Source organism: Achromobacter aloeverae, from assembly GCF_004121055.1.
In the GTDB taxonomy this organism is placed as follows: Bacteria; Pseudomonadota; Gammaproteobacteria; order Burkholderiales; family Burkholderiaceae_B; genus Bordetella_C; species Bordetella_C aloeverae.
On sequence record NZ_PYAL01000002.1, the window covers coordinates 230,687 to 286,866 of the forward strand.

Below are 56,180 nucleotides of genomic sequence, written 5' to 3' on the forward strand. Positions count from 1 at the left end.
CCGGCCGCGAGATGTCGAGGGCGCGTTGCAGGATGGGCACGACCGCATCGAATTTTTCGCGATACAGCCGGCGATTGTCCCGCACATGGGTCTCATCGGTCCAGGCCGCGATGCTGGCGGCGGCGACGACGGGGCTCATGGCGCTGCCGTGGTAGGTGCGGTACAGCAGGTAGGGGGCGACCAGCGAGGCGTCGCCGGCCACGAAGCCGGACCGCATGCCGGGCACGTTGGACCGCTTGGACAGGCTGGAGAAGGTGATCAGGCGCTTGAAGTCCGGGCGGCCCAGCTGAACGGCGGCTTGCAGCGCGCCCAGCGGGGGAGCGGTTTCGTTCAGGTAGATCTCGGAATAGCACTCGTCCGAGCCGATGATGAATCCGTGGCGATCGCTGAGCGCGAACAGCTCGCGCCAGTCGTCCAGCGACATGACGTTGCCGGCGGGGTTGCCCGGCGAGCAGACCAGCACCAGGCGGGTGCGGCGCCACACGTCCTCGGGCACCAGGGACCAGTCGGGGGCGAAATTGCGGGATGCGTCGGCGTTGACGTAGTACGGGGTGGCGCCGGCGAGCAGGGCCGCGCCTTCGTAGATCTGGTAGAACGGGTTGGGGCAGATGACGATGTCCTTGCCGTCCGGGTCGATCACGGTCTGGGTGAAGGAAAACAGGGCTTCGCGCGAGCCCAGCACGGGGAGCACCTGCGTATCGGGGTCGGGCTGGGGGATGCCGTAACGCTTGCCGATCCACTGCGCGATCACTTCGCGCAGCCGCGGTTCGCCCTTGGTCGGCGGGTAGGCCGCCAGGCCGCCCGGCAGGGCCTGCGCCATGGCTTGCGCTACGCGCTGGGGGGTATCGTGCTTGGGCTCTCCGATCGACAGGTTGATCGGTCCCAGGCCGCTGGGCGGCGTGCCTGCGCCTGCCAGCAACTGGCGCAATTTTTCGAAGGGATAAGGCTGTAGAGCATCTAGACGCGGGTTCATGGACGGAATTTTAACAAGCAAGCTACAATAGCGGGCTTGCCTAGATGCGAAGGTGGCGAAATTGGTAGACGCACCAGGTTTAGGTCCTGACGCCGTAACAGGTGTAGGGGTTCGAGTCCCCTCCTTCGCACCACTCATCTCCGTCCGTTGATTGCCTGGATAAATTTTAGGAATCAACGGGTTAAGATCCGTGGACGGTCCGTAGACGGTCCCTGGACGGTCCCTGGCCCTTCCACGGATCGCCTATGGACTTTCCACGGTCATGCATGCGCCGACCCGGCCCGGCCGGATCCAGGCGGACCGCGCCGGCCGCCGGGCGCCAGGTCATTGCGTCACATACCGGACGAACGCTTCCTCTACCGTCTTGCCCCCATATTCGGTCACCAATTGCGCCGCGCTGTTGAAACGACGCAAGGAGCCGCCCTTGAGGAAATAGAAGCCATCGCAATGGTGTTCTATCTCGGTCACCATGTGGGTGGAGAACAGCACGGACTTTCCTTGCGCCTTCACGCGCGCTAGGGCTTCCCAGAGATAGAAGCGGTACTCCGCATCGACACCGGCGGTAGGCTCGTCCAGAAGGTAGAGGTCCGCGTCCAGCGAAAGAATGACCATCACCACGAACCACCGCTTTTCGCCGTAGCTGCAGCTATTCGCACGGCGGTCCCACAGCATCTTGAACTTTTCCAGGATCCTGGATCGCGATCCTTCGAATACGCCGGTTGTCGGGTTCTTAGGAACCGCGCAGAGTCCGTAGACCAGTCGAGCCATTTCCCCGAGCTTCAGGGCATCGGGTACGGTCACGACTTGCGTGAGATAGGCGATCCTGTCCGCGCGCACGCCGGAGACCTGCCCGCTTTGCCGCGTGCGCAGGCCACACACGATGTCGAATAGCGTTGTCTTTCCCGCGCCGTTGGCGCCCAGCAGACCGATTATCGAGCCCGCACGCACCGAAAGCGAGACATGGTCCAGGACGGTCTTGTTCTTCCGATGAAAGACGACATTCTTGACGTTTAACGCATGGCTTTTCATCGGTTGCTCCATTCCGGGTTGACTCGCAGGCGGGCGACGCCATATACCCCCAGCGTGCCCAGCAGGATGACTTGCGCACCCAATACGGCAAGGAAGTTCGGCTTCGGTATGGATGCGGAGAGGAAATGCGCGGCGGCAAGGAAGGGATTCAGGTATGCCAGAACCGAAGGCCCTTCAACGAATGCCGAATTCGACGCCAGCCCCGCTACCACGGCGATGGTTATCGAGATCGACATGAGGCTACCCGCCGCGCCGAACGTGAGCGGCAGTGCCGCAACGAAAGTGGCGGCGAACATGAGAACTGCCGCCACCAATATGTACTTCCCGAGCAGAAGCGTGGCGCAGGCCAGGCCCATGTCAGTGATCGTGGACGCTGTTACGGCAACGAATGCAGTCCCATAGGCCAGGGCCAGAACCAGGGACGCCAGATATTGCGCGAGGATGAATCGCCGCCGCCTGGCCGGGTTGAACAAGAAGGACCTTATGAAGCCGCTTTCTCGACGACCGACGAGATAGAGTCCAAAGCTCGTCGAAGAAAGAAGCAGGGCCACATAGGCAAGGCACCAAGCCGACCTCTGCACGTATACGCCCGAGGGCAGGAAGACCTTGCCATCGTCGACCGAGGTCAGGACGATATAAGCGATGGGTGCGACAAATGACCAGAAGATGCCTATCGGCTCTCTAAGCTGCTCTTCGACAAAAATGCGAACACATTGGGTCAGCGCTGGCACGTGCCCTCCGTCAAGAAAAAGAACCCTGCGCAACCAGCCGCCATACAGGGAAACCCCAAGTCCGCCCGCGTCATCCTCGGCTGGCGCACAGGAGCCATTTTGTGGCGCACATGAAGAGACAGTTCCCCGCCTCCCCGCCGCCAGCGCCGACGAAGAGGCGCTCAGTGCTGTGGAACTGTCTTCGAGCGCGCGACGACTGACGGTGCGCTTTCGCGTACGTAGCGAAAGGACCTGCTTGTTTGTATAAACAAAAATGTTTATACTTCTCGCGTCATCAACACAAAAGGGAGGTGCGTTGAAATTAAGTGAGTTCAGACGGTGGCTCGCGGAACAAGGGGCAACGTTCAAGGAAGGCGGCAACCACACGAAAGTCTACTTCCGAGGCAAGCAGAGCACCCTGCCGCGGCACGGCAGTCACGAGATCGGGGAAGGGCTGAGGCAAGCCATCCTCAAGCAGCTCGGATTGAAGTAGCAAGGGGGCCCCGCATGGGGCTTCCAACTCACGTTTCATTGCACCCCAGCAGGGAGGTAATCATGTTGCGCTACCCCGCCGCAATCGAACCCGATACAGCAGGCTTTCTCGTAACTTTCCGGGATATTCCCGAGGCGATTTCGCACGGCTGCGGCATCGATGAGGCCAAGTCCATGGCGGCTGATGCGCTGCTTACGGCGATGGATTTCTATTTTGAGGATCGGCGCCCAGTGCCGGCACCGTCGAAGGCGCGGCGTGGCGAGGTGCTCGTGTCGCTGCCGGCCAGCGTATCCGCCAAGGTCTTGCTCTTGAACGAGATGATTTCCCAGGGGATTTCGCCGGCCGAACTCGCTCGCCGCATGGGTACTCGTCCGCAAGAGGTCAACCGCATCATTGACCTCGAGCACGCGACCAAGATCGACACCATTGCCGCGGCGCTTGAGTCGATCGGCAAAGAATTGGAATTGTCGTTGGCTTGATTATGAGGGCCGGACATCAGCGTATGCATCGCCGGCACTTCCAGAGCACCCTTCAGGCGCGGAATCGCGCTCGCGCAGCGACTTATAGCTCCTGAAAAACGCGGGCGCGCCGTAGAGGTTCCGGGGTGTGGCCTTGGAATCGGGAGGGGTTATGGAATGGGCAGGATCGCGGCGATTGGACGCCGGGGCCAGACCCCACTAGAATCGGGTACATGACTTCCGCACATCTCACGCATACGCCTGCCCTGCAGGCCGCAACCGGGGCCGCACGGCGCCCGGCGCATGCGTGCGTGCTCCCGCCCCGAGCGGACCAGACCGGACCGGCCGCGGCTCTCGCCGCACATGCCTGAGCCCGGCGACCGCCACCACACTTTCTTTCATACGCGCAGTTCTTCGGTCGTCGGGCCCGCTCCCGCGCAAAGACACGCCGTGCCGCCACCCCTTCCAACGGCACGGCCTTGAAGGAGTGAATCATGCAAGCCCCCACCCCCGACCGCGTGATGACCGATCTCGACCACGCGCGCCTGACCGGCATGCTGGAACGCCTGCCGGCCGATGGCCTGCCGCAGGAAGTCGAGGACGCGGCCTACGATCTCATCGACTCGGCCGTGACCGTGCCCGTCCACCTCATCGATTCGGACGTCGTCACCATGCGCACGCGCCTGAAGCTGCGCGATGAGCAGGGCGAGGACATGATCATTACCCTGGTCTACCCGTCCGAAAGCGATGCGGCGAGCGGCCGCATCTCCGTGCTTTCGCCGCTGGGCCTGGCCCTGGTCGGCCACCGCGTGGGCCAGGCCATCCGCTGGCAGGGCGCGGACCGCGCCGACCACCGGGCCACGCTGGCCGAAATCCTGTACCAGCCGGAAGCGGCGCAGGATTTCGGGACCTGAAGTTCGAGCTATCGGGCGTCCGCCCCGCCCATGGGCAGCGACACGCCCATGCCCCGTTCGCGCGCCGCCGCCAGGACCGCCGCGCCGACATACAGGTCCTGGATCGCCATCCCATGGGACTCGAACAACGTGACCTGGGCGGCGGCCGTGCGGCCGGGCCAGCGGCCGGTGACGATGCCGCCCATGTCCGCCAGGTTCTCCCAATAGATCAGGCCATTCTCGTACGCCGGCAGCAGGTCCCCGCATTCCCCCTGCGCCACTTCGCGCGAGTCCACGGCGATGACGTCGGCGCGCCGCACGGTCTCAAGGTCGATCTCGCGTCGATCCAGCGCATTGGACCCGGTCGCCGCGACGAACTGTCCAGGCTCCAGCCAGCGCCCGTCGAACAGGGGTTCGGACGCGCGCGTCATGGTGACGATGATGTCCGAGCCGCGCACCGTCTCTTCGCGCGAGAGCGCGGGCCGCACCCGCGCCGGGACCTTCCGCGACATCTCCTCGCAGAACGCGCGCACGGCGTCCTGGTTGCGGCCGAAGACCTTCACCTCGTCGATGTCGCGGACAGTGCAGACGGCTTCCAGTTGCGTGCGCGCATGACGGCCGTAGCCGAACAGTCCCAGCACGCGCGCATCCTCGCGCGCCAGGTAGCGCGCGGCCACCCCCGTCGCCGCGCCCGTGCGGATGCGCCCCAGCCAGTCCGACTCGATGATCGCTTCCGTATTTCCCTGGGCGTGATTCATCAGGTGCAGCAGGGTGTTCAGTGGCTTGCCCGGCTTGTTGTAGTAGGCCTTGTAGCCGATGACGCCGATCTCCGGCGCGGCCGCCTGCAGGATATGCAGGTGCCCGCCGGGCTGGCGCGTGCGGCGGCGCGGGATATCGACGGCCTGGCCGCGACCGTGCGCGGAGAATGCGCGTTCGACTTCGTCGACCGCGCGCGCCATGGGCAGCAGCTGGCGCACGTCCGCTTCGTTCAGGTATAGCGTCATATCCGTCGTCCTCCCGCCACGCCGGTCAGCAGCGAACCGCCATCGGCCGCCGTATCCCGCACGCCTATCTTGCGCAACGCATTCCACATCATGGCGGTGGCACTGGACACCACCGGTTTGCCGAGATCGCGTTCAAGCAGGTTGATGGCGTCCACCGTGGGCATGCCCACGCCGCTCAGGAACAGGGCCTGGGCGTCGGGATGGTCGACCTGCCGGCCCAGCGCATACGCGCGTTCAGGCGTCTCGTCATAGATATTCACCACGTTGGGCAATATGCCATGGGCCACCACGTCCAGGCCATGCGCCTGCAGATGCGCCTTGCCCTGCAGCGTCGTCTGCTCGTTGTACGGCGTGGCATAGGCGATGCGCGTGACCCCGAGGTGCGCCAGGGCGGCCAGCACGCTGCCAAACGCGGTAATGAATGGAACACCATGCGCCTGCTCCATCCGCGTCACCAGCTCCGCCTCGCCCTCCTTGCCCAGCGTATAGCTCGTGGCCGTATGCGCCATGACGATCACGTCCGGCTTGACCATGGCGAGCAAGGCCGCATTCTCGGCCAGATGGGCGATCTGGGTCCGGTTGCGTTCGTCCTGTCCCGCGTGGGCGCCCGTCGTTCCGTGCGCCACCATGCGCGTGAAATGCAGGGACACCCCCTTGGGGACCAATTGCGCCATTTCGGGCTCCACGGTCGGATTTCCTGGAGGAACCAGGAATCCGATACGGCCGCGCCATCCCATCATGATGAAATCCTCTCTATGAAGCTGAGTGTCAGCGCCGCGCAGGCATCGGGATGCGTGGCGGCGATGTGATACGAATCGGCCTGGAGTTCCACCAGGGCGGATCCCGGAATACGGCTTTGCCACCGGCGCACTTCGGCCACCGATTGGCGCTGGTCGTACGCGCCGGGCCGTTCCGGCTGCACGGCCACGATGACCTGGGTAGGGCAGCGTATGGCCTCCAGGCGACTGGGTTCCGCCAGCCGGGGCAGCATGCGGAAGCAGGCCTTGACCGCGCCGGCGGGCGCCTCGCCCATGTAGCGCGTCCACCATTCCATGGCTTGCGGCGTCAGCGCGCTGCCCATGCGGCCGGGCATCGTCGCGCGCGCCCAGCCCTCCACGCCCGAGCGGTCGACCAGACGCAGCCAATCGTCCACCCACTTGCCTAGCGCGCCGCCCGGCGAGATCAGCACGCCGGCCAGCGTCAGCGACGCCATCCACGGGGCGCCGCGCTGTGCCAGCGCCAGCGCGACCTGCGCGCCCAGCTTGGCGCCGACGACATGGATGGCGCCGCCAAGACGGGCGGCCAGCGCATCGATATCGTCGGCCATCGCCTCGATCGACAGCGCCGCGTGTTCGTCCACCGGCGAGGACAAGCCGTAGCCGCGCAGATCCACGCGGACGACGCGGCAATGCCGCGCCAGCCGCGGCGCCCACCCGGCGAACGCCTCGGCCGATTCCCCGATGCCGTGCAGCAGCATCACCACGGGCGGCGTCGTCCAGCCATCGGTATAGTCGTCGACCACATAGGCTATGTCCACGCCGGGCGCCACGGTCACATGGTGTGCCGTGGCGCGGCGCGCCCGCAGCGCGCCGACCCTTGCATGTTCCTCGCTTGCAAGCATGTCTCGTCCGCCTTATTGCTTATCGATGTTGCTGTCCTTGATCACCGCCGCCCACTTGTCGATTTCCTTGCGGATCAGGGCTTGCAAGTCCTTGGCGGGCAGCGCGTGCGCGTGTATGGTCTGGGCGTCGATCTTTTGCTTCACTTCGGGATCGTTCACCGCTTCCAGGAAGACCTTCTCCAGCTTGGCCGTGATCTCGGGCGGCATCCGGGCCGGGCCCAACAGGCCGATCCAGTAGGACGTCTCGTAGCCGGGATAGCCCAGTTCCGCGATGGTAGGGACGTCGGGCAGGGCGGGATCGCGCTGCGCGCTGGTCACGGCCAGCACTTTCAGCTTGCCGTCCTTGACCATGCCCATGGACGTGGCGTAGGCCTCGATCTTCACATCCACCCGGCCCGCGATCAGGTCGGCCTTGGCCGGTCCGGTGCCCTGGTAGGGGACGTGCACCATCTGCAGGCCGGCGTCCTTGGCCAGCATGGCCATGGCCAGGTGCGGCCAGCTGCCGGTGCCGGCGGACGAGTACACCACCTTGCCCGGGTTGGCCTTGGCATAGGCCACGAATTCCTTGAACGTGTTGTAGGGCTTGCTGTACTGGGCCAGGAACACGCCCGGATGATCGGCCATCAAGGCGATCGGCGTGAAGTCCTTGGTGGTGTCGTAGGGCAGTTTCTCGCGCAGCGAGGCATTGACCGCGAACGCCGTTTGTCCGACCAGCAGCGTGTAGCCGTCGGGCGCGGCCTTGGCGACATAGTCCGAGCCGATGATGCTGCCCGCGCCGCCGCGGTTTTCCACGATGATGTTCTGCCCCAGCAGTTCCTGGGCCTTGCTGACGACGATGCGGGTGACCACATCGGTCGATCCGCCTGGCGGGAAGGGGACGATGACGTGAATGGGATGGTCCGGGTAGGCGGCATGCGCGGCGGCGCCCAGGGTTAGCGCGAGGGCGCCCGCAGCCATGAGGCTGGCCAGTTTCATGGGTATGTCTCCGAGGGTTCTGCTTTTATGGATGGCCCCGGGTCCACCGCGGTCAGGCGATGGACCGCGCACGGCGCGGCTTGGGGCCGGCTTGCCGCGCCCGTTGTTCAATCGGGCCGCAGCAGCGCCGTCAGCGCGCCGATGCGCGGCTCGTCCTCCAGCGCCATGACCATGCGCCGCGCTGCCTCGACACGGCGCGCGGGAAGGTGGGCGGTCAGGCGGTCGAACTTGGCGACGATTTTTTCCGGCGTGGGTGTCAAGCTGTCCATTTCCAGGCCGGACGCCTGGTAGGCGAGCCCGGCGCAGCGCACTTCGAGGTCGACGCGGCCGTCCTGGTCGCCGGCGGGATCGAGCAGGTCGATGCGGTCGGCCAGTGCAAGCACGTCGGCGTCGTCGATGTTTTCGTAATAGGCATACTCGCCCACGGGGCGTCCCAATAGCGCGGCCGCCACGGTGAATCGCGCGCTGATGCGCGCCTTCAGCGGCGTCTCGTAAGGCGCGACATTGGTGTAGCCGGGATTGGTCAAGGTGAGCCACGGCGCACGTATCGTCACGCGCTCGATGCGCGCGGGGTCCAGGTCGTGGCGCGCCTTCATGTCCAGCGCCAGCTGTACCGGGGTCTGCACGAAGATGCAGACGGGCCTTTCCTTGTAGACCACGTCCTCGATGAGGAAGCGCTTGCCCAGGTCACGCACCGCATCGGGCGCGTGGTCGGCCGAGCGCCCGAACGCACGGAAATAACCCGACTCGCCTTCGAAGGCCAAGGGCGACGCCGTGGCGCCGGCGGCTGCCAGCTCGGCCGCGGATACGCCCGTGCGGCTGGCCCAGCCCACGTTCAGCTTCACGTCCATGGTGCCGGACCGGAAGCCCTCGCCGAAACCGGACGCGAACATCGCCGCGCAACCCAGCGCGTTCATCAGTTCGCGCCTGTCCAGCGACAGGGTCTTGCCGGCCGCCGCGGCCGCGCCGATGGCGCCGGCCACGCCGGTGCCGCGAAAGGCGGGCAGCATCCCTGGCGCGCCCAGGTAGGCGCGGGCGACGATGTCGTAGCCGAGGACGATGGCGGCCAGCAAGGTCGCGCCGCTGGCCTCATGGGCTTCGCCCACCGCCAGGGCGGCAGGGATGACCACCGCGCCGGGGTGGGACTTGGCGAGGAAATCGTCGTGCGTGCATCCATTGACCAGCGTCGCGTTGACGAAGGCGGCATCGACCGTGGACACGCGCGCCGGATGGCCGAGGATGGTGGCGGGGCCGCGGTCGGCCGGACCCGCGCGGTCGGATGTCGCGGCGCCTATTGCCCCGCGAGTCCCGCTAGTCCCGCGCGCCGCCATGCCGCCTTCGGCCTGGACGAAACGGCGCGCCACGGTGGGCACGGGCAAGGTGCGCGCGGCCAGGGCCGTCGCCAGCGCGTCGAGCAGGCGCGACTTGGCGCGCAGGACGACCTCGGCCGGCAGATCGCGCAAATCCGTGTCGTGGATGAAGGCCGCCCATTGTTCGGCGACGCTGGAAGGGGCGGGCGCGCCGGCGGCCGCGATCGGAACCGGTCGGGTGGCGGGTTCCTGGGAAATACCTGCTTGCATGCGCTTGTCTCCTGTTCACCGGTTGCGCGCCAACCGATGCCTTGTTGCCCCGGCGCGGACCTCGCGCTCAAGGGCGTGGTTGCCGTGTTTCGGCAACTCGTCTTATCAGAGTGTGTTCCGCTTAACGAACTAGTGTATCGTTTAATGGACTATATAATTGTGGCCTGCCGGCTGTCAATACGCCGGAAGACGCTCGATGCCGGTTTTGCCGGCGACGCCCAGGCGTATCGCCGCGGGTCCCATGCCCACGCACTGCCTAGCCCACCACGCACACATGAAACAGTCGAAATCGCCCCCACCGGCCGCGGATGCCGACAACGGCACCGTCAACCGGGTGCTGCGCATCCTGACGCGCTTCGCCGAGAAGGAGCGTTGGGGCTTGAACGAACTGTCCCGCAGCCTGAACCTGCCGCGCGGCACCACCCATCGCCTGCTCACGCTTTGCAAGCCGCTGAATTTCGTCGCGCAGGATGAAGAGGGCCAATACACGCCGGGGATAGAGCTGTATCGGCTGGCAGGCCGCCTGGCTTCGGAAATCCCGATCAATCAGATCGGCGATCCCATCCTGCAGGAGGTGCGCGACCAGACCGATGAAACGGTGCTGCTGACACTGCTGGTGCGCAATGAGCTGAAGATGTTCTTCACCTCGTCGGCGTCGCCCGCCCATCCCTTGCGCTACCGCATCGAGAAAAACCGGCTGGAGCCTCTGTGCTGGGGCGCCGCGGGCCGTTCGCTGCTGGCCTTCCTCAGCGAGGAGGAAATCGGGCAGGTCGTGCAACGGGCCGAGCCTTCGCCGCTGGATGGGCGCCCCATGGACGTGGATGAGCTGCTGCAATCGCTGCGGACGATACGCGGGCAAGGCTACGCGGTCAGTTTTTCGCAGCGCGCGCCTGGCGCGTATGGCGTGGCGGTGCCATTCTTCGACTTCCGGGGCGAGATCCGCGGCAACCTGACGCTGACCATCCCCGACTTCCGTTTCGATCCCGCCAAGCAGGACACCCTGGTCGGCCTGTTGCGCGAGGCCGCGGCCACACTGACGCGGCGCCTGGGATGGTCTTGAGGTCGCAGTCCCGCCCTCCAGCGGCGTGGATTCAGCGGCGTGGATTCAGCGGCTTGGATTCAGCGGCTTGGATTCAGCGGCCGTCCGTCCGCGGCTCCGCCGCCAGCGATGCCTCCATCAGCCATTGACGGAAAGCCTGCAGGGTAGGCAGGTGCGACTTGGTCTCGGGATAGCATAGGTAATACCCTTGCCGGGCGCGGATCTGCAGGTCGATGACCGGCGCCAGCTTGCCGTCGCGCAGCTCATCCTCGATCAGGCAGCGGGGAATCAGCGCGATGCCGAAGCCGGCCGCCGCGGCCTGGGAGAGCAGGCTGTACTGATCGAACCGGGCGCCTTCCCGCGTGCGGCGGGTGTCGCAGCCGGCCTGGGTGAACCAATCCGTCCAGCCTTCCAGCGCCGAGGTGTGATGCATCAGCGGATGCTTCAGCAATTCCTCGGGCGTCTTGCAGGGCCGGGGAAACAGCTTGGGGCTGCCCACCGGCACGACGCCGCGGCCGACGATGTAGTCGGCGCCGCTGCCGGGCCAGACACCTTCGCCGAAGCGCACCGCGGCATCGAGCTCCGGCGTGGAGAAGTCATAGCCCTTGCGATGCGGCAGGAATTCGACGTGGATGTCGGGCCGCAGCCGCATGAACCCGGACAGGCGTGGAATCAGCCAGCGCGCGCCGAAGGTCGGCATGCTGGTCAGATGCAGCGTGCCGCCCTGGCCCTGGTGCGAAATCAGCTCCAGCGTGGCTGCCTCGATCTGTCCCAGGCCGATCTGTATCTTCGCCAGGTAGGCTCGTCCGGCCTCCGTCAACACCAGCCCATGCCGGAGTCGCAGGAATAGTTCGACGCCGACGAATTGCTCCAGCTGCTTGACCTGCTTGCTTACCGCGCCCTGCGTGACGGACAGCTCCTGGGCGGCGCGCGTGAAGCTGCCGTGGCGGGCAGCCATTTCGAAGGCTTGCAAGTCAGTGAGGGAAGGGCAGAGCCGGCGCATGAAAAGAGGGGCCGCGAGGCTGAAAGTGCGGGATGGGCGCGGAGGGGAATGCCCGTCCGGCGCGGTGTTCCACCTCATCCGGTCTCCTGGCGATGCGTCGGCGCGGCTAGGCGCTGGCGCGGTGACCGGGGGCACGGCAAGGATGGGGCTGGGCGATCAGGTATGAAATTAACTCATAGCATACGGAGAATTCTTCGTTTGCACAATTTGTTGCGAAAGCCAAGAATCGCCGGGTTCGCATCACGCCAACGCATTCAGAACATCTTCCACAAGGGATCTCCATGTTCCTCAAGCAACGCCTCCTCGGCCTGACCGCCGTCGCCGTCATGGCCGCCGTGCCCGTCCTGGCCCACGCCGACGACGCTTACCCCAGCAAGCCCATCCGCCTGATCGTGCCGTTCCCGCCCGGGGGCACCACCGACATCGTCGGCCGCCTGTTCGCCGACAAGCTTGGCCGTGAACTGGGCCAGACCGTGATCGTCGAAAACCGCGGCGGCGCCGGCGGCTCCATCGGCAGCGCGGCCATCGCCAACAGCGCCCCCGACGGCTACACGCTGGGCATTGCCACCGCCAGCACCCACGGCATCAACCCGGCCGTATACACCAAGCTGCCGTTCGACGCCGAAAAGGACTTCACGCCCATCACCAACCTGGCGGCCGTGCCCAACATCATGGCCATCAATCCCAAGGTCGGCGCCAAGAACATGGCCGAGTTCATCAAGCTGGCCAAGAGCGAGCCGGGCAAGCTGACGTACGCCTCGGCCGGCAACGGTTCGGTCTCGCACATGATGGGCGAGCTGTTCAAGATGGCTTCCGGCACCAACCTGGTCCATGTGCCCTACCGTGGCGTGGGTCCGGCGTTGAACGACGTGCTGGCCGGCCAGGTCGACGTCATGTACGACAACCTGCCCTCGACGCTTCCCCACGTGCAGGCCAACCGCCTGATCGCCATGGCCGTCGCCGCGCCCCAGCGTGTCAAGGCGCTGCCCGATGTGCCGACGTTTGCCGAAGTCGGCCTGCCCGCCGTCAACGACGCATCGTGGTTCGGCCTGGTCGGTCCGGCCAAGCTGCCCAAGGCCGTGGTCGACAAGCTGAACGCCGCCGTCGCCAAGGTCGAAGGCGAGGCCGACGTGAAGAGCCGCCTGGAGGCCCTCGGCGCCGCGCCGGCCAACAATACGCCGGAAGCGTTCGCGAAGCAGATCGACGCCGAGATCGTCAAGAACAAGCGTGTGGCCGCCGAAGCCCACGTCAAGGTCGACTGACCGTAGCAACGGGCCGCCGGACGATACGTTCCGCGGCCCGTTTTTTCGAATACGCACTGCCTTCATCATGCTGAAAACCCAGCCGCTTTCCTACCGCCTGTACGCGCCGGACAATTACCCGGCCGCTCCCGTCTCCTCCCCCCTGGTCCTCGATTCGCCCCACAGCGGCACCACCTATCCCCCCGACTTCGCACCCGCCATCGATTTCGGCGCGCTGCGCACCGCGGAGGACACCTGGATCGACGACCTCTGGAGCGGGGCGCTGGAGATCGGCGTGCCCATGGTGGCGGCATCCTTCCCGCGGGCCTATATCGACGCCAACCGCGCCGCCGACGAAATCGATGCGCTGCTGCTGGATGCGCCCTGGGACGGTCCGTTGAACGAGACGGGCAAGGTCAAGCTGGGCAAGGGATTGATCTGGCGCATGCTGGATGACGGCACCCCGCTATACAACCGCAAGCTGAGCCTGGCGGAGGTCCATCACCGCATCGACGCCTGCTGGAAGCCTTACCACCAGGCCGTGGGCCAGTTGCTGGACGCCGCGCACCAGCGTTTCGGCAAGGTGTGGCACATCAACTGCCACTCCATGCCCAGCGTGGCCGGCGCCTATGCCACCGACAAGCCCGCCCTGGTCCACCCCGACTTCGTGCTGGGCGATCGTGACGGCAGCACCAGCGCGCCTGAGTTCCGCCAGTTCGTGGCGGCCTGGCTGCGCGAAAAGGGCTACAACGTGACCGAAAACGATCCCTACAAGGGCGTCGAGCTGGTGCGCGCATTCGGTAATCCAGTCGCCGGCCGGCACAGCCTGCAGATCGAAGTCAACCGCAAGCTCTACATGGATGAGGTCACCCTGCGTCCGCATGAGGGTTATGCGCGTCTCCAGGCCGACCTGCGCGGCTTGAGCGAGGCCCTGGTGGCCTGGATGCGCGGACAGGTCGCCTGACCCCGCGCTGTTGTCCGGGGCGCGCGAGCCCCGGCCGCGGCCCGTGCGAGCCTGTCGGCGATGCCGCGGCCGCATGCTCTGCCAGGCGCGACGGGTAACCCGAAGCGGACGGAAGAACGACGTCAAGCTGCCGTCAAATGGCGGATGACGGCCCGATACATGTTCGGGGGCGATTGGTTGACCACGCAAAAAAATCCCGTTTACACTTGGCGCGCGAGATATTCAAGCGACGCGGTCCTTAGTTCTATTTGTCGCCGTCACAGGTACTGTAGTTGCCAAATCCACTTCCTTGATAATCTGGCATCCTCTCGTTCCTATTTTTGGGGTGGCAATATGGCAACCGGTATCGTGAAGTGGTTCAACGCGGAAAAGGGCTACGGCTTCATCGTTCCTGACGATGGCAGCAAGGATCTGTTCGTGCACTTCTCGGAAATTCGCACCGAAGGCTTCAAGACCTTGCAGGAAAACCAGCGCGTCAGCTTTGAAGTTGACAAGAATGGTCCCAAGGGTCCCTCGGCGAAGAATATCCAGATCCTGTAATTCCCGCGACGCGACGATTACAAAAGCAAAGCCCCGCATGTGCGAGCATGCGGGGCTTTGTCATTGGTGCTTCGTTACTGGTCCTTCGTCATCCACATCGTGACCTCGCACTTCGCCATCCGCGTCAATGTTCGTTTTTCTCCTCGGCGATATGCGGAATGACGATGAGCCGGTCGACCAGGGCTATGCCTATGGCGGACAGGATGAACACGCAATGGATGATCGTCTGCCACATCACGCCCGTCGACGTGTAGCGGCTGGCTTCGCTGCCCAGGTTGCCGGCTTCGATGAACGTGCGCAGCAGGTGGATGGAGGAAATACCGATGATGGCCATGGCCAGCTTCACCTTGAGCACGCTGGCGTTGACGTGGCTCAGCCATTCGGGCTGGTCCGGATGGTTTTCCAGGCCCAGCCGCGAGACAAAGGTCTCATAACCACCCACGATCACCATCACGAGCAGGTTGGAAATCATCACCACGTCGATGAGGCCCAGCACGATGAGCATGATGTCCTGTTCGCCGAACGTGGTGGCATGGCTGACCAGGTGCCACAACTCCTTGACGAACAGCAGTACGTAGACGCCCTGGGCGACGATAAGGCCCAGGTAGAGAGGCAATTGCAGCCAGCGGGAACTGAAAATAATGGCGGCGAGCGGATGCAGCCGTGTCGAAGGGGGAGATGCCATAAGGGTGTTCAGCCTTTCCTGGTATGTGTCGGCGCCAGGCCGGCCCCGCGCCCGCCTGGCATGACGGCCAGTTTCCTGTAAGCCGTCCGTGCGCGGATTCTATCAAGCAGGGCGGGGGCTCTTCACGCGCGGCGTGCCTGAAATGCCATAGGGAAAGTGCAGGTGTCGCGCGGTATTTTGACGCCCGCCGATGAAGCGATTTGAAGAATAGATGCAGAAATGGCCGGGGGAGTAACCAGCTGCGCAACAACAAGTTAATAGTATGTAAATGAAATTGAAATTGGGAGATATTGTGTAGCGGCGTGGGCGAAACAAGGGACCTCATCAATAGAATCTGCGCTCCGCCCCATTCGGGCAAGGGAAAGGGAGCCCAACACTATGAACAAGACCATCAAGTTCGCCGCCATCGTTTCCGCCGCGTTCGCTACCCTGGCGCTGCGTCCGGCCGTGGCCTTCGACATCGGCGGCCTGGTCGGCGCCGGCAGCAAAGTAGTGCAGGCCGCCACCTTGAGCGACGCCGACATCAAGCAGCTGTCCGACAAGGCCTGCGCGCAGAGCGACAAGCAGGAAAAGATCGCCGCCGCGGGCAGCAAGTACGATGTGCGCGTGCAGAAGCTGGGCAAGCAGCTGGGCAACAACATCAACGGCCAGCCCGTCAACTACAAGGTCTACATCACGTCCGACGTCAATGCCTGGGCCATGGGCAATGGCTGCATCCGCGTCTATAGCGGCCTGATGGACATGATGACCGACGACGAACTGCTGGGCGTCATCGGCCACGAGATGGGCCACGTCGCCCTGGGCCATAGCAAGAAAGCCATGCAGACCGCCTACACCGTCTCGGCCGCCCGCGACGCCGCGTCCGCCGCCGGCGGCGCCACGGTGGCGGCCTTGAACAGTTCGCAACTGGGCGACCTGACCGAGAAATTCGTCAACGCGCAGTTCTCGCAGTCGCAAGAGAGCGCCGCCGACGACTATTCCTTTGATCAGTTGAAGGCGCGCGGCCTGCCCACCCAGGGCCTGGTCACGGCTTTCCAGAAGCTGGCCAAGCTGGACGGCGGCAAGAGCAGCATGATGAGCTCGCACCCCTCGTCGACCAAGCGCGCCGAGCACATCCAGCAACGCATCGCCTCGAACAAGTAAGCGGCGGACCCCCCGGATTTGCCCCGCGGCGACGGGGCATCCAGCCCCCCGGCCCCCTGGGCGTGGGGGCTTTTCTTTTTCCGGTAAAATGGGCGGTTGATTCCTGATCCACACCTTCGTCCATTCACTCGCAATATAGGTCTTTTCTAATGCAGCCTGTGGTTGAAACCCTCTCCGGCCTGGAGCGCCGCGTCGATCTGTCCGTTCTCCTGGCAGACGTCGAAAAAGAAGTTCAGGCGCAATTGAAGCGCGTTGCGCGTACCGCCAAGGTACCCGGTTTCCGTCCCGGCAAGGCGCCCCTGGCCATGCTCGAGCGCAGCCACGGCCCCGGCATCCGCTACGACGTCATCAATTCGCTGGTCGGCCGCGCGTTCGAGCAGGCCGTCGATGGCGCCAAGCTGCGCATCGCCGGTTCGCCCAAGCTGGAACCCAAGACCGAAGGCGTCGCTGACGACACGCTGGGCTTCTCGGCCACGTTCGAGGTCTATCCCGAAGTCGCGCTGCCCGACCTGGCCACCTTGTCCGTCACCCGCTATGAAAGCCCCGTGGGCGATGCCCAGGTCGATCGCACGCTGGACGTGCTGCGCAAGCAGCGCGCTACCTACGAAGCCCGCGAAGGCCGTGCCGCCCAGGATGGCGACCGCGTGACCCTGGACTTCGCCGGCACCATCGACGGCGTCCCGTTCGAAGGCGGCAAGGCCGAGAACTTCCCGTTCGTGCTGGGCCAGGGCCGCATGCTGCCCGAGTTCGAAGCCGCCGCCACCGGCCTGAAGGCGGGCGAAACCAAGGTATTCCCCCTGGCTTTCCCGGCGGACTACCAAGGTGTCGAAGTGGCCGGCAAGACCGCCGAGTTCACCATCAAGGTCAACGAAGTGGCCGAGCCCGTGCTGCCGGCCGTCGATGCGGAGTTCGCCAAGTCGCTGGGCCAGGCCGAAGGCGATGTCGAAAAGCTCAAGGCTGACATCCGCGGCAACGTCGAGCGCGAAGCCAAGGTGCGCGTGCAAGGTCGCACCAAGACCAGCGTCATGGACGCCCTGGTCGAAGCCGCCAAATTCGACGTGCCCAAGGCCCTGGTCGACAGCGACATCGAAACCCGCGTCGCCGCTGCCCGTGAGGAATTGAAGCAGCGCGGCATCCCCAACGCCGAGTCGGTGCCGATTCCGCCCGAAGCGTTCAGCACGGAATCGGAGCGCCGCGTGCGCCTGGGCCTGCTCGTGTCCGAACTGGTCAAGCAGAACAACCTGCAAGCCAAGCCGGAGCAGGTGCGTGCCCGCATCGAAGAGTTCGCCCAGAACTACGAGGAACCGGCCCAGGTCGTCAGCTACTACCTGACCGACCGCCAGCGCCGCGCCGAAATCGAGGCGATCGTGGTGGAAGACAATGTGGTGGCACATGTGCTCGAAAAGGCCAAGGTGACCGACGAGCAATTGCCTTTCGATCAGTTGATGGGGATGGCTTGATGCAAAGATTTACCGATTTCTATGCGGCAATGCACGGCGGCGCTTCGGTGACGCCCACGGGCCTGGGGTACATCCCCATGGTCATCGAGCAATCGGGGCGCGGCGAGCGCGCCTACGACATCTACTCGCGCCTGCTGCGCGAGCGTGTCATCTTCCTGGTCGGCCCGGTCAACGACAACTCGGCCAACCTCGTTGTTGCACAACTGCTGTTCCTGGAATCGGAAAATCCTGACAAGGACATCTCGTTCTATATCAACTCGCCGGGCGGTTCGGTGTATGCGGGCATGGCCATCTACGACACGATGAACTTCGTGAAACCGGATGTGTCCACGCTGTGCACCGGCCTGGCGGCCAGCATGGGCGCCTTCCTGCTGTCGGCGGGCAAGAAGGGCAAGCGTTACACCTTGCCCAACTCCCGCATCATGATTCACCAGCCCTCGGGCGGCGCTCAGGGCCAGGCCACGGATATCCAGATCCAGGCGCGCGAGATCCTGGACCTCCGCAGCCGGCTCAATCGTATCCTGGCCGAGAACACCGGCCAGCCCATCGACCGTATTGAAATAGACACGGAGCGTGACAACTTCATGTCGGCGGAAGATGCGGTATCGTATGGACTCGTGGACAAGGTTTTGGCTTCGCGGTCCGAAGAGCGTTAACGTTTTCCGCGGGTCCGTGGACCAAGCCGTCGTATTTTTCGAGCTAGCGTAGGGCGGACGGCCGTTGATCCGGTTGTCCGCCGTCACCAGAGATATTTATGCCTGAAAAAAAGGGATCGGCAGACGCAAAGGTCCTGCACTGCTCGTTCTGCAACAAGAGCCAGCACGAAGTTCGCAAGTTGATTGCGGGACCGTCGGTATTCATCTGCGACGAGTGCATAGACCTCTGCAACGACATCATTCGTGAAGAGGCGCAGGCCACGGCGCGGGCGGCCATCCGCTCGGAGCTGCCCACCCCGGCCGAAATCAAGACCTTCCTCGACCAGTACGTGATCGGCCAGACCGGGCCGAAGCGCATGCTGGCGGTCGCTGTGTACAACCATTACAAGCGCATCCGCCACGGCGAACTGAAGGGCGACGAGGTCGAGCTTTCCAAGAGCAATATTCTGCTGATCGGACCGACCGGTTCGGGCAAGACGCTGCTGGCGCAGACGCTGGCGCGCATGCTGAACGTGCCGTTCGTCATGGCTGACGCCACCACGCTGACCGAAGCTGGCTACGTCGGCGAGGACGTCGAGAACATCATCCAGAAGTTGCTGCAGAACTGCAATTACGAAGTGGAGAAGGCGCAACGCGCCATTATCTACATCGACGAAATCGACAAGATCTCGCGCAAGTCGGACAACCCCTCCATCACCCGCGACGTGTCGGGTGAGGGCGTGCAGCAGGCCCTGCTCAAGCTGATCGAAGGCACGGTCGCCTCGGTGCCCCCCCAGGGCGGCCGCAAGCACCCGAACCAGGATTTCGTGCAGGTCGACACCACCAACATCCTTTTCATCGTCGGCGGCGCCTTCGATGGCCTGGAAAAGGTGATTCGCGATCGCACGGAGAAGTCGGGTATCGGTTTCTCGGCCTCGGTTCGGGCCAAGTCGGAACGCGGCGTGGGCGAACTGTTCAGCGAAGCCGAACCGGAAGACCTGATCAAGTTCGGCCTGATTCCGGAGCTGGTCGGGCGTCTGCCGGTGGTTGCCACCCTGGATGAGCTGGACGAAGCGGCCCTGGTTCAGATCCTCACCGAGCCCAAGAATGCCCTGCTCAAGCAGTTCCAGAAGCTGTTCGCGATGGAAGGGGCGGAACTGGATGTGCGTCCGGCGGCTCTAAAGGCGATTGCATCGAAGGCGCTCAAGCGCAAGACCGGCGCCCGCGGCCTGCGTTCCATCCTGGAATCGGCCTTGCTGGACACCATGTACGAGCTGCCTTCGCAGGGTAATGTCAGCCGCGTCGTCCTGGACGACAACGTCATCGAGGGCGATGGCCAGCCGCTGCTCATCTATGCGGATGAGGCCAGCCAGCCGGCCAAGCCGGAACGAGGCGAAGTCCGCGACGCGGCTGCTTGAGTTCCTGGCGTGTTGAGAAAACCCGTAGTGCTCTACGGGTTTTTTCATTGATTTTGCCGTCCTGGGGCCGCGGCCTTGAAAATTAAGCTATTGTTCCCATATCGGTCGTAACAGATGTTTGACAGGGTCGTTCCCTCGGGCGCGACGATAGCATCTCCGACTCGTCACACCGAGGAATACTCTATGTCTGGTACGCAGACCTTGCCTTCCGAACCCATCGACCTGCCCTTGCTGCCGCTGCGCGACGTCGTGGTGTTTCCGCACATGGTCATCCCGTTGTTCGTGGGACGTCCCCGTTCCATCCGGGCCTTGGAAGTGGCCATGGAAGCCGGCAAAAGCATTATGCTGGTGGCGCAGAAATCCGCAGGCAAGGATGATCCTTCGCCCGAGGATGTCTATGAAATCGGTTGCGTCGCCGGCATTCTGCAAATGCTCAAGCTGCCCGACGGCACCGTGAAGGTGCTGGTGGAAGGCTCGCAGCGCGCGCGCATCACCCGCATCGAGGACGTTGATTCGCACTTCACGTGCGAAGTGGTGCCGATCGAGCAGGACACCGTCCAGGGATCGGAAACCGAAGCCCTGCGCCGCGCCATCGTGGCCCAGTTCGAACAGTATGTAAAACTGAACAAGAAGATCCCGCCCGAGATCCTGACCTCGCTGGCGGGCATCGACGACGCCGGCCGCCTGGCCGACACCATCGCCGCGCATCTGCCGCTCAAGCTCGAGCAGAAGCAGAAGATGCTGGAAATCTTCGGTACGGCCGAGCGCCTCGAAGGCCTGCTGACGCAGCTGGAAACGGAAATCGACATTCTCCAGGTGGAGAAGCGCATCCGTGGCCGCGTCAAGAAGCAGATGGAGAAGAGCCAGCGCGACTATTACCTGAACGAACAGGTCAAGGCCATCCAGAAGGAACTGGGCGAAGGCGAAGAGGGCGCGGACATCGAGGAGCTGGAAAAGAAGATCCTCGCGGCCCGCATGCCCAAGGACGCGCGCAAGAAGGCTGACTCCGAGCTCAAGAAGCTCAAGTTGATGTCGCCCATGTCGGCCGAGGCCACCGTGGTGCGCAACTACATCGACACGCTGATCAACCTGCCGTGGCGCAAGAAGAGCAAGGTCAATAATTCCATCGCCAACGCCGAGTCGGTGCTGGATGACGATCACTATGGCCTGGAGAAGGTCAAGGAACGCATCCTGGAATACCTCGCCGTGCAGCAACGCGTGGACAAGGTCAAGGCCCCCATCCTGTGCCTGGTTGGCCCTCCGGGTGTCGGCAAGACCTCGCTCGGCCAGTCGATCGCCAAGGCCACGAACCGCAAGTTCGTGCGCATGGCCCTGGGCGGCGTGCGCGACGAGGCCGAGATCCGCGGTCACCGCCGTACCTACATCGGTTCCATGCCGGGCAAGATCCTGCAGAACATGAACAAGGTGGGCGTGCGCAATCCGCTGTTCCTGCTGGACGAAATCGACAAACTGGGCATGGACTTCCGCGGCGACCCCTCGTCGGCCTTGCTGGAAGTGCTGGATCCGGAACAGAACCACACCTTCCAGGACCACTACGTCGAGGTCGATTTCGACCTGTCGGATGTGATGTTCGTGGCGACCAGCAATACGCTTAACATCCCGCCGGCCTTGCTGGACCGGATGGAAGTCATACGCCTGTCGGGCTACACCGAAGACGAGAAGGTGCACATCGCCAGCGATCACCTGCTGCCCAAGCTGCTGAAGAACAACGGCCTGAAGGATGGCGAGCTCTCGGTCGAGGAATCGGCCCTGCGCGATATCGTTCGCTACTACACCCGTGAAGCGGGCGTGCGGGCGTTGGAGCGCGAAATCGGCAAGATCTGCCGCAAGGTCGTCAAGGAACTGCTGACCAAGCGCGACGCCGCGACCGGGAAGGGCGACTCGCCCGAATCGAAGGGTGTGGTCGTATCGGCCGACAACCTCAATGACTACCTGGGCGTGCGCCGCTATAGCTTCGGCATGGCGGAGAAGGAAAACCAGGTTGGCCAGGTGACCGGCCTGGCCTGGACCGAGGTGGGTGGCGATCTGCTGACCATCGAAGTTGCCGACATGCCGGGCAAGGGTGCGATCCAGCGCACGGGTTCGCTCGGTGACGTGATGAAGGAATCGGTCGAGGCGGCTCGCACGGTGGTGCGCTCGCGCGCCCGCCGCCTGGGTTTTGCCGACAGCGTCTTCGAGAAGCGCGACATGCACGTGCACGTGCCGGAAGGGGCGACGCCCAAGGATGGACCGTCCGCGGGTATCGCCATTACGACGGCCATGGTGTCCGCGTTGTCGGGTATTCCGGTGCGCGCGGACGTGGCCATGACCGGCGAGATCACCTTGCGGGGTGAAGTGCTGGCCATCGGCGGCTTGAAGGAGAAGCTGCTGGCCGCGCATCGCGGTGGCATCAAGACCGTGCTGATTCCCGAGGAAAACGTCAAGGACCTGGCGGAGATTCCGGACAACGTCAAGAACCACCTGGAAGTCGTTCCGGTGCGTTGGATCGACAAGGTCCTGGAATTGGCGCTGGAACGCGCGCCGGAGCCGGTGGCCGAGGAAGAGTCCAAGGACAAGCCCTTGGTTTCCGCCCAGCCCGCCAGCGAAAGCGTGGATCCGGTGACCAAGCACTGATGCAGGGGTAGGGGCCATGCCCCGCCAAGCAAAAAGGCGAACCTTGGGGTTCGCCTTTTTGCTTACGTATCGTACGTATCGCAGGTATCGCAGGCCGCGCTGCCGCCGGCGTGTTGCCTCAATGCAGCGCCTGCGTCCTGATCAACCCGACGGCAATGCCTTCCAGCGCGAACTCCTGGCCGTTCTGCACGACGATGGGTTCGAAGTCGGGATTCTCGGGCAACAGCTGGATGCGGCCTCCTTGGCGTTGCAGCCGCTTGACCGTCACGTCATCGTCGATGCGGGCCACCACGATCTGCCCATCGCGCGCTTCGCCGGCTTTCCTCACCGCCAGCAGGTCGCCGTCCAGGATGCCGGCGTCGCGCATGCTCATGCCGCGTACCTTCAGCAGGTAATCGGGGCGTTGGGCGAACAGGCCGGGGTCCACGCCGATATCGCGCTCGACATGCTCGGCGGCCAGGATGGGGCTGCCGGCGGCCACGCGGCCGACCAGGGGCAGCATCAGCTGCGCCAGCGCGGGTAGCGGCAGCATGGCCTGGACGCCCGTGGGCGCTTCCTTCAGGCGTATGCCGCGCGAGGCACCGGCGGTCAGTTCGATGGCGCCCTTGCGCGCCAGTGCCTTCAAGTGGTCTTCCGCGGCATTGGGCGAACGAAAGCCCAATGCCTGCGCGATTTCAGCGCGGGTAGGGGGGAATCCGGTGCTGGCGACAGTCTGCCGAATCAGGTCGAGTATCTGCTGCTGACGTTCGGTGAGTTTCGTGGCCATGCGTCCGTCTCCCAGGAAATCTTCGGGCTGTATGGATATACAGCATGGAATTTTGGGGGACGCAGCTCGGAATTGCAAGTCTTTTTCCCGTCCTCGCCACGAGCCGAAAAAAAACCTGTGCGAGGCACAGGTTTTTCATATCGCGGATACGACGGATCCGGGTCCCCGGTCCGCTGGTTTCCGTCCCAGGGGCCGCGTTCCGCCGGGTGGCGAGCCTACAGCACCGCGGCGATGGCCTTGGCCACCTTGTCGATGTTGCCGCTGTTCAGCGCGGCCACGCAGATGCGACCGCTGCCGACGGCATACACGCCATGCTCTTCGCGCAGGCGGTCCACCTGGGCCGCGTTCAGGCCCGAATAGGAGAACATGCCGCGCTGCTTCAGCACGAAGCTGAAGTCCTGGGTGGCGCCGGCGGCCTTGATCTTCTCGACCAGCTGCGCGCGCATCAGGCGGATGCGATCACGCATGCCGGCCAGTTCTTCTTCCCACAGCGCGAACAGCTCAGGCGAATTCAGGACCGAGGACACCACCGTGCCGCCGTGCGTGGGCGGGTTGGAGTAGTTGGTGCGGATGACGCGCTTGAGCTGGCTGAGCACGCGCGTGGCCTCGTCCTTGTTGCCGGCGATGACCGTCAGCGCGCCGACGCGCTCGCCGTACAGCGAGAACGACTTCGAGAACGAGGAGCTGACCAGCATGGTGATGTCCATGCCGGCGAACAGGCGCACGACTTCGGCATCTTCCTGCAGGCCCGCGCCGAAACCTTGGTAGGCGATGTCCAGGAAGGGCACCAGGCCGCGTTCCTTGACGACGGCGGCAATCTGCTTCCACTGCTCGGGCGTGGGATCGACGCCAGTCGGGTTATGGCAGCAGGCGTGCAGCACGACCACGCTTTGTGCCGGCATGGCTTGCAGGGCGGCCAGCATGCCGTCGAAATTCAGGCCGCGGGTGGCGGCGTCGTAGTAGGCGTAGTTTTCCACCGTGAAACCGGCGCGCTCGAACAGGGCGCGATGGTTTTCCCAGCTGGGGTCGCTGATGTAGGCCTTGGCGCCCGGCAGCAGCTGGCGCAGGAAGTCCGCGCCGATCTTCAGCGCGCCGGTGCCGCCCAGGGCCTGCACCGTCAGCACGCGGCCGGCGGCGGCCAGCGGCGAGTCGGCGCCCAGCAGCAGGGCTTGCGCGCCCTTGTTGTATCCGGGTATCCCTTCGATCGGCAGGTAGCCGCGTGCGGCGGCCGCTTCGATGCGCGCCGTTTCCGCCTTGCGAACCGCGGCCAGCAGGGGAATGCGGCCGTTATCGTCGTAATACACGCCAACGCCCAGGTTGACCTTGCCGGGACGCGTGTCGGCGTTGTATTGCTCGTTCAGGCCCAAAATGGGGTCACGGGGTGCTAACTCTACGGAGTCGAAAAGAGTGCTCATCGGATCGAACTGAGGAAGGGTGGACGCAGCGGACTCTGCGGCGGATAATCAGGGGTTTGCCCTTGGACAGTCTAGCATGTCCTCTCCAGGATTCGTTGAATTCCCCGATAGCCCCTTCCAGCTCTACCAGCCCTATCCGCCGGCCGGCGATCAGCCCAATGCGATCGACGCGCTGACGCAAGGCGTGCAGGACGGCCTCATGTACCAGACCTTGCTGGGCGTGACGGGCTCCGGCAAGACGTACACCATGGCCAACGTCATTGCCCGCCTGGGACGGCCGGCGCTGGTGCTGGCGCCGAACAAGACGCTGGCGGCACAGCTCTATGCCGAGATGCGCGAGTTCTTCCCGCGCAACGCGGTCGAGTACTTCGTGTCGTATTACGACTACTACCAGCCTGAAGCGTACGTGCCCACGCGCGACCTGTTCATCGAGAAGGACTCGTCGATCAACGAGCATATCGAGCAGATGCGGCTGTCGGCCACCAAGAGCTTGCTGGAGCGCCGCGATACCGTCATCGTCGGCACGGTGTCGTGCATCTACGGTATCGGCAATCCCGGCGACTACCACGCCATGGTGCTCATCCTGCGCGCCGGCGACCGCGTGTCGCGGCGCGAAATCCTGGCGCGCCTGGTGTCCATGCAGTACACCCGCAACGATGCCGAATTCGCCCGCGGCGTCTTCCGCGTCCGCGGCGAAACCATCGACATATTCCCGGCGGAAAGCGCGGAGCTGGCGCTGCGCGTGACCCTGTTCGACGACGAGGTCGAAACGCTGGAGCTGTTCGACCCGCTGACCGGCAAGGTGCGGCAGAAAGTGCCGCGCTTCACCGTCTATCCGGGGTCGCATTACGTCACGCCGCGCGACACCGTGTTGCGCGCCATCGAGACCATCAAGGAAGAGCTGCGCGAACGCACCCGCTTTTTCATCGACGACGGCAAGCTGGTCGAAGCCCAGCGGCTGGAACAGCGCACGCGCTTCGACCTGGAAATGCTGCAGGAACTGGGTTTCTGCAAGGGCATCGAGAACTACTCGCGCCACCTGTCCGGCGCCGCGCCGGGCGAGCCGCCGCCCACGCTGATCGATTACCTGCCGGGCGACGCCTTGATGTTCATCGACGAAAGCCACGTCACCATCGGCCAGTTGGGAGGTATGTACCGCGGCGACCGCTCGCGCAAGGAAACCCTGGTCAATTACGGTTTCCGGTTGCCGTCCGCGCTCGATAACCGACCTCTGCAATTGCAGGAATTCGAGGCGCGCATGCGCCAGTGCGTATTCGTTTCCGCCACGCCGGCTGCCTACGAGCAGGAGCATGCCGATAACGTGGTCGAGCAGGTGGTGCGGCCGACGGGCCTGGTCGATCCCATCGTGGAGGTGCGCCCGGCGCGCACCCAGGTCGACGACCTGCTCGGCGAGATCAAGCTGCGCGTGGACCTCAGCGAGCGCGTGCTGGTCACCACCCTGACCAAGCGCATGGCGGAAGACCTGACGGACTATCTTGCCGAGAATGGCGTGCGCGTGCGCTATCTGCACTCGGACGTCGACACGGTCGAACGGGTGGAAATCATTCGCGACCTGCGCCTGGGCACGTTCGACGTGCTGGTCGGCATCAACCTGCTGCGCGAGGGCCTGGACATCCCCGAGGTGTCCCTGGTGGCCATCCTGGATGCCGACAAGGAAGGTTTCCTGCGTTCGGAACGTAGCCTGATCCAGACCATAGGGCGCGCCGCGCGCAACCTCAACGGCCGTGCCATTCTCTATGCGGACAGGGTGACGGACTCCATGCACCGCGCGATCGGCGAAACGGAGCGCCGGCGTCACAAGCAGGAAGCCTTCAATGCCGAGCACGGCATCACCGCGCGCGGCGTCAAGAAGGCCGTGCGCGAGCTGATCGACGGTGTGGTCGCGCCGCAGCAGCACTCGACGGTCGAGGATGCGCTGCCAGCCGCGGTGCTGAAGGATGAAAAGGCGGTGGCGCGCGAAATCAAGCGCCTGGAAAAACTCATGATGGACCACGCTCGAAATCTGGAGTTCGAACAGGCCGCGGCGGCGCGGGACGCCTTGAACGCCCTCAAGGACCGCATCCTGCTGGATGGGGCTGTTTAGAAGCCTGACCCCATATCGCTTCCGATTGCGATTCCTTGCAGTGATTTTGTGTTGCTTTTTACTGTGTCAGCAAAATGTCAACTTTGGCCCGAACAGAGATCCGGCGTTTCAATTGAACGCTTGATTTTTTTAATAAGTATTTAATTCTATTGAGAAACTTCGCCTTGACGGCAGACCGTGCCAGATTGGCCGACAGGCAAAAAAAGCTTGCCTTTTTGCGGGTTTTCCCGCAGACTAGCTCACATGATGACCAAGGTACTTTTCGTTTGCAAGGGCAACATCTGTCGCTCGCCGAGCGCAGAGGGCGTGTTCCGTCAATTGATCAATGACGCCGGACTCGGTGAAGTCGTGCGCGTCGATTCCGCCGGAACCCACGCTTTCCATATTGGCGAGGCGCCGGACGCGCGCGCCCAGGCCGCCGCTCGCAAGCGTGGCTATGAAATCAACCACCGTGAAGCCCGCCAGGTTTCCGCGGACGATTTCCGTGAGTACGACCTGATCCTCGCGATGGACTGGGAAGACCTCTCCGACCTGCAGCGCCAGTGCCCCAAGGCGTACCAGCACAAGCTGAACCTGGTCATGCGCTTCGCGAACGAGTACGAGGAAGCGACGGTGCCGGATCCCTACTACGGTGGTCCGGAAGGCTTCGGCAAGGTGCTCGACTACCTGGAAGACGCCTGTCAGGGCTTGCTTGAACTGGTGCGCAAGCGCGCTACCCAGTATCAGGCGGCTTAGGCTTAAGTCGGGCTGCCGGGATCCGGCAGTAATCCTGGCTCTTGGGCAGGTGCATAGAGCAGGGATCGAACGGCGGCTTCTGGCCGCCGTTGTCATGTCTGGCGGTGCCGCTGCCTCTGGCCATACGCCATACGGCAGAGCTACCCTCATATCTCCAGGGTTTCTTACCAAATTAGTCGGGAATTGGTTATACTTGAGGCAATTGCTCAGGTATTGCATCCCCGGCTTGCCGGGGTCTACACACCGGATTTTAGGAAACCCACCATGCGGTTGACCACCAAAGGGCGTTTCGCGGTGACTGCCATGATCGACTTGGCTATGCGGCAGCATAGCGGTCCGGTCACTCTCGCGGCCATCAGCCAGCGTCAGAATATCTCCCTCTCGTACCTCGAACAGCTGTTCGGCAAGCTGCGCCGCCATGAACTGGTGGACAGCGTCCGCGGCCCCGGTGGCGGCTATTCCCTGGCCCGCCTGGCGCGTAACGTCACGGTCGCCGACATCATCTTCGCCGTGGACGAGCCCCTTGACGCTACCAGCTGCGGTGGCAAGCAAGACTGTACGAGCGGCAAGGATGGCAAGTCGGGCAAGTGCATGACCCATGAGTTGTGGGCCACGCTGAACCGCAAGATGGTCGATTACCTCGACTCCGTCTCCTTGCAGGATCTGGTCGATCAACAGCGCGTGCGCCAGCTGCAGGAAGCGAACAACACTACCCAGAATTGCACGGTGCGTGTGAATCGCGTGGCCGGCGGCAACGCCAGCTCGGGGACGGCGACGACCGTGCCCGGCAGCGCCGCGGCGGCTGCGTGAAGGCATAAAAGATCAGGAGCTGTACGAAGATGACCACTCGTCCCATTTATCTCGATTATTCCGCCACCACCCCTGTCGATCCTCGTGTGGTCGACAAGATGGTCCCCTGGCTTTACGAAAACTTCGGCAACCCGGCGTCGCGCAGCCACGCCTTCGGTTGGGAAGCGGAAGACGCCGTCGAGCGTGCCCGCGAGGAAGTTGCCAAGCTGGTGAACGCGGATCCGCGCGAAATCATCTGGACTTCGGGCGCGACCGAATCCGATAACCTGGCGATCAAGGGCGCGGCGAATTTCTATGCCGAGCGTGGCAAGCACATCATTACCGTGAAGACGGAGCACAAGGCGGTGCTGGATACCTGTCGCGAACTGGAGCGCCAGGGTTTCGAAGTGACCTACCTCGATGTGCAGGAAAACGGCCTGATCGACTTGAATGTATTCAAGGCGGCCCTGCGCCCGGACACCATCCTGGTTTCGGTGATGTTCGTCAACAACGAGATCGGCGTGATCCAGGACATCGAGACCCTGGGCGAAATCTGCCGCGAGAAGGGCATCATTTTCCATGTCGACGCCGCGCAGGCGACCGGCAAGGTGGAAATCGACCTGCAGAAATTGAAGGTCGACCTGATGTCGTTTTCCGCGCACAAGACCTATGGTCCCAAGGGCATCGGCGCGCAGTACGTGCGCCGCAAGCCGCGTGTGCGCATCGAGGCGCAAATCCACGGTGGCGGCCATGAACGCGGTTTCCGCTCGGGCACGCTGCCCACGCACCAGATCGTGGGCATGGGCGAGGCGTTCCGGCTGGCGCGCGAGGAAATGGGCACCGAGAACGAGCGCATCCGCATGTTGCGCGATCGCCTGTGGGCCGGCCTGTCGCAGATCGAAGAGGTCTACCTCAATGGCGACATGGACCGTCGCGTGCCGCATAACCTGAACGTCAGTTTCAATTACGTCGAAGGCGAGTCGCTGATCATGGCGGTCAAGGAACTGGCGGTGTCCAGCGGTTCGGCGTGCACGTCGGCGAGCCTGGAGCCCTCCTACGTCCTGCGCGCCCTGGGCCGCAACGACGAGTTGGCGCACAGCTCCATACGCTTCACCATCGGCCGCTTCACCACGGAGCAGGAAATCGATTTCACCATCGACCTGCTCAAGAGCCGTGTCGGCAAGCTGCGCGACATGTCGCCGCTGTGGGAAATGGCCAAGGAAGGCATCGACCTGAATTCCGTGCAGTGGGCCGCCCACTGAGACCGAGATAGAAAAAGATCAGTAGGCTTCGCCTGGCGCGAAGTGGAGAAAACATCATGGCATATAGCGAAAAAGTTCTGGATCACTACGAAAATCCCCGCAACGTCGGTTCGTTCGAAAAGGGCGACGATACGGTGGGAACGGGCATGGTGGGCGCGCCCGCCTGTGGCGACGTGATGAAGCTGCAGATCAAGGTGGGCGCCGACGGCGTCATCGAGGATGCGCGCTTCAAGACCTATGGCTGCGGTTCGGCCATCGCCTCCAGCTCGCTGGTCACCGAATGGGTGAAGGGCAAGACGCTGGACGAGGCGCTGAATATCCGCAACACGCAGATCGCCGAGGAATTGGCGCTGCCGCCCGTCAAGATTCACTGTTCGATCCTGGCGGAAGACGCCATCAAGGCGGCTGTTCAGGATTACAAAGAAAAGCACACGGTGGCCTGATCATGGCTGTTACGCTCACTCAGCAGGCGGCGAACCATATCGACCGCTATTTGCAACGCCGCGGCAAGGGCGTGGGCTTGCGCTTGGGCGTCAGGACCACCGGTTGTTCGGGCATGGCGTACAAGCTGGAATACGTGGATACGCCCGATCCGGCCGACGAGGTGTTCGAAAGCCATGGGGTGAAGGTGTTCGTCGATCCCAAGAGCCTGTCGTATATCGACGGCACGGAGCTCGACTATGCACGCGAGGGCTTGAACGAAGGGTTCAAGTTCCGTAATCCCAACGAAAAGGCGACCTGCGGCTGCGGCGAGTCGTTCACGGTGTAGTGTTGGCCGCTGACGATCATTTCAGTTTGTTTGGCCTGCCGGCGCGTTTCGCGCTGGATGCCCAGGCCCTGGAGCAGGCATGGCGCGCCGTGGCGGCGCAAGTGCATCCCGACCGCTATGCCACGGCCTCGCCGGCGGAGAAGCGGGTGGCGATGCAATGGGCTGCCCGCGCCAACGAAGCCTATCGGACCTTGCGAGACCCTGTGCTGCGCGCGCGCTACCTGTGCGAGCGGGCGGGCATCGACCTGCAAACCGAAAGCAACACCTCCATGGATCGCGCCTTCCTGATGCAGCAAATGGAATGGCGGGAAATGCTGGACGAAGCGCGCGCGGACCGCGACAATGCGCACGCCTTCGATGACTTGCGCGCAGGGTTGGCGCAGGCCGACGCGACCATGCAGGAAACACTGGCGGATTTGCTGGATGCGCGCGGCGACCACGCCGCGGCCGGCGCGAAAGTCCGGGAATGGATGTTCGTGCGCAAGATGAGCCAGGAAGTGGCGCAGGCGGCGCAATCCGGGCATCCGGCCGATTAGCGATGACGGCTCCGCGGTGTCGCGGGGCCGTGCGACGGTGCTGCGGCCCTGGCCGGCATCGTTCAACGACGACGAATCCATCATGGCTCTATTGCAGATTTCAGAACCCGGTGACTCGCCCGCGCCGCACCAGCGCAAGCTGGCGGTAGGCATAGACCTGGGCACGACCAATTCACTGGTGGCGGCGGTGCGCAGCAGCGTGCCTGAAGTGCTGCGCGACGAACAAGGGCGTGCCTTGCTGCCGTCGGCGGTGCGCTACCTGGCCGATGGCCAGCGCGTGGTGGGGCATGACGCCCTGGCAACGCAGGCCGAGGATCCGGCCAATTCCATTGTTTCCGTCAAGCGCTTCATGGGCCGTTCGGCCGAGGATGCGCGCGCCAGCGGCGCCGCCTACGACTTCGTGGACGCGCCGGGCATGGCCCGCCTGCGCACGGTGCAGGGCGAATTGAGCCCGGTGGAAGTATCGGCGCACATCCTGGAACGCTTGCGCGTGCGTGCCGAGGCGGTGCTGGGCGACGAACTGGTGGGCGCGGTCATCACCGTGCCGGCCTATTTCGACGACGCGCAGCGCCAGGCCACGCGCGATGCGGCGCGCCTGGCGGGGCTGAACGTGCTGCGCCTGCTCAACGAGCCGACGGCGGCCGCCATTGCCTACGGCCTGGAAAATGCCGCCGAGGGCGTCTACGCCGTCTACGACCTGGGTGGCGGCACATTCGATATTTCGGTATTGCGCCTGACCAAGGGTGTCTTCGAGGTGATTTCCACGGGCGGCGATACCGCCCTGGGCGGCGATGATTTCGACGGGCTGATCGTGGCGCGCGTGCTGGCCGAGGTGCCGGACGGCGCCGCCTGGTCGCGGCATGACCGCCGCGCGCTGGCGGTGGCCGCGAAGGCCGCGCGCGAGCGCCTCACCGAGGCCGATGCAACCACCGTGGACGTGCGCTTGCAGGACGGCCGCCAGGTCAGCCATGCATTGACGCGGGCGCAATTCGACGAGATGGCCGCGGGATTGATCGACCGCACCCTGGCCTGCGCGCGCCGCGCGCTGCAGGATGCCCATCTGGAGAAGACCGAGGTCCGTGGCGTGGTCATGGTTGGCGGCGCGACGCGCATGCCGGTCGTACGCCGCCGCGTCGGCGAGTTCTTCGGCCAGACGCCGTTGACCGATCTGGACCCCGATCAAGTGGTGGCGCTGGGCGCGGCCTTGCAGGCCAATCTGCTGGCGGGCAATCGTGCGCCGGGTGAAGACTGGCTGCTGCTGGACGTGATCCCGCTGTCGCTGGGCCTGGAGACCATGGGCGGCCTGGTCGAGCGCATCATTCCGCGCAACAGCACCATACCGGTGGCGCGCGCGCAAGAGTTCACGACCTTCAAGGACGGGCAGGGGGCGATGAGCTTCCACGTACTGCAGGGGGAGCGCGAGTTGGTGACGGACAACCGTTCCCTGGCGCGTTTCGAATTGCGCGGGATCCCGCCCATGGTGGCCGGCGCCGCCCGCATCCGGGTGACCTTCCAGGTCGACGCGGATGGTTTGCTGGGCGTGACGGCGCGTGAACAGAGTACCGGCGTGGAGGCCTCAGTGACGGTCAAGCCTTCCTATGGGCTGTCCGACGAGGAAATCACCCGGATGCTGGCCGAGAGCGTGGACCAGGCCGACGCCGACGCGCAGGCCCGCATGCTGCGCGAGCAGCAGGTCGAGGCGCGGCAACTGGTGGAATCGGTGCAGGCCGCGCTGGCGGCCGATGGCGACCTGCTGGATGCTGGCGAGCGCGCCACGGTGGATGCCGCCCTGGCCGGCGCCGCTGGCGCCCAGGACCTGACCGATGTCGACGCCGTGCGCGCCGCCGTGCAGGCCTTGTCCGACGCCACCGAGGACTTCGCCGCCCGCCGCATGGACCGCAGCATCCGACGCGCCCTATCGGGACGCAAGCTGGACGAAATCGCCTGAGTTTTTCCTATGCCCAAACTGACTGTTTTGCCCCATCCCGACGTCTGCCCGGAGGGCGCCGTGATCGAGAACGCCCCGCCAGGGGAGTCGATCTGCCGCGTGATGCTGGACAACCATATCGAAATCGAACACGCCTGCGAGCTGTCTTGCGCGTGTACCACTTGCCACGTCATCGTGCGCGAAGGGTATAACTCGCTGGAAGAAGCGACCGATTCCGAGGAAGACCTGCTGGACAAGGCCTGGGGCCTGTCGTCGACCTCGCGCCTGTCGTGCCAGGCCAGGATTGCCGACGCCGACCTTACCGTGGAAATTCCGCGCTATACGATCAATCACGCCAAGGAGAACCACTGATGAAATGGGTCGACACCTATCAGATCGCCGAGGCATTGTTCGACGCCCATCCGGATGTCGATCCCGTTACGGTGCGTTTTACGCAGTTGCGTGAAATGGTGCTGGCGCTTCCGGGATTCGAGGACGATCCTGCCCGATCGGGGGAGAAGATCCTGGAAGCCATCCAGCAGGCCTGGATCGAAGAGGCTGCTTGATGGCGGGATTTGTCCGGGAGGCCCTGGGCGGCGGGGGCCGATGAGGCGGTTTGCCATCCTTGGTGGTCGTCCAGGCGATATACGAATTTAGCGGTGACGATGCCGCATGTGGCGGTATCATGCAGGCCGGCTGTCCTCGAGGGCAGCCGGCCTTTTTGCGCGTGGCAAGGACGGTCCTGGCCTTCCTGTCGCGCGATCTGTCACCAGCGAGCCCTTCATGTCCCTACCGACCTTGCGTTTTGGCCTGGCAGCGAACCGGCTGCATCATGAAACGCCCAATGCGGCGTTGTTCGACTGGCTGCGAGCCTGCACGGGCACCATCCGCGAGATGGGCATCCAGCTGTACACGGTGGGCCGCACGCACGATGCGATCTCGCGTGAGGGCATGTTGCAGGGGTATCCGGGCTTGATTCGCTATCCCTATGGCCGGGAAGGCGGCCTGATGAAACTGGTGGCCCGGGTGACGGAAGGACGCGATGGCAGCCAGCCTTTCGACGGCGCCATCTACTTGATCGATCCTGTCGATCCTTCGTCCATCTTCCCGGAAGCGCTGGCGCTCAAGCGGCAGTGCATCACGCACGGCAAGCCTTTCGTGTCGACGCTGGCCGGCGCCATCGAGTGGATCGAGGTGGAGCGCGTGCTGGCTGGCCTGAAGCCGGATCCCGCGGTCTCGCGCCTGCTGGATTTTTCGCGCCAGACCGTGGCGTTGATCGCGCACGACGCGCTGAAGGACCAGATGGTCGATTTCGCGGATACGCACTTCGATCTCCTGTCGCGCTTCTCGAGGCGCGTGGCCACCGGAACGACGGGGGGACGCCTGAACGACCTGGCGTGGTCGCGCGGGTGGCCGGCGGACAAGCCCTGGGTGCATCGCTACCTGAGCGGTCCCCTGGGCGGCGACGCACAGATCGGCGAACTGGTGCTGGAACACCAGTGCCAGCGCGTGATCTTTTTCGAGGATCCGCATGTGGCGCGCCAGCACGAGGCCGATATCCAGCTGCTGGAGCGAGCCGTGCGCGTGGTCACCGAGACAGCCTCATGCGCGACATCCCCAGCCGTCGCGCGGCGGTGGGCGAAGGCGATGGAAGCGAGGTTGGATCGGGCGGAATGAGCAGGCATATGCGCTCGCCTGCGAGCGCATATCACTCTGCGCGGGCTTCCGGCTCTTCGGCGTGTTGAGCGAGTTCCTGATGCGTCAGAAGTCGGAACTCCTGCTGTCTTGCGTCGTAGTAAACGATGCGTTCCTTCAGAATGTCCATGCCGATATAGCCAAAGTTCGCAACTACTCTTGCATCTTCCGTCTGTCTCGGGATGACAGGCAATGACTTGAACTCCCGCCCGTTGATCTTCAGGTCGACAAGGCGCATATGTTCGGCTCCGGGGATTTCTGCCTTGAATATATCCATCATCCTGGGACTTAATTCACCTTTGGGGTTGGATGACACCAACGAAGCTTGAATGAAGGTGCGGGGTGCACCCGAGTCGATGATTACCGGGACAATTCGATTGTCGAGTTGGACGGAAATCGCTATCACATTGTGTGGATTCCGGATGGTTGTACTTTGGCCCGCACGAAGCCCATGGTCGAAGGCGATGTCGAATGGTGCGCTGGTAAAGAAGCAGTTTTTCTCGAAATCGATGACGACGGCATCCAAGCCGGCGACGGCTTGCGGGCTCAAGATTCCGGCGTAGCCATCCTGCAGGAGAGCCGAGTCGGTGAGTAGGTAGAACTCTTGCCTGAGAGCGTGCCCGTGATCGTCAGCCAGCGTGGCGTTCACCGTGCGGGCCTCGGCTGAGCCGGCAATGCCATCAAGCTTTTCGACGCGAGCGCTGGGCGCTTCATTCAGCAATGATCCGTCCCACAGGCTGTTCGAATTAGAGCCCGAGTCCAGCATCATCTTGGCAGGCTTTCCGTTGATCCTCACATGGACCGTGGGATTTCTCTTGCTCTGCATGTCGTCGTAATGGAGCGCGCCTTCAAATTGCACCGGATTGTTGGTCAGGCCGGCCGAACAGGTTTTCGTGGTCGCGCTTACGTGGAGAGGCAGGGCGAGTGCCGCAAAAGCCAATAAGCAGACGGTGGCTTTGAAAGTTCCCATAGTGACGAAAGTGATCCAGTGGCGACTTGGTTGCGACCCAGCGCGTTTATGGAGACAGCGCTTTGGAGCGGCTGTATCGGGGGCTACGCGACGTCCTTGCGGCGCAAGCCGACGCAGGGTGCGGACGGCTCGCAGTCATGGAGGACGTGGTGCTTCGGTCACACTCCTGCGGGAACGAGTTCCGACATTTCCGAGGAGATTGGCTAGCAATACTTTCACCAGAGTCGAGAACAGCTGGTCAAGCAAACGGAATGGGCATGACGACAACTGAAAGGCCACCCGTGAGGTCGTTCACGGGTGGCCTTTCATGGTTGCACGCTAGCGGAATAACGCGTCGCCGGGCTTAGTCTTCCCGTCGCAGGTGCGGGAACAGGATGACGTCGCGGATGCTGGGGCTGTCGGTGAGCAGCATGACCAGGCGGTCGATGCCGATGCCGCAGCCGCCGGTGGGGGGCATGCCGTATTCGAGCGCGCGGATGTAGTCGGCGTCGTAGTACATGGCTTCCTCGTCGCCGGCGTCCTTCGCTTCGACCTGCGCGCGGAAGCGGTCGGCCTGGTCCTCGGGGTCGTTCAATTCCGAGAAGCCGTTGGCGATTTCGCGGCCGGTGATGAACAGCTCGAAGCGCTCGGTGATGCCCGCGCGCGAGTCCGAGGCACGGGCCAGGGGCGAGACCTCGACCGGATAGTCGATGATGTAGGTCGGCTGCCAGAGCTGGGCTTCGGCCGTTTCCTCGAACAGCGCCAGTTGCAACGCGCCCAGTCCGGCGCGCGCCAGCGGGGCGCTGTCGACGTCGGCGCCCAGCTTCTTCAGTTCGGCGCGCACGAAGGCGGCATCGTCCAGCTGCGCCTGCGTGTAGCCCGGCGCGTACTTGAGGATGGCCTCGCAGATGGTCAGGCGGTCGAAGGGACGCGAAAGGTCCAGTTCGCGGTCCTGGTACGTCAGCACGGCGCTGCCCGTGGCCGCGATGGCGGCCTGGCGGATCAGCTGCTCGGTGAAGTCCATCAGCCAACGGTAGTCCGTGTAGGCCGCGTAGAACTCCATCATCGTGAATTCTGGATTGTGCCGCGGGCTGACGCCTTCGTTGCGGAAGTTCCGGTTGATTTCGAAGACCCGCTCGAAGCCGCCGACGATCAGGCGCTTGAGATAGAGCTCGGGGGCGATGCGCAGGAACATTTCCATGTCCAGCGCATTGTGGTGCGTGATGAAGGGCTTGGCCGCCGCGCCGCCGGGGATGGGGTGCAGCATGGGCGTCTCGACTTCCAGGAAGCCGGCGTCGAGCATGAACTGGCGGATGCCGCCGATGGCCTTGCTGCGCGATTCGAACGTGCGGCGCGTGGCCTCGGTCATCACCAGGTCGACATAGCGCTGGCGATAGCGCAGCTCCTGGTCGGCCACGCCGTGGAACTTGTCCGGCAGCGGCCGCAGCGACTTCGACAACAGGCGCGCCCGCGTGGCATGCACGGACAATTCGCCCTTGTTGGTCTTGAAGATCGATCCTTCGACCGCGATGATGTCGCCGATATCCCACTGCTTGAACGCCGCGTAGGGTTCTTCGCCCAGCACGCCGCGATCCAGGTAGATCTGGATGCGGCCGGTGGCGTCCTGCAGCGTGGCGAAGCTGGCCTTGCCCATGACCCGCTTGAGCATCATGCGGCCGGCGATCCTGACCACGCGGGCGGCGGCGGCAAGGGCTTCCTGGTCCTTGTCGTCGTATTGGGCATGCAGTTCGTCCGCGTGCGCGTCGGGCACGAAGTCGTTGGGGTAGGCGACGCCGCTCTCACGCAGCTTGGCGAGCTTGGCGCGGCGCTCGGCGATCAGCCGGTTTTCGTCTTGCGCGGTGTTGGCGGTCGATGTATCGGTCATGGCGGGGGTTCAGTCGTAATTACGGATGTCGTCGATTTCGGTCTGGCCGAAATCGTCACGGTCGAGATAGGCGGCGATGCGCGCGGCGACGTTGGCGGGCGCCGTCAGTTTGCCGCTGGCGTGCATGTCCTGGAAACGGGGCAGGGCGGGGAAGGCGGCCGGATCGCTGGCGCGGATGGCCACCTGCATGTCCGTGTCGACCACGCCGGGCGCCAGCGATACCACGCGCGCCCCGTCCGCGCCTTGTTCCTGCTTGAGGACGCGCGTGTACATGTCCAGCGCAGCCTTCGTGGCGCAGTAGACCCCCCAGCCCGGATTGGGATTGCGGCCGGCGCCGGAGGAAATGTTGAGCACGCGGCGGTCGGCCTGGAGTCCCTGGGTCGACGCCAGGAAACGCGCGGTCAGCAACATCACGGCGCTGACGTTCAGGTTGAAGGCGGCGGTGAGGGCAGCGGCGTCTTCCAGCTGGTCGCCGCGGGCCACGGGCTGCACCGTGCCGGCGTTATTGACCAGCAGGTAACGGGCGGCGTCGCGGGGCAGTTCGGCGGCGATACGGGCGGCAGCGGTCCCGGCCGCGGCCAGGTCGGACAGGTCCACTTCGATTTGCGTCAGCGCGGCGCCCTGGGCCGTCGCCTGCGCTTGCAGGTCGGGGTCGATGCGGCGGGCCAGCGTGACCAGCTGCACGCCCGGTTTGGCCAGGGTGCGCGCCAGGGCGGCGCCGATACCGCGCGAGGCGCCGGTGAGGACGACGAAGGTTTTGGTCATGCCGGGTCCTTGTTGTTCTGACTAAAGGGGAAACTGCCCGCGGAAAGCCGCCGGCGCGGCGCGCGAGGCGCCGCGGCCCGCCTCAGACCGCCTGTTTCAGGCTGGCCTGGATGAAGGGATCGAGGTCGCCGTCCAGCACTTTCTGCGTGTTGGAGATTTCCACGTTGGTGCGCAGGTCCTTGATGCGGCTCTGGTCCAGGACGTAGGAGCGGATCTGGTGGCCCCAACCCACGTCGGTCTTGGAGTCTTCCAGTTTCTGCTGTTCCGCCATGCGGTTGCGCATTTCCAGCTCGTACAGGCGCGATTTCAGCATCTGCATGGCTTCGGCCCGGTTGCGGTGCTGCGAGCGGTCGTTCTGGCACTGCACGACGATGCCGGTCGGGTTGTGCGTGATCCGCACCGCCGAATCGGTCTTGTTGATGTGCTGGCCGCCGGCGCCGCTGGCGCGGTACGTATCGATACGCAGGTCTGCCGGATTGACCTCGACTTCGAAGGAATCGTCCACTTCCGGGTAGACGAAGACGCTGGCGAAGGAGGTGTGGCGGCCGCCCGAGGAGTCGAACGGGCTCTTGCGCACCAGGCGGTGCACGCCGGTTTCGGTGCGCAGGTAGCCGAAGGCATATTCGCCCTCGATCTTGATGGTGGCCGACTTGATGCCCGCCACTTCGCCTTCCGATTCTTCCAGGACTTCGGTCTTGAAACCCTTGCGCTCGCAATACTTCAGATACTGGCGCAGCAGCATCGACGCCCAGTCCTGCGCCTCCGTGCCGCCGGCGCCGGCCTGGATATCCAGGAAGCAGTTCAGCGGGTCGGCGGGATTGGAGAACATGCGCCGGAATTCCAGCCCTTCCAGCTTTTGCTGGAAGCCGTCGGCGTCGAGCTCGATGGATTCGAGGGTGGCATCGTCGTTATCGGCCGCCGCCAGCTCGAACAGCTCGCGCGCGTCCGCCAGGCCCCCGCCCAGTTCGGTCAGGGTGCCGACGACGTCTTCCAGGCTTTTCTTCTCGCGGCCCAGGTCCTGGGCGTGCTTGGGGTCGTTCCAGACGTCGGGACTTTCCAGCTCGGCGTTTACGACCTGAAGGCGCTCATCTTTGGCATCGTAGTCAAAGATACCTCCGTAGAGCCTGTTCGCGCTCGGCGTAGTCGGCGAGTCGGGCGGCGAGCTGGTTCTGACGTTCGGCTTCCATGGCAATCCTAAGGCTGTCTTAATGACGAAACCTGCCATTTTAGCCTGCCTTGGCAGGGCCCGGGGCAGGGGCGGCAGGCGCAAGCGGGCGGGGAGCTTCGAATTTGTCGAATACCCCTTTGGCAACTGGCTATTCCACGTCCCGACCGTAGTCCATAGCATTCAGCCACCTGCATTTATCAAGGTGGCTCCATGACGCTCCCGCTCGACGGCATTACGGTCCTTTCCCTCGAACATGCCATCGCGGCGCCGTTCTGTACCCGGCAATTGGCGGACCTGGGGGCACGCGTCATCAAGGTGGAGCGGCCGGGCAGCGGGGACTTCGCCCGCGCTTATGACCAGCGTGTCCTTGGACAGTCCTCGCATTTCGTCTGGGTCAACCGTTCCAAGGAAAGCCTGGCGCTGGACCTGAAACACCCGGCCGCCGCCGAGGTGATGGCGCGACTGGTCGGGCAGGCCGACGTCCTGGTGCAGAACCTGGCGCCGGGCGCCGCGGCACGCATGGGCCTGGACGCCGAGCGGCTGTTGCGGAAGCACCCGAGGCTGATCGTTTGCGATATCTCCGGATACGGCGAGGACGGACCGTACCGGGACAAGAAGGCCTATGACCTGCTCATCCAGAGCGAGGCGGGATTCCTGTCGGTGACCGGCACGGGCGAGGAGCCGGCCAAGTCCGGCAATTCCATCGCGGATATCGCTGCCGGCATGTATGCCTATACCAACATCCTGGCGGCCCTGATGCAGCGGCAGCGCACGGGGAAGGGGTCGCATATCGACGTCTCGATGCTGGAATCGCTGGCGGAATGGATGGGCTTTCCCATGTACTACGCCTTCGATGGCGCCGTTCCTCCACAGCGCAACGGCGCCTCCCACGCGACGATCTTTCCGTACGGGCCCTTCGCGGCCGGCGACGGCGGCAAGGTGATGCTGGGCATCCAGAACGAGCGAGAGTGGCAGGCCTTCTGCGAAATCGTGTTGCGGGCGCCCGCCATCCACGAGGATGAACGCTTCCAGGGCAACGCACGCAGGCACGCCAACCGGGTCGTCCTGCAGGGCCTTATCGACGATATTTTCCGCACGCTCACCGCGGATGAACTGGTTCGGCGCCTGGACGAGGCGCGCATCGCCAACGCGCGGGTCAACGACATGGCCGGCTTGTGGGCCCATCCCCAGCTGCGGGCGCGCGACCGCTGGCGCGATGTCGATACGCCGGCCGGCGTGATCCCGGCGCTGCTGCCGCCGGGCAGGCAAAGCGCCTTCTCGCCGCGCATGGGGGCCATACCATCGGTCGGACAGCATACGAAGGCCATCCTCGCGGAACTCGGCATGGACGCCGACGCGCTGGAGCCGGTAGGGGCCGGGGCGGCTCGCTGATAACGCGGAACGGAAGTCCCCCCCGAGCCCACGCACGGGTCCACCGCACGGGTCCACACCACGAAGCTACATCACACAATCACACCATGACAGGAGACAAACCCATGATAATCAAACGGTTCACGGCGGCCATGGTTGCCGTTCTCGCGCTGGGCGCCGGCGCGGCGCACGCGGACTGGCCGGAGCGCCCGGTAACCATCGTCGTCCCGTTCGCGGCCGGCCAGACCGGCGACATGATCGCGCGGATGGTGGGCAAGGAACTGGAGACCCGGTTCGGGAAGGCGTTCATCGTCGAAAACCGCCCGGGCAGCGGCGGCCGCATCGGCACGACGTACGCCGCGCGCGCCAAGCCGGACGGGTACACCCTGCTGATGACCAGCACGGGCCCCTATGCCATTACGCCCGCGCTCTATCCCAACGACACCAAGTACGACCCATTGAAGGACTTCGTCGGCATCGCGGAGACGGCGTCCACGCCACAAGTCATCGCCGTCTCGAACGCGTCCGGCATCGCCAGCTTTTCCGACCTGGTCAAGCGGGCCAAGGCCAAGGATCTTTCCTACGGCTCGGCCGGGAACGGCTCGCTGCAACACCTGACCATGGAGCTGCTGAAAAAGGAAATAGGCTTTCCCATGGTGCACGTGCCGTTCAAGGGCAGCGCCGAATCGAAGACGGCCCTCATCGCCAACACCCTGGAAGTGACGTCCGATTCCCTGCCGCCCCTGCTCACCAGCATCAAGGCGAACCAGATCAAGGCAGTTGCCGTGGTCGACAATAAGCGTTCCGCCTATATTCCGGACGTGCCGACCTTGGGCGAGCTGGGCTATCCGAAGCTGAGCGCCGTCGCGTTCTTCGGGCTGGTGGCGCCGCAGGGGACGCCCAGGGAAGTCGTGCAGGCGATCAACCGGGAGGTCATTGCGATGTTCAAGACGCCCGCGTTCCAGGAACAGATGCAGGCCCAGGCGCTGACCGCGCCGACGGAACGCACGCCGGAGCAGTTTTCGGCCTATCTGGCGGAAGAAGTCGGGCGTTGGAAAAAAGTCGTCGAACAAGCCAATGTCACTGTCGATTGAAGGAGCGCTCCATGGTTAGAGAAGTCCAGGCAAGCCAAATTACCGATACCGTTGCGCGTCTGTGCATAGACGCCTGTCATCTGCTTCCCGACAACCTGATCCAGGGTTTCCAGGACGCCGCCGCGAAGGAGGTGTCGCCGCTGGGCAAGTCGGTCTTGCTCAAGTTGCTCGACAACGACAAGATCGCCCGCGAAAACAAGGTTTCCTACTGTCATGACACGGGCCTGACCATCGTTTTCATCGAGCTGGGCCAGGACGTGCACGTCAGCGGCGGCGCTTTCGAGGCCGCCGTGCAGGCGGGCGTGCGCAAGGGATACGCCGAAGGGTTCATGCGCAAGTCCGTGGTGTCCGATCCCCTGCTGCGCGTCAACAGCAACGACAATACGCCGGCCGTCGTGCACACCGAAATCGTTCCGGGCAGCGAAATCCATATCACCGTGCTGCCCAAGGGCGGCGGCAGCGAGAACTGGAGCACCATGAAGTTCCTGCTTCCCGGCGAAGGCGCCGAGGGAGTGAAGAAATTCGTGCTGTCCGCCATCGAGGCGGCCGGCGGCGCGGCCTGTCCCCCGCTGACGGTGGGCGTCGGCATCGGCGGCAGTTTCGACAAGGTCACTGCCATCGCGAAGCAGGCCATCCTGCGCGACATCGGGGACCATCATCCCGCGCCCCACATCGCCCAGCTCGAACGCGAGTTGCTGGACCTCATCAACAGCACCGGCATAGGCCCCCAAGGGTACGGCGGTTCGACCACGGCGCTTTGGGTCGCGGTGGAGACGTATGCCTGCCACATCACCGCGCTGCCGGTCGCGGTCAACATCCAGTGCCACGCCAGCCGGCGTGCCAGCGCCACCATCTGAGCCCGAGGTATTGCCATGGCAGTCCATCATCTGCAAACCCTGCTCGACGACGAGGCCGTGCTGCGCCTGAACGTGGGCGACGAGGTCTATCTGTCCGGCGTCATCCTCATGGCCCGCGATGCCGCGCACAAGCGGTTCGTCGACACGCTGGCGGCCGGCCAACCCCTGCCCGTGGACCTCAAGGACCAGGTCCTGTTCTATGGCGGCCCGGGACCGACCAAGCCGGGCCACGCAATCGGGGTTGTCGCCCCGACGTCCGCGTATCGCATGGATCCCTATGCCACCGTGCTGTTCGACCATGGCGCGCGAGGCGCCATTGGCAAGGGGCCGCGCGGCGCGGCCATCCGTGCTTCCTGCCAGAAGAATCGCGCCGTCTGTTTTTCGGCGATCGGAGGGATATCGGCCACCTTGTTCGCGTGCATCCGTTCGGCGGAGGTCATCGCCTACGAGGACCTGAAGACCGAGGCGGTGCAGCGGCTCGTGATCGACAAGTTTCCCTTGCTCGTGACGAATGACGCCCACGGCCGCGATATGTACGCGGAAGAGGTCGAGAAGTACCGGACCCAGCTGCGGAAGGCGTGACCGTGCCCCGCGCTGCTTCCTATCTGTTCGTGCCGGGCAATCGGCCGGAGCGGTACGCCAAGGCGCTGTCCTGCGGCGCGGATGCCGTCATCGTCGATCTCGAGGACGCCGTGCCGCCCGCTGCCAAGGCGGCGGCGCGGGACGAGCTCCGGCAATGGCTGCGCGGCGCGAACGCGCGCGTCATCGTGCGCGTGAATGCCGCGGAAACGTCCTGGTTCGCGGACGATCTCGCGGCCTGCGCCAGTCCTAACGTGGCGGCCATCATGCTGCCCAAGGCGGACAACCCGGGCGACCTGGCAGCCTGCGCGCGCGTAGCGCCGCACGCGCGCCTGCTGCCCCTGGTCGAGACGGCGGCGGGTTTCGACGCGCTGCGTTCGCTGGTCACGGTCCCGGGCGTCGAACGCATCGTCTTCGGCTCCATCGATTTCCAGCTTGACCTGGGCATATCCGGGGAAGGCGAGGAACTGCTGTTCTTTCGATCGCAATTGGTGCTGGCCTCCCGCCTGGGCGGATTGGCCGCGCCGGTGGATGGCGTCAGCACGGAAATCCAGGATGCCGGCATCGTGCAGGCCGATGCCGCCAAGGCAAGACGCCTGGGATTTGGCGCCAAGCTGTGCATACACCCGTCGCAGGTGGCGCCGGTGAATGCCGCCTTCAGGCCCACGGCGCAGGAGGTGGAGTGGGCCAGGCGCGTGCTCGATGCCTCGGCCAGGGCCGAGGGGGCGGCGGCGGTCGTGGATGGAAAAATGATCGACCTGCCGGTGGTCCTGCGTGCGCGTGCCATACTTGAGCAGGAGACATGACATCGCCATGATCCCGTTCTTGCCTGGACCCCATGCTTCCCGACCTCGATTCCATCGCACTCTTCGTAAAAGCCGCTGAGTTACGCAGCCTGACGCGCGCGGCCGCGGCGTCCTCGATGGGCCTGGCGGCGGCAAGCCGTCGCATCTCCCTGCTGGAGCACCGCCTGAGGTGCTCCTTGTTCGACCGGTCGCACAAAGGCGTCGAACTGACGCCGGCCGGCGTGACCCTGTTGCACCATGCCAGGCAGCTTCTGATCCAGGTGAACCAGATGCAGGCGGACCTGGATGAGCACGGGTCGGGCCGTCGCGGCGCCCTGCGGGTGCAGGCCAACACCTCCGCGATGGCGCAGTACCTTCCGGCGGATCTTGCAAGCTTCCACATCGACCACCCTGACGTGAACCTCACGGTCAAGGAGCGCTGGAGCGACCAGATCGTGCAGGCCTTGCTGCTGGGCGAGGCGGACGTCGGCATCATCAATCGCGGCGGTTCCCTGGAGGGACTGGAGTGCCATCCCTATCGCCGGGACCATCTCTGTGCCGTCATGCCGCGCGAGCACCCGTTGACCCGGCATGACGATGTGTGGTTCGAGCAGGTCCTCGATTATCCCTTGGTGGGCCTGGAGTCGGGCGCATCGTTGATGGACCTGCTGGCCGCCCAGGCCGGCCTCGCCGAGAAGGCGCTGAAGCTGCGCGTGCAGGTGCAGGGCTTCGAGGCCGTGTGCCGGATGATAGAGGCGGGCATGGGCATAGGCGTCCTGCCCAAGCATGCGGCCGAGGCATATCTGCCTGGCATGGGCCTGGATATTCGCGTTCTCAACGATAAATGGGCGAGCCGGCAAATGCTGGTGTGCACCGCTCGCGGAAGGGAGAAATCGGAGCCCCTGGTCAGGCTGGTGCGGGCGCTGTCGTACGCGTTTGGCGACGAGGCCTGACGCCGTCGCGCGTGGCCGCGCGCCCGCGTCCTGCCCGGCCGATTGCCTGCGGATTTGCAACAGTGCGTCCGCGCCGGACCTGTGCGCGGCCGGCGGCCGGTGCTAAATTCGCCTGGCAAGCAGAAAAGCGCCTTCCCCAGGGCGCAGGGAAACTGCCCGTCGCGGCGGTTCGTTCGTGAGAGTTTCATAAAAGAGAAAAGAGAGGAGACGCTATGGAGAACGTTGCTGCACCGGGGCAGACCCCGGCTTCCGTGAGCACGGAAGATCAGCTATATCGCAAGGTGACACTGCGGCTTGTGCCGTTCCTGGTGCTTTGCTACGTGGTGGCCTACCTGGACCGGGTCAATGTCGGGTTCGCCAAATTGCAGATGCTGTCGGACCTGAAATTCAGCGATACGGTCTACGGCTTGGGCGCGGGGATATTCTTCCTGGGTTATTTCGTGTTCGAAGTGCCCAGCAACATTATTCTGCATAGGGTGGGGGCACGCATATGGATTGCCCGCATCATGATCACCTGGGGCATTATTTCGTCGGCGATGATCTTCGTGACCACGCCGGGGATGTTCTATACCTTGCGTTTCCTGCTGGGCCTGGCCGAGGCGGGCTTCTTCCCGGGGATCATTCTTTATCTCACCTATTGGTTCCCCCATGCCCGACGCGGGCGCATCACCACGTTCTTCATGACGGCGGTGCCGCTGTCTGGCCTGATCGGCGGCCCCATCTCCGGCTGGATCATGCACACCTTCCACGGGGATCACGGCATGGCGGGCTGGCAGTGGCTGTTCCTGCTCGAAGGCATTCCGTCCGTGATCATCGGCGTGATCGTGCTGCTGTGGCTGGACGATCGCATCAGCCACGCCAAATGGCTGTCCGATAGCGAAAAGGCGGTGTTGACGCGCAATATCGAGGCCGAGGAAAGGGCCAAGGAAGACCCTCCCATACGCGCGGCAATGACCAAGCCGCGGGTGTGGGCCATGGCCAGTATCTATTTTTCCTTCGTCATGGGCCTGTACGGCGTCGGGTTCTGGATGCCGACGCTGATCAGCAACACCGGTGTCAAGGATCCCCTGGCCATCGGGCTGTTGACCGCGGTGCCCAACCTGTTCGCGGTGGTGGGCATGATCCTGATCTCGCGCAGTTCGGACCGCAAGCGCGAGCGGCGCTGGCACCTGGCGGTACCGGCCTTGATCGGTTCGATCGGCCTGGTGGGGTCGGCGGTGTGGTCTGGCAATACCTGGCTGGCCATCGTGTCCCTGACGCTGGCGAATATCGGCATCTGCACCGTGCTGCCGCTGTTCTGGAGCCTGCCGACGGCCGTGCTGGGCGGCACCGCGGCAGCGGCGGCCATCGCGCTGATCAATTCGGTGAGCAACCTGGCCGGCTTCATCAGCCCGTATCTGGTGGGCTGGCTGAAGGACGCCACGGGCTCGACCAGCAGCGGCATTTATGTGCTGGCCGCCTGCCTGTGCGTTGGTGCGCTGGTGGCGCTGGCGCAGCCGGCCCGGCTGGTGAATCGCTGAACGGCGCGGCCTGGCCCGGCCCGCCGCCATCCAGCGGGCCGCCGGTCAGGACGCGTGTTCGATGACCAGTTGCACCGAAACCATGCCGTTCCAGATGTTCTGCTCCAGGCGGTAGACCACGTCCACCGTGTCGGGCAGCAGTTCGGCATGGCCGAACCAGATGGCCTCGAAGCGCTGCTGGCCCCGTACAAGCGATAGCTTCAGGTGCTTCTCGCCCAGCAGCCGCTGGCTGCGCACCTGGAAGGTGTCGAGGAACAGGGGCGCGGCGAAGCCGGCGCCCCAGACCTGTTGCTGCAGCAGGCCGGCGACCTCGGCATTGGCATAACCCGATTCCAGCGACCCGTCGGTCTCGATGACCGGTTCGAAACTGTCGCGGCCGGTCAGTTCGCGCACGGCGGCATCGAAGGCGGGGCCAAAGCGCGCCAGGCCGTCACGGCCCAGCGTGAGGCCGGCCGCCATGGCGTGGCCGCCGAACTTGCGTATCAGGCCGGGATGGCGCTTGGACACCAGGTCCAGCGCATCGCGCAGATGGACGTCGGGAATGGAGCGACCGGAGCCCCGCAGTTCGTCGTCGCCGGCGGGCGCGAATGCGAGGGTCGGGCGCCAGTATTTTTCCTTGAGGCGCGAGGCGACCAGGCCGACCACGCCCTGGTGCCAGCTGTCGTCATAGACGCAAACCGTGGCGCCCACCACGTCCGCGCTGGTCTCCAGCGAGGCCAGCGCCTGTTCACGCATGGTGGTTTCGATGCTGCGGCGCTCGCGATTGATGGTGTCGAGCTGGCGGGCAATGTCCAGGGCCTCGCCTTCGTCGTCGGTCGTCAGGCAGGCAATGCCCAGGCTCATGTCCGCCAGCCGCCCGGCGGCATTGATACGCGGCCCCAAGGCGAAGCCAAGGTCGAAGCTGCTGGCGTTGCGCGGTTCGCGCGCGGCTACGGCGAACAGGGCGCGCAGGCCGGCCTGCATGCGGCCCGCACGCATGCGCTGCAACCCCTGCGTGACCAGCAGGCGATTGTTGGCATCCAGCTTGACCACGTCGGCCACCGTGCCCAGCGCCACCAGGTCGGACAGCGCATCCAGGCGCGGGCCGCCGTCGGCCGCGAAGACGCCGCGCCGGCGCAATTCCGCCCGCAGGCCCAGCATCAGGTAGAAGATGACACCCACGCCGGCCAGGTTCTTGGACGGGAAGCCGCAGCCGGGCTGGTTGGGATTGACGATGGCCAGGGCGTCCGGCAACAGGTCGCCTGGCAGGTGATGGTCCGTGATGACGACGTCCATGCCGGCGGCGTTGGCGGCCGCCACGCCGTCGACGCTGGCGATGCCGTTGTCCACGGTCACCAGCATGTCGGGCTTGCCGGACGGATGCCGGCAGGCCAGCTCGACGACCGCCGGCGACAGGCCATAACCGGTTTCGAAACGATTGGGCACCAGGAAATCCACCGTGGCGCCCATCATGCGCAGGGCGCGCAAGCCCACCGCGCAGGCAGTGGCGCCGTCGCAGTCGTAGTCGGCCACGATAAGCATGCGACGGCCTTGCTGGATCGCATCGGCGAGCACGCGGGCGGCGTGTTCGCACTGGGTCAGGCCGGCGGGCGGAAGCAGGGCGGGCCAGCCCAGGCGGATGTCCTCGGGTTGCGTGACGCCGCGCGCCGCCCACAGACGGGCCAGCAGCGGATGGATGCCCGCGGCTTCCAACACGCGGGTGATTTGAAAATCGGCGGGACGTACGGTCAGGCGCGGGGGGACCACCAGGCGCTCCAGTTCTTTGCGGATGAAGGCAGCCAGGCCAGCAGGCGGCTGCGCGGTTTCAGGGTGAGGTCGACGCGACGGTCGCGGCCGAGCAGCAGGATGTCGGTCGGCCCGGCAGGCATGCCGCGGGCGTCGGACAGGGGCTTGAGGACGCGGGCGTCCAGTTGCTGCAAGGCCTGCAGCCAGGTGCCCCAGTCTTCGGCGGCGTAGGCGGGCAAGAGGTCCTCGACGACCTGGACGGGGGGCGCCGACGCGGCGGCCGGCGGGGTCCAGGGCGCGGCGCCGCCATACAGCCACAGCGTATTGACCGGCGGCAAGCCGCGGTCGGCGCGGCTTTGGTTGACGGGATGATCGTGCCAGACCATCTGGATTTCATTCATGAGGCGGCGCCATGGGCGCACGGCGGCATCCTGGTTCCACCAGCCGGCCAGCGACTGTCCGCCCACGGCGGCGGGGCTGGCGGTGCGCGGACGCAGGTCCGCCGGCAGGCGCATGCGCCAGCGTCCGGGCGCCAAGGGGAGGGCGTCGAAATCCGTGCCGGCGAACAGGGGCCGCGCGCTTTCATGCAGCGCGGCGTCTTCCTCGGCGCTCAGGGACAGGGCTTCCAACGGCAACAGGTTGGCGCTTTCGGTGCTGAGGGCGACATGGGCCAGGTCGGCGATCCACACGGCGTCCGGGGGGGCGAAGGACGGGACGGCTATCCGGGACGCAGGGGACGCGGCCTGTCCGGCGGCCCGGGGCGCGTCGACCGTGGCTTGCGCCAGCAGCGGCCCCAGGCCTGCGCCTATCTGCTGGCCCGGCGCCGGCTGAAAACCGGCGCGCGCCAGTTGCCAGGCCTCATAGGGCGTACAGCCGGCGTCATGCGGGTCGAAATCGGCGGCGCGGGCCTCGGCGGCCCGCAGCCAGGCATGCAGGGTGGGCGCGGTGGCGGGCAGCCGTTTGGCCAGTTCATCGGCGATGGGCGGGCTGGCCGGCAGGGCGCCAGGTAGGACGATAAGCATGGCGGGATTGTAGTGCGTGGCGCGCCCGGCCGGCCGCGGTGGCGGTATCCGGGATGGGGCGCGCCTTCCTGCCCGCTTCCCGCGCAAGGCTTCATCACGCGCCTCACATATATTTGCAATCGAGGGCGGGCGGGGGGTGGCGGCGCCGCGCCGTAATAGCCATAATGCGCGGGTGCTGAAAATACCCTACGAATTTTGGATCGGCGCCCGCTATGCGGGCATGGCCCGTATCACCAAGCGTCGCGGCCGCCGCGATCGTTTCATCTCGTTCATCGCCGCCAGCTCGATGGCGGGCATCGCGCTGGGCGTGGCGGCGCTGATCGTCGTCCTGTCGGTCATGAACGGCTTCCAGAAAGAAGTACGCGACCGCATGTTGTCGGTCTTGCCGCACATCGAGCTCTATGTGCCCGGGGCGGATGCCGACCGCGTGCTGGGCCAGTGGCAGCAGATCGCCGAGGCCGCCGAGCGCAACAAGGAGGTCCGGGCGGCCGCGCCCTTCGTCGCGGCCCAGGGCATGATCGTGCGCGGGCAGAGCCTGCACGGCGTGCAGGTGCGCGGCATCGAGCCGGGCATCGAAGGCAAGGTCTCGGATATTCCGAAGCAGATGGTGGCCGGCAACCTGGACGATCTGAAGCCCGGCTCCTTCGGCGTGGTGCTGGGGCGCGATCTCGCCGGCAGCATGGGCCTGGTGGTGGGCGATACCGTGCTGATGCTGGCACCGCAGGCGTCCGTGAGCCCGGCCGGCTTCGCGCCGCGCATGCGGCAATTCACGGTGGTGGGGATATTCTCTTCCGGCCACTATGAATATGATTCTTCCCTGGCTTTCGTCGACAACCAGGATGCGGCGCGGGTCTTCCGCGATACCGGCGTGGCGGGCGTGCGGCTGCGCATCGCCGACATGCAGCAGGCGCCGCAGGTCGCGGCCGAGTTGCAGCAAAGCCTGCCGCGCTACATCAGCGCCAGCGACTGGACGCGCAACAACCGCACGTGGTTCGCCGCCGTGCAGACGGAAAAGCGCATGATGTTCCTGATCCTGGCCTTGATCGTGGCGGTGGCGGCCTTCAACCTGCTGTCCTCGCTGGTGATGGCCGTGAAGGACAAGCAGTCGGACATCGCCATCCTGCGCACGCTGGGCGCGAGCCCGGGCGAGGTGGCGCGCATCTTCCTGGTGCAGGGCGCCTTGATCGGGGTGGTGGGCACCGTGGTCGGCGTGCTGGGGGGTATGCTGCTGGCCTATAACATCGACGTCATCGTGCCTTTCATCGAACGCCTGTTCGGCGTGCACTTCCTGCCGCGCCAGGTCTATTTCATCAGCGAATTGCCGTCCGACCCACAGTCGGCGGACATCATCAGCATTGGCGTGACCTCGCTGGTGCTGTCGCTGCTGGCCACGCTTTACCCCAGCTGGCGCGCCTCGCGCCTGCAACCCGCGCAGGTGCTGCGACATGACTGATTACGCCCTGCACGCCGAAGACATCGTCAAGTATTACGACGACGGAGCAACCCGGGTCGATGTGCTGCGCGGCGTCAGCCTGAGCATCGAACGCGGCGAAATGCTGGCCATCGTGGGCGCGTCGGGTTCCGGCAAGAGCACCTTGCTGCATATCCTGGGGCTGTTGGACATGCCCACCACCGGCACCGTGACCGTCGATGGCGTGGCTGCGACGGGCCTGAGCGAATCCGCCAAGAGCAACCTGCGTAACCGTAGCCTGGGTTTCGTCTACCAGTTCCATCATCTGCTACCGGAATTTTCCGCGGTCGACAACGTGGCGATGCCCCTGATCGTGCGCCGCGTGAACCGGGACAAGGCGCGCGCCGCCGCCGAGGAAGTGCTGGGACAGGTGGGGTTGGCCGCGCGGGCCACCCATTATCCCGGGCAGTTGTCGGGGGGCGAGCGCCAGCGCGTCGCCCTGGCGCGCGCCCTGGTCACGCGGCCGGCCTGCGTGCTGGCCGATGAACCGACCGGGAACCTGGATCGCGGTACCGCGCACAATATGTTCGAGCTGCTCACTCGCGTGAACAAGGAGTCGGGTACGGCGTTTGCCATCGTCACGCACGACCGCGAATTGGCCGGACTTGCCGACCGCCAACTGGCCATGGAAAACGGGCGGCTGGTCTGATCGCTGGAGGGGGCGATCGCCCCCTGTCTTCCGGAGCTGCCATGCTGATCGACACGCACTGTCACCTGGATGCCGCCGAGTTCGACGCCGACCGTGAGCATGTGGTCGCCGATGCCATGGCGGCCGGCGTGCGCGGGATCGTCATCCCGGCCATCGCCCGCTTCAATTTCGAGACCGTGCGCGACCTGGCCCATGCCGTGCCCGGTGGCGTCTATGCGTTGGGCATCCATCCCCTGTACGTGGAGAGTGCCTGGGACGATGACCTGGCGGCCTTGCGGGGGGCGGTGGAACAGGCCATGGCCGATCCGCGCTTCGTGGCGATAGGCGAGATCGGGCTGGATTTCTTCGTCAAGGACATTGCATCCGGGGCCGCGCGCGAAAAGCAGGAACGCTACTACGCGGCACAACTGGATCTTGCCGCCGAATTCAACTTGCCCGTGCTGCTGCACGTGCGGCGCTCGCAGGACATCATTCTCAAATACCTGCGCCAGCACAAGGGCCTGACCGGCATTGCCCACGCATTCAACGGCAGCGAGCAACAGGCCCGGGGCTTCGCCGACCTTGGATACGCCTTGGGAATCGGCGGCGCCATGACCTTCGAGCGCGCCTTGCAGATACGCCGCCATGCGAAGGACCTGGGCTTGGAGCACCTGGTCCTGGAAACCGATGCGCCGGACATTCCGCCGGCCTGGCTGCACGCGCCGAATCGCCGCAATACGCCGGCGCAGGTGGCTGGCGTCGCGCGCGCGCTGGCGGATTTGCGCGGCGGTGAGGCGGCCGCGGTGATTGCCGGTACGGCCGCGACGGCCATGCGTGTGTTGCCCCGGCTGGCGCATGCGTTGGGGTAAATGTCCTGTCTTGCCTGGATTCAGTAGTTACTTATTGACAATCACCGTGGATAACGGCGTTTGGTGGAAACAACTATTCCACCACCTAGGGTTAATCCGGACTGGCGTCGGGCGCAGAATGGGTCCAACCGGTTCAGCGTAGGCGCTTGCGCGGCAGGCGGCCCTTCAGACCGGGGTTACGGACCAGGAGAACTGCCATGAAGAAGACCCTCGCGACTTCGTTGATTCTGTCGTTTGCATTGATCGGCGCCGCCCAGGCCACACCGCGTGGCGATACCGATAACGAACCCTTCCAAGGCACCTACGGACAATCCGATGCCCGGCCGGAGGGTAGCGTGCCGGTAGCCCAGAGCGACGTGCAGCAACTGCCCGCGGATCAGGAAAGCCAGACGGTGATGGGCGATCCGGACAACATGCCTTTCCAAGGCAGCTGATGGCCCAGGCGACGGAGCGGACAGGTAAGGCGGTCCGCCGCACGCTCGCCCTCTCAAGGGTGGCTCCGTGACGCAAGAAACGGGGCCACTTTTTATTTTGGTGCTTTGTGGGCGTTTGTCATCTATTGGTAGTGAATATGGAATAGTGATTTCGTCATATCAGGGTTTATCCCTAGGTTTGTCCGGCGCAGAATGCAGTTCATCGGGAACAGCAACAGACCCCCGGAATGAGCCGGCCCGGTCTGCTTCCCACGTCAAGGACTAGGAGAACTGCCATGAAGACGATCGCTACCTCGCTGATTATTTCGTTTGCCCTGATCGGCGCCGCCCAAGCCGGTACGCCCCGGGGTGACGTTGACAACGTGCCCTTCCAAGGTACCTACGGCCAGGCCGGCAGCTCGGTGAGCCGCGCCCAGGTCCAGGCTGAACTGCAACAAGCCAAGGCCGAAGGCCTGGTTGTCCGTGGCGACCTGGACAACGCGCCGTTCACCGCCCAGGCGGAGTCGACCGTGTCGCGCGCCCAAGTGGCTGCTGAAGTGGCGAAGACGCCCGGCGCCACCGCGTTCGGCGACTTGAACAACGTGCCTTTCCAAGGCTGATAGACCCCCCCTCCACCTTGGTCCCCCCTCGCCAAGGTGGCCCCCAGCGAGAGGTGGGGGAGTATCAGGAAGTCCTCTCGGCGAAGGTGATCGGCCCCGTTTCTACGGGGCCGATTTTTTTTATCGCCGGGCCTCCCCGGGTAAAGCGGCCTGCTCGGGGGGACTGCGCGCGTCCCCGTCGATGGCACGCATTGCAAGCGTGCGCGCGCGCCCATGGCGCGTGACCGTTATGGCACGGTCGCCATCCTTGCCTCCGCCGCCTGGCTAGGATGGGGGCTTTGGGGGAGGCGCATGCGGGGCCGCGCGATAGTGCTGACGTGGGTGGCCGCGACAGCGGGTGTGCAGATGTTCGCCGACTTGCCCGGCGGGCTGGCGCGCGTCGGCCTTGCCTTGGCGGCCCTGGCGTTGATCGTGGCTGGCCACCTAGGACACCGTCTCGGGCGCTGTCCCGGGCGCTGTCTTGTCGGCTCGCCGGCGAGCGACGTGGCCGTCAGGGCGACCACCGGCGGCGGCACGGTCCGGTTACGGGAAATGGCGCGCACGCTGGGCTATTGCCTGGCGGCGGCCTGCCTGGCGGTCGCTAATGCGTCCGAGCGCGCCGCGTGGCGGATCAACGACGCCTTGCCGGAGAGGCACGACAACGAGGTCTCCCGCGTCCTATTGCGCGTGACAGGCCTGCCCGCCCAAGGGGAGGACCATGTTCGATTCGACGCGGATGTCCTGCACGCCGTACCCGGCCCCGTGCCCGCGACAATACGCGTCGATTGGTGGCGGCATGGACGGGATGCGCCGCTGCCCGTGCTGGCGCCTGGGCAAGTCTGGCATACCGCATTGCTGCTGCGGCGCCCCCATGCCGCGCTCAATCCCCATGCTGCCGACGGCTCGGCGCGCCTGTTCCACGATGGCGTGCGGGCGCTCGCATCGGTACGCGGACAACCGCGCCTGGTGCCGGCACGCATGGGCGTGTCCGCCCTCGTGGACCGGGCGCGCTACGCGTTGAGGACACGGTTGTCCTCGACCTTGGGCGCCTGGCGCTATGGCGGCGTGGTCATCGCCCTGGCCTTGGGCGACCAGGCCGCGATCCACGCGGTGGATTGGGCCATTTTCAACGCCACCGGCGTCACGCATCTGGTCTCCATCAGCGGCCTGCATGTCAGCCTGGTGGCAGGGCTGGCCGGATTGGGCTGGGCCTGGTGCTGGCGCCGGCTGCGCTGGCGTGGCGTGGCCGCGGCCGAGCGGGCGCCGGCCCAGGTGGCGGGCGGCGTGGTGGCCTTGGCCGTGGCGGCGGTCTATTGCGCGCTGGCGGGATGGGGGCTGCCGGCGCAGCGGACATTCTTCATGCTCGCGGTCGCGCTAGGCGCGTGGCTGCTGCGGCTGCCCTTGTCTCCAGGACGGGTATGGGTCCTGGCGGCTGGCGTGGTCACGCTGGTCGATCCCTGGGCGCCGCTCGCGGCGGGATTCTGGCTGTCCTTCGGGGCCGTGGCCGTGTTGATGGCGTGCGGCGCGCGCGGCACGCGGCGACCCGTGGCGGATGCCGGCGCAACGGGCCTGCAAGGCGCGCTGCGCCGGCAGGGCGCGCGCCTGATGGCCGCCAGCCGGCTGCAACTGACGATCAATATCGCGCTGGCGCCCGTCCTGGCCGTGCTCACGCAACAGCTGTCCGTGGCGGCGCCGCTGGCCAATGCCTTCGCGATTCCCGTCATCAGCCTGGTGGCCACGCCGCTGGCGCTGCTGGCCGCGGCCTTGCACGCCTTGCCGGCGTGTTGCGAGTGGCAGTCCGGTGCCCAATGGGTGGCCTGGGCGGCGCATTGCGTCATCGCGTCGACGATGGCGCCGTTGGCATGGCTGGCGGACCAGGACTGGGCGGTGCGGTCGCTGGCGGCGCCGCCTTGGGGCCTTGTGGCATTGGCGCTCGCCGGTACCGCCTGGGCGCTGATGGTGGCCGGCTGGCCGGCACGCCGCTGGGGCTGGCTGCTGCTCGTGCCGGCCCTGGCGTGGCGGCCAGATCGCCCCGCGCCCGGCGCCTGGAGCATGACGGTGCTGGATGTTGGGCAGGGTGGGGCGGCGGTGGTGCGCACGGCGCGGCATACCCTGCTGTTCGATGCCGGCCCCTTGTCACGCAGCGGCAGCGACGCGGGGACGCGGGTGGTGTGGCCTTACCTGCGCGCGGAAGGCATCGCACGGCTGGACACGCTGGTGCTGTCGCACGGCGACCTTGACCACGCGGGTGGCGTGCGCGGCGTGCTGCAAGGCGTGGTGGTTGCCGATACGTACGCATCCTTCAATTTGCCGGCACGGTTGCGCGCGGGGGCCTACCGCAATGGCGAGAGACGGGGCAGGCTGGCGCCGGGGCCCAGGCCCCGGCCGGATTCGGATCCGGCTGCGGATCCGGATCCTGCGGGGGCGGCTTCGGGGGCGGATGCCGATGCGGCGGAAGACGGCGCCGCTGCGGCGAGGCTGGGCGTATTCAGGCGCTGCCAGGCCGGCCAGGCCTGGACCGTGGATGGCGTGCGCTTCGATTTCCTGCATCCGCCCTTGCCTGGGCACGCCGCCGGGCGCCGTGCCGGCCGCAGCAATGAAAACGGTTGCGTGCTGCGGATACGCGGACGGTATCACTCCGCCTTGCTGCCGGGCGATATCGGCGTGGACCAGGAAGACGCGCTGGCGGGCACGCTGGGGCGCATCGATGTCGTGCTGGCGCCGCATCATGGTTCGGCCACCTCGTCGGGCGAGGCCTTGGTGCGGGCCGCGGCGGCCACGCAACTCATCGTCCAGGCGGGATACCGGAACCGCTTCGGCCATCCGGCGGCGCGGGTCTTGAGCCGTTGGCAGCGGGCGGGGACGGATATCTGGCGGACCGACCTGGACGGGGCGGTACGGGTCGATTCCGGCGGAGCGGGCCTGCATGTGCGCGCCATGCGCGATGAGCGGGCGCGTTATTGGCATGGACGCTGACGCTGCTGGGGCCGGTGCCGCCGTCCTGGCATAACATAGGGCAGCGACGCGCACC

At 65.1% G+C, this 56,180-nt stretch carries 54 protein-coding genes and 1 tRNA gene (1 of these 55 cut by a window edge); 37 read left to right on the forward strand and 18 right to left on the reverse strand.

Translation table 11 applies throughout. From position 1 onward, the window contains the following. A protein-coding gene (dapC, locus tag C7R54_RS07915) for a succinyldiaminopimelate transaminase (RefSeq protein ID WP_129149663.1) crosses the window boundary here: on the reverse strand, positions 1–973 show its 5' portion. It extends 227 nt beyond the left edge of the window; 973 of the gene's 1,200 nt are visible here — the first part of the coding sequence; the start codon lies at positions 971–973; its stop codon lies beyond the left edge, outside the window. A gap of 46 nt (positions 974–1,019) precedes the next feature. Between dapC and C7R54_RS07920 the strand changes: the two genes are divergently transcribed. After that, a tRNA-Leu gene (locus tag C7R54_RS07920) sits at positions 1,020–1,106 on the forward strand. Between the two features lie 191 nt (positions 1,107–1,297). Here the strand turns inward: C7R54_RS07920 and C7R54_RS07925 are convergent. Continuing rightward, on the reverse strand, positions 1,298–2,002 hold the full coding sequence (locus tag C7R54_RS07925) for an ATP-binding cassette domain-containing protein (RefSeq protein WP_158021172.1): 705 nt from the start codon (positions 2,000–2,002) through the stop codon (positions 1,298–1,300). Then, positions 1,999–2,733, reverse strand: a complete 735-nt coding sequence (locus C7R54_RS07930) for a hypothetical protein (protein WP_129149665.1) — start codon at positions 2,731–2,733, stop codon at positions 1,999–2,001. Before C7R54_RS07930 ends, C7R54_RS07925 begins: the two co-directional genes overlap by 4 nt. 253 nt (positions 2,734–2,986) lie before the next feature. Between C7R54_RS07930 and C7R54_RS07935 the strand changes: the two genes are divergently transcribed. The 3 genes from C7R54_RS07935 (at position 2,987) to C7R54_RS07945 (ending at position 4,577) form a co-directional block, all read left to right on the forward strand. Then, complete coding sequence (locus C7R54_RS07935; RefSeq protein ID WP_377814337.1) at positions 2,987–3,205, forward strand: type II toxin-antitoxin system HicA family toxin; 219 nt, start codon at positions 2,987–2,989, stop codon at positions 3,203–3,205. 62 nt (positions 3,206–3,267) lie between these two features. Continuing rightward, positions 3,268–3,684, forward strand: a complete 417-nt coding sequence (locus tag C7R54_RS07940) for a type II toxin-antitoxin system HicB family antitoxin (protein WP_129149666.1) — start codon at positions 3,268–3,270, stop codon at positions 3,682–3,684. Positions 3,685–4,157: 473 nt separating this feature from the next. Continuing rightward, complete coding sequence (locus tag C7R54_RS07945) at positions 4,158–4,577, forward strand: GreA/GreB family elongation factor (RefSeq protein ID WP_129149667.1); 420 nt, start codon at positions 4,158–4,160, stop codon at positions 4,575–4,577. 8 nt (positions 4,578–4,585) lie between these two features. On the opposite strand, the gene C7R54_RS07950 is transcribed toward C7R54_RS07945, so the two are convergent. From C7R54_RS07950 to C7R54_RS07970, 5 genes are all read right to left on the reverse strand, one after another. Then, entirely contained in the window at positions 4,586–5,560 is a 975-nt protein-coding gene (locus C7R54_RS07950) for an ornithine cyclodeaminase family protein (RefSeq protein ID WP_129149668.1), read from the reverse strand. Next, positions 5,557–6,300, reverse strand: coding sequence for a maleate cis-trans isomerase family protein (locus C7R54_RS07955; RefSeq protein ID WP_420809124.1), 744 nt, complete (start codon positions 6,298–6,300; stop codon positions 5,557–5,559). Before C7R54_RS07955 ends, C7R54_RS07950 begins: the two co-directional genes overlap by 4 nt. Beyond that, positions 6,297–7,181 carry an alpha/beta fold hydrolase gene (locus C7R54_RS07960; RefSeq protein ID WP_129149670.1) on the reverse strand — a complete coding sequence of 295 codons (885 nt, stop codon included), beginning with the start codon at positions 7,179–7,181 and terminating at the stop codon, positions 6,297–6,299. The genes C7R54_RS07955 and C7R54_RS07960 overlap by 4 nt, the downstream gene beginning before the upstream one ends. Positions 7,182–7,193: 12 nt before the next feature. Continuing rightward, positions 7,194–8,156, reverse strand: a complete 963-nt coding sequence (locus C7R54_RS07965; RefSeq protein WP_129149671.1) for a Bug family tripartite tricarboxylate transporter substrate binding protein — start codon at positions 8,154–8,156, stop codon at positions 7,194–7,196. A gap of 107 nt (positions 8,157–8,263) precedes the next feature. Beyond that, positions 8,264–9,736: an MmgE/PrpD family protein gene (locus C7R54_RS07970; protein WP_129149672.1), complete on the reverse strand. Its 1,473-nt coding sequence runs from the start codon at positions 9,734–9,736 to the stop codon at positions 8,264–8,266. A gap of 274 nt (positions 9,737–10,010) precedes the next feature. Between C7R54_RS07970 and C7R54_RS07975 the strand changes: the two genes are divergently transcribed. Continuing rightward, entirely contained in the window at positions 10,011–10,796 is a 786-nt protein-coding gene (locus C7R54_RS07975; RefSeq protein WP_192903617.1) for an IclR family transcriptional regulator, read from the forward strand. A gap of 73 nt (positions 10,797–10,869) precedes the next feature. On the opposite strand, the gene C7R54_RS07980 is transcribed toward C7R54_RS07975, so the two are convergent. After that, the gene (locus C7R54_RS07980; RefSeq protein WP_129150389.1) at positions 10,870–11,778 is read right to left on the reverse strand and encodes a LysR substrate-binding domain-containing protein; all 909 of its coding nucleotides are present in this window, start codon (positions 11,776–11,778) and stop codon (positions 10,870–10,872) included. Positions 11,779–12,059: 281 nt separating this feature from the next. Here C7R54_RS07980 and C7R54_RS07985 point away from each other — a divergent pair, with 281 nt between their 5' ends. The 3 genes from C7R54_RS07985 to C7R54_RS07995 all read left to right on the forward strand — a co-directional run bounded on the left by C7R54_RS07985 (position 12,060) and on the right by C7R54_RS07995 (position 14,523). Next, positions 12,060–13,040 carry a tripartite tricarboxylate transporter substrate binding protein BugE gene (locus C7R54_RS07985; protein ID WP_129149674.1) on the forward strand — a complete coding sequence of 327 codons (981 nt, stop codon included), beginning with the start codon at positions 12,060–12,062 and terminating at the stop codon, positions 13,038–13,040. A gap of 67 nt (positions 13,041–13,107) precedes the next feature. After that, on the forward strand, positions 13,108–13,983 hold the full coding sequence (locus C7R54_RS07990) for an N-formylglutamate amidohydrolase (RefSeq protein WP_129149675.1): 876 nt from the start codon (positions 13,108–13,110) through the stop codon (positions 13,981–13,983). Positions 13,984–14,316: 333 nt separating this feature from the next. Further along, positions 14,317–14,523: a cold-shock protein gene (locus C7R54_RS07995; RefSeq protein ID WP_094853136.1), complete on the forward strand. Its 207-nt coding sequence runs from the start codon at positions 14,317–14,319 to the stop codon at positions 14,521–14,523. A 124-nt stretch (positions 14,524–14,647) separates the two neighbouring features. On the opposite strand, the gene C7R54_RS08000 is transcribed toward C7R54_RS07995, so the two are convergent. Continuing rightward, positions 14,648–15,208, reverse strand: coding sequence for a TIGR00645 family protein (locus tag C7R54_RS08000; RefSeq protein WP_129149676.1), 561 nt, complete (start codon positions 15,206–15,208; stop codon positions 14,648–14,650). Positions 15,209–15,586: 378 nt separating this feature from the next. Here C7R54_RS08000 and loiP point away from each other — a divergent pair, with 378 nt between their 5' ends. The 5 genes from loiP (at position 15,587) to lon (ending at position 22,498) form a co-directional block, all read left to right on the forward strand. Further along, positions 15,587–16,351 carry a metalloprotease LoiP gene (gene loiP / locus C7R54_RS08005; RefSeq protein WP_129149677.1) on the forward strand — a complete coding sequence of 255 codons (765 nt, stop codon included), beginning with the start codon at positions 15,587–15,589 and terminating at the stop codon, positions 16,349–16,351. Between the two features lie 149 nt (positions 16,352–16,500). Continuing rightward, positions 16,501–17,811 (forward strand): trigger factor, encoded by a 1,311-nt coding sequence (gene tig, locus C7R54_RS08010; protein WP_129149678.1) that lies wholly within the window; start codon positions 16,501–16,503, stop codon positions 17,809–17,811. Then, a complete protein-coding gene (gene clpP, locus C7R54_RS08015) occupies positions 17,811–18,467 on the forward strand; it encodes an ATP-dependent Clp endopeptidase proteolytic subunit ClpP (RefSeq protein ID WP_129149679.1) in 657 nt (218 codons plus the stop codon). Before tig ends, clpP begins: the two co-directional genes overlap by 1 nt. A gap of 98 nt (positions 18,468–18,565) precedes the next feature. Then, positions 18,566–19,864: an ATP-dependent Clp protease ATP-binding subunit ClpX gene (gene clpX, locus C7R54_RS08020; protein ID WP_129149680.1), complete on the forward strand. Its 1,299-nt coding sequence runs from the start codon at positions 18,566–18,568 to the stop codon at positions 19,862–19,864. A gap of 183 nt (positions 19,865–20,047) precedes the next feature. Continuing rightward, the gene (gene lon, locus C7R54_RS08025; RefSeq protein WP_129149681.1) at positions 20,048–22,498 is read left to right on the forward strand and encodes an endopeptidase La; all 2,451 of its coding nucleotides are present in this window, start codon (positions 20,048–20,050) and stop codon (positions 22,496–22,498) included. 118 nt (positions 22,499–22,616) lie between these two features. Here lon and lexA read toward each other — a convergent pair whose 3' ends face one another. Then, entirely contained in the window at positions 22,617–23,264 is a 648-nt protein-coding gene (gene lexA / locus C7R54_RS08030; RefSeq protein ID WP_129149682.1) for a transcriptional repressor LexA, read from the reverse strand. A gap of 215 nt (positions 23,265–23,479) precedes the next feature. Beyond that, positions 23,480–24,679: an amino acid aminotransferase gene (locus tag C7R54_RS08035; protein WP_129149683.1), complete on the reverse strand. Its 1,200-nt coding sequence runs from the start codon at positions 24,677–24,679 to the stop codon at positions 23,480–23,482. Positions 24,680–24,755: 76 nt separating this feature from the next. Here C7R54_RS08035 and uvrB point away from each other — a divergent pair, with 76 nt between their 5' ends. From uvrB to C7R54_RS08090, 11 genes are all read left to right on the forward strand, one after another. Next, entirely contained in the window at positions 24,756–26,783 is a 2,028-nt protein-coding gene (gene uvrB, locus C7R54_RS08040) for an excinuclease ABC subunit UvrB (RefSeq protein WP_129149684.1), read from the forward strand. Between the two features lie 243 nt (positions 26,784–27,026). After that, a complete protein-coding gene (locus C7R54_RS08045; RefSeq protein ID WP_129149685.1) occupies positions 27,027–27,518 on the forward strand; it encodes a low molecular weight protein-tyrosine-phosphatase in 492 nt (163 codons plus the stop codon). Between the two features lie 264 nt (positions 27,519–27,782). Then, on the forward strand, positions 27,783–28,328 hold the full coding sequence (iscR, locus tag C7R54_RS08050) for a Fe-S cluster assembly transcriptional regulator IscR (protein WP_129149686.1): 546 nt from the start codon (positions 27,783–27,785) through the stop codon (positions 28,326–28,328). Between the two features lie 29 nt (positions 28,329–28,357). Next, the gene (locus C7R54_RS08055) at positions 28,358–29,569 is read left to right on the forward strand and encodes an IscS subfamily cysteine desulfurase (RefSeq protein ID WP_129149687.1); all 1,212 of its coding nucleotides are present in this window, start codon (positions 28,358–28,360) and stop codon (positions 29,567–29,569) included. A gap of 56 nt (positions 29,570–29,625) precedes the next feature. Beyond that, positions 29,626–30,012, forward strand: coding sequence for a Fe-S cluster assembly scaffold IscU (gene iscU / locus C7R54_RS08060; protein ID WP_094853148.1), 387 nt, complete (start codon positions 29,626–29,628; stop codon positions 30,010–30,012). A 2-nt stretch (positions 30,013–30,014) separates the two neighbouring features. Continuing rightward, positions 30,015–30,338: an iron-sulfur cluster assembly protein IscA gene (iscA, locus tag C7R54_RS08065; RefSeq protein ID WP_094853149.1), complete on the forward strand. Its 324-nt coding sequence runs from the start codon at positions 30,015–30,017 to the stop codon at positions 30,336–30,338. Positions 30,339–30,340: 2 nt separating this feature from the next. Beyond that, a complete protein-coding gene (hscB, locus tag C7R54_RS08070; RefSeq protein ID WP_129149688.1) occupies positions 30,341–30,874 on the forward strand; it encodes a Fe-S protein assembly co-chaperone HscB in 534 nt (177 codons plus the stop codon). A gap of 82 nt (positions 30,875–30,956) precedes the next feature. Further along, positions 30,957–32,822 carry a Fe-S protein assembly chaperone HscA gene (hscA, locus tag C7R54_RS08075; protein ID WP_129149689.1) on the forward strand — a complete coding sequence of 622 codons (1,866 nt, stop codon included), beginning with the start codon at positions 30,957–30,959 and terminating at the stop codon, positions 32,820–32,822. 9 nt (positions 32,823–32,831) lie between these two features. Beyond that, positions 32,832–33,173: an ISC system 2Fe-2S type ferredoxin gene (gene fdx, locus C7R54_RS08080; protein ID WP_129149690.1), complete on the forward strand. Its 342-nt coding sequence runs from the start codon at positions 32,832–32,834 to the stop codon at positions 33,171–33,173. After that, complete coding sequence (iscX, locus tag C7R54_RS08085) at positions 33,173–33,367, forward strand: Fe-S cluster assembly protein IscX (protein ID WP_129149691.1); 195 nt, start codon at positions 33,173–33,175, stop codon at positions 33,365–33,367. The genes fdx and iscX overlap by 1 nt, the downstream gene beginning before the upstream one ends. 217 nt (positions 33,368–33,584) lie before the next feature. Then, on the forward strand, positions 33,585–34,478 hold the full coding sequence (locus C7R54_RS08090; protein ID WP_129149692.1) for a methylglyoxal synthase: 894 nt from the start codon (positions 33,585–33,587) through the stop codon (positions 34,476–34,478). Positions 34,479–34,509: 31 nt separating this feature from the next. Here C7R54_RS08090 and C7R54_RS08095 read toward each other — a convergent pair whose 3' ends face one another. The 4 genes from C7R54_RS08095 to prfB all read right to left on the reverse strand — a co-directional run bounded on the left by C7R54_RS08095 (position 34,510) and on the right by prfB (position 39,282). After that, the gene (locus C7R54_RS08095; RefSeq protein ID WP_129149693.1) at positions 34,510–35,466 is read right to left on the reverse strand and encodes a pepsin/retropepsin-like aspartic protease family protein; all 957 of its coding nucleotides are present in this window, start codon (positions 35,464–35,466) and stop codon (positions 34,510–34,512) included. A gap of 343 nt (positions 35,467–35,809) precedes the next feature. Further along, positions 35,810–37,330 (reverse strand): lysine--tRNA ligase, encoded by a 1,521-nt coding sequence (gene lysS / locus C7R54_RS08100; protein WP_129149694.1) that lies wholly within the window; start codon positions 37,328–37,330, stop codon positions 35,810–35,812. Positions 37,331–37,339: 9 nt separating this feature from the next. Next, positions 37,340–38,095: an SDR family oxidoreductase gene (locus C7R54_RS08105; RefSeq protein WP_129149695.1), complete on the reverse strand. Its 756-nt coding sequence runs from the start codon at positions 38,093–38,095 to the stop codon at positions 37,340–37,342. An 82-nt stretch (positions 38,096–38,177) separates the two neighbouring features. Further along, positions 38,178–39,282, reverse strand: a protein-coding gene (gene prfB / locus C7R54_RS08110) for a peptide chain release factor 2 (RefSeq protein WP_129149696.1) whose coding sequence is annotated in 2 segments (ribosomal slippage) — positions 38,178–39,200 and positions 39,202–39,282 — 1,104 coding nt in all. Because the reading frame shifts where the segments join, the coding sequence is not laid out codon by codon here. Between the two features lie 191 nt (positions 39,283–39,473). Between prfB and C7R54_RS08115 the strand changes: the two genes are divergently transcribed. The 7 genes from C7R54_RS08115 to C7R54_RS08145 all read left to right on the forward strand — a co-directional run bounded on the left by C7R54_RS08115 (position 39,474) and on the right by C7R54_RS08145 (position 46,422). Next, complete coding sequence (locus C7R54_RS08115; protein ID WP_129149697.1) at positions 39,474–40,655, forward strand: CaiB/BaiF CoA transferase family protein; 1,182 nt, start codon at positions 39,474–39,476, stop codon at positions 40,653–40,655. 104 nt (positions 40,656–40,759) lie between these two features. Next, positions 40,760–41,728 carry a Bug family tripartite tricarboxylate transporter substrate binding protein gene (locus tag C7R54_RS08120; protein WP_129149698.1) on the forward strand — a complete coding sequence of 323 codons (969 nt, stop codon included), beginning with the start codon at positions 40,760–40,762 and terminating at the stop codon, positions 41,726–41,728. A gap of 11 nt (positions 41,729–41,739) precedes the next feature. Beyond that, complete coding sequence (locus C7R54_RS08125) at positions 41,740–42,585, forward strand: fumarate hydratase (RefSeq protein WP_129149699.1); 846 nt, start codon at positions 41,740–41,742, stop codon at positions 42,583–42,585. 15 nt (positions 42,586–42,600) lie between these two features. Then, positions 42,601–43,167, forward strand: coding sequence for a fumarate hydratase C-terminal domain-containing protein (locus C7R54_RS08130; protein WP_129149700.1), 567 nt, complete (start codon positions 42,601–42,603; stop codon positions 43,165–43,167). Further along, complete coding sequence (locus C7R54_RS08135; RefSeq protein ID WP_129149701.1) at positions 43,164–43,970, forward strand: HpcH/HpaI aldolase/citrate lyase family protein; 807 nt, start codon at positions 43,164–43,166, stop codon at positions 43,968–43,970. Before C7R54_RS08130 ends, C7R54_RS08135 begins: the two co-directional genes overlap by 4 nt. A 32-nt stretch (positions 43,971–44,002) precedes the next feature. Beyond that, positions 44,003–44,902 carry a LysR substrate-binding domain-containing protein gene (locus C7R54_RS08140; protein WP_129149702.1) on the forward strand — a complete coding sequence of 300 codons (900 nt, stop codon included), beginning with the start codon at positions 44,003–44,005 and terminating at the stop codon, positions 44,900–44,902. A gap of 212 nt (positions 44,903–45,114) precedes the next feature. Then, on the forward strand, positions 45,115–46,422 hold the full coding sequence (locus C7R54_RS08145; RefSeq protein ID WP_129149703.1) for an MFS transporter: 1,308 nt from the start codon (positions 45,115–45,117) through the stop codon (positions 46,420–46,422). Between the two features lie 45 nt (positions 46,423–46,467). On the opposite strand, the gene recJ is transcribed toward C7R54_RS08145, so the two are convergent. Both recJ and C7R54_RS08155 read right to left on the reverse strand, forming a co-directional pair. Continuing rightward, complete coding sequence (recJ, locus tag C7R54_RS08150; RefSeq protein WP_129149704.1) at positions 46,468–48,168, reverse strand: single-stranded-DNA-specific exonuclease RecJ; 1,701 nt, start codon at positions 48,166–48,168, stop codon at positions 46,468–46,470. Continuing rightward, positions 48,150–49,169: a hypothetical protein gene (locus tag C7R54_RS08155; RefSeq protein WP_129149705.1), complete on the reverse strand. Its 1,020-nt coding sequence runs from the start codon at positions 49,167–49,169 to the stop codon at positions 48,150–48,152. Before C7R54_RS08155 ends, recJ begins: the two co-directional genes overlap by 19 nt. Before the next feature lie 220 nt (positions 49,170–49,389). Between C7R54_RS08155 and C7R54_RS08160 the strand changes: the two genes are divergently transcribed. From C7R54_RS08160 to C7R54_RS08185, 6 genes are all read left to right on the forward strand, one after another. Next, the gene (locus tag C7R54_RS08160; RefSeq protein ID WP_240039433.1) at positions 49,390–50,622 is read left to right on the forward strand and encodes a lipoprotein-releasing ABC transporter permease subunit; all 1,233 of its coding nucleotides are present in this window, start codon (positions 49,390–49,392) and stop codon (positions 50,620–50,622) included. Continuing rightward, positions 50,615–51,289 (forward strand): ABC transporter ATP-binding protein, encoded by a 675-nt coding sequence (locus C7R54_RS08165; protein WP_129149707.1) that lies wholly within the window; start codon positions 50,615–50,617, stop codon positions 51,287–51,289. The genes C7R54_RS08160 and C7R54_RS08165 overlap by 8 nt, the downstream gene beginning before the upstream one ends. Positions 51,290–51,330: 41 nt before the next feature. Beyond that, complete coding sequence (locus tag C7R54_RS08170; RefSeq protein WP_129149708.1) at positions 51,331–52,137, forward strand: TatD family hydrolase; 807 nt, start codon at positions 51,331–51,333, stop codon at positions 52,135–52,137. Positions 52,138–52,334: 197 nt separating this feature from the next. Then, positions 52,335–52,571 (forward strand): hypothetical protein, encoded by a 237-nt coding sequence (locus C7R54_RS08175; protein WP_129149709.1) that lies wholly within the window; start codon positions 52,335–52,337, stop codon positions 52,569–52,571. A 275-nt stretch (positions 52,572–52,846) separates the two neighbouring features. Next, positions 52,847–53,170 carry a DUF4148 domain-containing protein gene (locus tag C7R54_RS08180; protein WP_158021173.1) on the forward strand — a complete coding sequence of 108 codons (324 nt, stop codon included), beginning with the start codon at positions 52,847–52,849 and terminating at the stop codon, positions 53,168–53,170. 291 nt (positions 53,171–53,461) lie between these two features. Continuing rightward, positions 53,462–56,125 (forward strand): DNA internalization-related competence protein ComEC/Rec2, encoded by a 2,664-nt coding sequence (locus tag C7R54_RS08185; RefSeq protein WP_192903618.1) that lies wholly within the window; start codon positions 53,462–53,464, stop codon positions 56,123–56,125. The last annotated feature ends 55 nt before the right edge of the window (positions 56,126–56,180 follow it).

Coding starts and splice junctions, on each gene's coding strand:
- C7R54_RS08115 (WP_129149697.1), top strand. CDS start 39,474: ATGACGCTCCCGCTCGACGGCATTACGGTCCTTTCCCTCGAACATGCC.
- C7R54_RS08120 (WP_129149698.1), top strand. CDS start 40,760: ATGATAATCAAACGGTTCACGGCGGCCATGGTTGCCGTTCTCGCGCTG.
- iscU (WP_094853148.1), top strand. CDS start 29,626: ATGGCATATAGCGAAAAAGTTCTGGATCACTACGAAAATCCCCGCAAC.
- C7R54_RS07940 (WP_129149666.1), top strand. CDS start 3,268: ATGTTGCGCTACCCCGCCGCAATCGAACCCGATACAGCAGGCTTTCTC.
- C7R54_RS07970 (WP_129149672.1), bottom strand. CDS start 9,736: ATGCAAGCAGGTATTTCCCAGGAACCCGCCACCCGACCGGTTCCGATC.
- C7R54_RS08000 (WP_129149676.1), bottom strand. CDS start 15,208: ATGGCATCTCCCCCTTCGACACGGCTGCATCCGCTCGCCGCCATTATT.
- tig (WP_129149678.1), top strand. CDS start 16,501: ATGCAGCCTGTGGTTGAAACCCTCTCCGGCCTGGAGCGCCGCGTCGAT.
- C7R54_RS08105 (WP_129149695.1), bottom strand. CDS start 38,095: ATGACCAAAACCTTCGTCGTCCTCACCGGCGCCTCGCGCGGTATCGGC.
- C7R54_RS07985 (WP_129149674.1), top strand. CDS start 12,060: ATGTTCCTCAAGCAACGCCTCCTCGGCCTGACCGCCGTCGCCGTCATG.
- iscA (WP_094853149.1), top strand. CDS start 30,015: ATGGCTGTTACGCTCACTCAGCAGGCGGCGAACCATATCGACCGCTAT.
- C7R54_RS08055 (WP_129149687.1), top strand. CDS start 28,358: ATGACCACTCGTCCCATTTATCTCGATTATTCCGCCACCACCCCTGTC.
- C7R54_RS08140 (WP_129149702.1), top strand. CDS start 44,003: ATGCTTCCCGACCTCGATTCCATCGCACTCTTCGTAAAAGCCGCTGAG.
- hscA (WP_129149689.1), top strand. CDS start 30,957: ATGGCTCTATTGCAGATTTCAGAACCCGGTGACTCGCCCGCGCCGCAC.
- C7R54_RS07965 (WP_129149671.1), bottom strand. CDS start 8,156: ATGAAACTGGCCAGCCTCATGGCTGCGGGCGCCCTCGCGCTAACCCTG.
- C7R54_RS08160 (WP_240039433.1), top strand. CDS start 49,390: ATGGCCCGTATCACCAAGCGTCGCGGCCGCCGCGATCGTTTCATCTCG.
- lexA (WP_129149682.1), bottom strand. CDS start 23,264: ATGGCCACGAAACTCACCGAACGTCAGCAGCAGATACTCGACCTGATT.
- C7R54_RS08130 (WP_129149700.1), top strand. CDS start 42,601: ATGGCAGTCCATCATCTGCAAACCCTGCTCGACGACGAGGCCGTGCTG.
- C7R54_RS07990 (WP_129149675.1), top strand. CDS start 13,108: ATGCTGAAAACCCAGCCGCTTTCCTACCGCCTGTACGCGCCGGACAAT.
- C7R54_RS07935 (WP_377814337.1), top strand. CDS start 2,987: ATGTTTATACTTCTCGCGTCATCAACACAAAAGGGAGGTGCGTTGAAA.
- C7R54_RS07960 (WP_129149670.1), bottom strand. CDS start 7,181: ATGCTTGCAAGCGAGGAACATGCAAGGGTCGGCGCGCTGCGGGCGCGC.
- C7R54_RS07995 (WP_094853136.1), top strand. CDS start 14,317: ATGGCAACCGGTATCGTGAAGTGGTTCAACGCGGAAAAGGGCTACGGC.
- uvrB (WP_129149684.1), top strand. CDS start 24,756: ATGTCCTCTCCAGGATTCGTTGAATTCCCCGATAGCCCCTTCCAGCTC.
- C7R54_RS07925 (WP_158021172.1), bottom strand. CDS start 2,002: ATGAAAAGCCATGCGTTAAACGTCAAGAATGTCGTCTTTCATCGGAAG.
- lysS (WP_129149694.1), bottom strand. CDS start 37,330: ATGACCGATACATCGACCGCCAACACCGCGCAAGACGAAAACCGGCTG.
- C7R54_RS08045 (WP_129149685.1), top strand. CDS start 27,027: ATGATGACCAAGGTACTTTTCGTTTGCAAGGGCAACATCTGTCGCTCG.
- C7R54_RS08180 (WP_158021173.1), top strand. CDS start 52,847: ATGAAGACGATCGCTACCTCGCTGATTATTTCGTTTGCCCTGATCGGC.
- lon (WP_129149681.1), top strand. CDS start 20,048: ATGTCTGGTACGCAGACCTTGCCTTCCGAACCCATCGACCTGCCCTTG.
- fdx (WP_129149690.1), top strand. CDS start 32,832: ATGCCCAAACTGACTGTTTTGCCCCATCCCGACGTCTGCCCGGAGGGC.
- clpX (WP_129149680.1), top strand. CDS start 18,566: ATGCCTGAAAAAAAGGGATCGGCAGACGCAAAGGTCCTGCACTGCTCG.
- C7R54_RS07945 (WP_129149667.1), top strand. CDS start 4,158: ATGCAAGCCCCCACCCCCGACCGCGTGATGACCGATCTCGACCACGCG.
- C7R54_RS07950 (WP_129149668.1), bottom strand. CDS start 5,560: ATGACGCTATACCTGAACGAAGCGGACGTGCGCCAGCTGCTGCCCATG.
- C7R54_RS07980 (WP_129150389.1), bottom strand. CDS start 11,778: ATGCGCCGGCTCTGCCCTTCCCTCACTGACTTGCAAGCCTTCGAAATG.
- C7R54_RS08095 (WP_129149693.1), bottom strand. CDS start 35,466: ATGGGAACTTTCAAAGCCACCGTCTGCTTATTGGCTTTTGCGGCACTC.
- C7R54_RS08155 (WP_129149705.1), bottom strand. CDS start 49,169: ATGCTTATCGTCCTACCTGGCGCCCTGCCGGCCAGCCCGCCCATCGCC.
- C7R54_RS08165 (WP_129149707.1), top strand. CDS start 50,615: ATGACTGATTACGCCCTGCACGCCGAAGACATCGTCAAGTATTACGAC.
- C7R54_RS07955 (WP_420809124.1), bottom strand. CDS start 6,300: ATGATGGGATGGCGCGGCCGTATCGGATTCCTGGTTCCTCCAGGAAAT.
- C7R54_RS08090 (WP_129149692.1), top strand. CDS start 33,585: ATGTCCCTACCGACCTTGCGTTTTGGCCTGGCAGCGAACCGGCTGCAT.
- iscR (WP_129149686.1), top strand. CDS start 27,783: ATGCGGTTGACCACCAAAGGGCGTTTCGCGGTGACTGCCATGATCGAC.
- C7R54_RS08035 (WP_129149683.1), bottom strand. CDS start 24,679: ATGAGCACTCTTTTCGACTCCGTAGAGTTAGCACCCCGTGACCCCATT.
- C7R54_RS08175 (WP_129149709.1), top strand. CDS start 52,335: ATGAAGAAGACCCTCGCGACTTCGTTGATTCTGTCGTTTGCATTGATC.
- C7R54_RS08185 (WP_192903618.1), top strand. CDS start 53,462: ATGCGGGGCCGCGCGATAGTGCTGACGTGGGTGGCCGCGACAGCGGGT.
- loiP (WP_129149677.1), top strand. CDS start 15,587: ATGAACAAGACCATCAAGTTCGCCGCCATCGTTTCCGCCGCGTTCGCT.
- C7R54_RS08170 (WP_129149708.1), top strand. CDS start 51,331: ATGCTGATCGACACGCACTGTCACCTGGATGCCGCCGAGTTCGACGCC.
- C7R54_RS07975 (WP_192903617.1), top strand. CDS start 10,011: ATGAAACAGTCGAAATCGCCCCCACCGGCCGCGGATGCCGACAACGGC.
- iscX (WP_129149691.1), top strand. CDS start 33,173: ATGAAATGGGTCGACACCTATCAGATCGCCGAGGCATTGTTCGACGCC.
- clpP (WP_129149679.1), top strand. CDS start 17,811: ATGCAAAGATTTACCGATTTCTATGCGGCAATGCACGGCGGCGCTTCG.
- C7R54_RS08145 (WP_129149703.1), top strand. CDS start 45,115: ATGGAGAACGTTGCTGCACCGGGGCAGACCCCGGCTTCCGTGAGCACG.
- C7R54_RS08125 (WP_129149699.1), top strand. CDS start 41,740: ATGGTTAGAGAAGTCCAGGCAAGCCAAATTACCGATACCGTTGCGCGT.